Genomic DNA, 57,671 nt, shown 5'->3' with positions numbered 1-57,671 from the left:
GATTCTCTGCCTCATAGGCCACTTCATACGCTGCCTTCTCCAGGCCGAACAACGCCAGCGCGGCGTCCTCGCCCTCAGGATCTTGCCATGCATGGCCAAGCGTAGCTGCCGATTGCCGATAAGCGACCACAAATGCATGTTTTGCTTCATTTAAATATCGATCGGCAACGCGCTGGCGAGCGGCTTGTGCGCCTTCGGTGGTGTCGACGTTGTGCACGTTGATCGCCATTGCCGCCGCATAGTCGAAGGAACGCAGCACACCGCTGACATCTTTGTACGGGCTGTGTTTGCCCCGACGTTCGTGCAAGGGGCGCGCCGGCTCGCCTTCGAAATCGATCAGGTAGGCATCACCCTTGATCACCAGCACCTGGCCCAAATGCAAATCGCCGTGCACCCGAATGCGCAAGCCCCCGGCAGTCTGTTTCGCCAACGCCTGCACATGGCTGAGGATGGCTTTTTTGTTGTCCAGTATCTTGCTGACCAGGGTTTTGTCCGCCGGGTTCAGTTCGTTTTGATGCTGTTTGAGCAACTTCAACGCATGTTCGATTTGTGCCACGACATCTTTGGCGGTCGCCAGCGCATCTTTTTGCGTGGTGATTTGCGGGGCGAAGTCCGGGTTGTCGCTCGGCGCCGCCAGCACTTGATGCATTTCCCCCAGGCGCTGGCCGAGCATGCCGGCGAAATCCCTCAACTCGCCAAGCGCGTTGTAGTGCTGTTCCTGCTCGGACATGGCATCGGCCAACTCGTCGCGCAATGCCCGTTCGAGGTTGTTCTGCGTCCACTCCCAGGCATCGCCCTGATTACTCAGGTAGCCTTGGGCGATCATCAGCAGATTGTCTTCGCCAGCCCCGTCGCGACGTACCACTGAGCCCAGCAGCGGCGAGATATGGCGGAAACCGGCGTTCGTCAGGTACGCACTCATTTCCAGTTCCGGGTGCACACCCGACGCGACCTTGCGGATCAGTTTCAGCACCAGGCTGTTGCCGACCACCACCGAGCTGTTGGATTGCTCGGCCGACAGATAACGCACCTCCGACTCCGCCGTCAGGCCCAGTCTGGCCAGCTCGGCGGTGGGTTCGAAACGGATCTCGCCGCCATCGGAAGGCAGCACCGTGTTGTTGTGCATGCCCTGCAACACCGCGCGTATAAAGTTTTCCAGGCTGAACGCATCGGTGATCAAACCGACCTGAGGGCCGCGGCGCACCCTTGAAAGAGCAAGCTGCTGCGGCAACGCGGTACCGACCTGATCTTCTGCAATAAAACCGAACGGCAGTTGATACCGGCTGGTCTGGCCGGCGCTGGTCACTTCGATCTCACTCAACAACACCGGGTGTTGCGCATCACCGAAACGCACGCCGTAGGCCAGGTTGACCTGTTCGATGGCGGCGTCCTTGCCGGCGAACCAGCGACGGTTTTGCAACCAGTTCGGCAGGATGCCCTGCTCCAGGGTGTGACGTGACGGTGCCTCGAGCAGTTCTTCCATGCGTTTTTTCAGCACCAGCGTGGTGAAGTCCGGCAGGCTTTGCGCCGGCTCCACGTGCCAGTTCGGCATCTGGTTCTCGGCGGCGAGGCCAAACCAATAGAACCCGTAAGGCGCCAGAGTCAGGAGGAAATTCAACTGGCCGATGGGCGGGAAGGCATTACCGCCGAGCATCTCCACCGGCACCATGCCGACGTACGCCGCCAGGTCCAGCTCCACGGCTTGTGCGCTGCGCGAAACGTTGGCCACGCACAGAATGATTTCGTGTTTGCCATCGGCTGCGGTGTATTCCCGGGTATACGCCAATACCCGGCGATTGGTCGGCGACAGCATTTTCAAGGTGCCACGACCGAAGGCCTTGGATTGCTTGCGCACCGCGAGCATGCGCCGGGTCCAGTTGAGCAGCGAATGCGGGTCGCCGGCCTGGGTCTCGACGTTGACCGACAGGTATCCGTATTGCGGGTCCATGATCGGCGGCAACACCAGGCTGGCCGGATCGGCGCGGGAGAAACCGCCGTTACGGTCGATGGACCATTGCATCGGCGTACGCACGCCATCGCGGTCGCCGAGGTAAATGTTATCGCCCATGCCGATTTCATCGCCGTAATACAGGGTCGGCGTGCCGGGCATCGACAGCAGCAGGCTGTTGAGCAATTCCACGCGGCGACGGTCGCGCTCCATCAACGGCGCCAGGCGCCGGCGAATCCCGAGGTTGATCCGCGCCCGACGGTCGGCCGCATAGTAATTCCATAGATAGTCACGCTCCTTGTCGGTGACCATTTCCAGGGTCAGCTCATCGTGGTTGCGCAAGAAGATCGCCCACTGGCAATTGGCCGGGATCTCCGGGGTCTGGCGCAGAATGTCGGTGATCGGGAAGCGGTCTTCCTGGGCCAGCGCCATGTACATGCGCGGCATCAGCGGGAAGTGGAAGGCCATGTGGCATTCGTCGCCGTTGAGGCCTTTTTTGTCGGTGTCACCGCTCTCTGTTTTACCAAAATACAGCTGCGTGTCTTCCGGCCATTGATTGGCCTCGGCCAGCAGCATGCGGTCAGGGTAGTTCGCGTCGATTTCGGCGCGGATCTGCTTGAGGACGTCGTGGGTCTCCGGCAGGTTCTCGTTGTTGGTGCCGTCGCGCTCGATCAGGTACGGGATCGCGTCCAGGCGCAAACCGTCGATGCCCATGTCGAGCCAGTAGCGCATCACCGACAGCACGGCTTTCATGACCTGCGGGTTATCGAAATTCAGGTCCGGCTGATGGGAATAAAAGCGGTGCCAGAAGTACTGGCCGGCCACTGGGTCCCAGGTCCAGTTGGACTTTTCGGTATCGAGAAAAATGATGCGGGTGCCATCGTACTTTTGGTCGTCATCGGACCACACATAGAAATCCCGCGCCGCCGACCCTTTCTTGGCCTTGCGCGCGCGCTGGAACCAGGCGTGCTGATCGGAGGTGTGGTTGATGACCAGCTCGGTAATCACCCGCAAACCACGCTTGTGCGCCTCGGCGATAAAGCGCTTGGCATCGGCCATGGTGCCGTAGTCGCTGTGCACGCCACGGTATTCGGCAATGTCGTAGCCGTCGTCGCGGCGTGGCGAGGGGTAGAACGGCAAGAGCCAGATGGTATTGACGCCCAGATCGGCGATGTAGTCGAGTTTGGCAATCAGGCCGGGAAAGTCGCCGATACCGTCGTTATTGGAATCGAAATAGGATTTGACGTGAACTTGATAGATGACCGCGTCCTTGTACCAGAGCGGGTCCTTGATGAACGTGGCTGCCTTGGGTTTCTTCGCCATTTGAAACTCCTGTTGAATTCGAAGTAAGCCCCGTTGGAATGGGAGCCTTTGTGGCGAGGGAGCTTGCTCCCGCTCGACTGCGAAGCAGTCGCAAACCTATGAATACCCATCTTCCTGAAGAAACAGGGACCGCTACGCGCTCCAGCGGGAGCAAGCTCCCTCGCCACAAAATCCGATTCCCACAGGAGCGAGCGGAGTATCTAAGAGGTTGTAATCCGCCAAATCCCGAACGGCTGGTACGCCGGGTCGATCCGCATGAACTGGTACTTGCCGTGCCAGGTCCAGCGATGGCCATTCATCAAGTCTTCACCGTGGGTGCTGGCATCATCGGGCAGGCCCATTTCCCACAGCGGCAATTCGAAATTCGCCTCCTGAACGTTATGCGGGTCGAGGCTGACCGCCACCAGGATAAAGTTGCTGCCGTCGGCGCTGCGCTTGCCGAAGTACAGGATGTTGTCATTCCAGGCGTTGTAGATTTTCAGCCCCAGGTGCGTGTGCAGCGCCGGGTTCTGCCGACGGATGCGGTTGAGCTGGGCGATCTCGGCAACGATGTTGCCCGGCGCGGTGAAGTCCCTTGGGCGGATCTCGTACTTCTCCGAGTTGAGGTATTCCTCCTTGCCCGGTATCGGTGCCGCTTCGCACAGTTCAAACCCGGAATACATGCCCCACAAACCGGAACCCATGGTCGCCAGCGCCGCGCGGATCAGAAACCCCGGGCGCCCGGACTCATGCAGGAAGGCCGGGTTGATGTCCGGCGTGTTGACGAAAAAGTTCGGCCGATAACACTCGCGCCACGGCGATTCGTTGAGCTCGGTGAAGTAGGTCGCCAACTCCTGTTTGGTGTTGCGCCAGGTGAAGTAGGTGTAGCTCTGGGAATAACCGACCTTGCCCAGGCGCGCCATCATCGCCGGCGTGGTGAAGGCTTCGGCGAGGAAGATGACGTCGGGATACAGCGCCCGCACGTCGGCGATCAGCCATTGCCAGAACGGCAGCGGCTTGGTGTGCGGATTGTCGACACGAAACAGCTTCACGCCCTCAAGGACCCAACCAACGACGATATCGCGCAACTCGACCCACAGGCTCGGGATCGCCTCGACGGCATAAAAGTCGACGTTGACGATGTCCTGGTATTTCTTCGGCGGGTTCTCCGCGTATTTGATCGTGCCGTCCGGGCGCCAGTTGAACCAGCCAGGATGCTGCTGCAACCAGGGATGGTCCTGGGAACACTGGATGGCGAAATCGAGAGCGATCTCCAGACCATGGTCGGCGGCGGCGGCCACCAGGCGACGGAAGTCTTCGCGAGTGCCCAGTTCCGAATGAATCGCCTCGTGCCCGCCCTCCTCGCTACCGATGGCATAAGGGCTGCCCGGATCATCCGGACCTGCCGTCAGGGAATTGTTCGGGCCTTTGCGATAGCTGCGGCCAATCGGGTGGATCGGCGGAAAATACAAGACGTCGAAACCCATGTCCTGAATCATCGGCAACCGCGAATGCACATCGTTGAACGTACCGTGCCGCGCCGGATCGTCGGTGATCGAACGCGGAAACAACTCATACCAACTGGCAAACTGTGCCAGTGTACGCTCGACATCCACCGGGAACTCGGGACTCAGGCTCAGGTAAGCGCGCAGATCGGCCTGGGCCATCAGGTCGGCGCTACGTTGGTGCAGAAACAGGGCGACCTGCTCGGTTTCCAGCAGCCCGGACAGTTCATGGTGCAACGCGGCCAGTTGTTCGCGCAGCGGTCCTTCCGCCCGATCGGCGGCTTGTTGAACCTGAAGGCGGCCTTCCTGCAGTTCCAGGCTGACGGACACGGCGGCCAGGTGCTTTTTTTCCAGCTCATAGCGGAAGCTGGCGAACTGATCGATCCAGGCTTCGATACAGAACACACAGCGGCCCTGCTCCTCGACGCGGAACGCGCCTTGCCAGCCGTTATTGCCCAGATCGGCCATGACTTCGCTATGCCAGACCTCCTCGCCATCGGCACGCCAACGCACGCGCACGGCGAGCTTGTCGTGACCGTCGGCAAACACCTTGCTGGTCACCACCACGTCCTGGCCCACAACAGCCTTGACGGCAAACTGCCCGCCTTCGAGGGTCGGCATGGTGTTTTCAATCACGATTCGCGGCAGCAGCAACGCCTGAGACAGCGGAATGTGCGGGTTGTAGCTCAACTCAGTCGGTTTTTCAGCAGTCATCGAGCATCTCTCCTTTACGCCCCAAGGACGCTCTTGTGTCTGATCGTCATCCACATCGGTAGATCCCTCGCCGAATGAACTCACTTAGGTTCCGAGCGACTGGTGCGTGCAAAAGTTCATCGGCAATTGACTGGAATCAAATCCCTCGCACGGCGGTCAACCAACTTAAGCACGACTCACGCCATGTGCCACTGGAGGCTTGAACGATGACCAATCCATTCCCCGCCAAAACCCCCGACCCGAACATCGACGATCCGGTGATCCCGCCGACCGATCCGCAACCCGTGCCCGAACAAGAGCCGCCAGGCAGCACCCCGCCACCCCGGGAAGAACCGCCGACGACCATGCCGCCGGTGATCGTCAATCCCTGAATTTCCACACATCCCCTGTGGGAGCGAGCCTGCTCGCGATGACGGTATTCCTGCCATGACAGAGGCGGCGGATGTCCCGGCCTCTTCGCGAGCAGGCTCGCTCCCACAGGAAATGGCAGCGTGACGCCTACGAGGAGTCGCGGTCCTTTTCGAACCTGTTCACAATCATCGGCATTACGCCGAGGATCAGTAACGCCAGGAACGTACTGAGTACCGCTGTCGCCTCCCGGCCCAATCCGGCCGAAACGCCGATGGCGGCGGTCATCCACAATCCGGCGGCCGTGGTCAGGCCTTTGACGTGGCCCTCATCACCGTCCTGGTTCTTCAGTATGGTCCCGGCACCGAGAAAACCGATCCCGGCGATCACCCCCTGCACCACCCGGCTCATGGCATCCGCCTGGGAACCGGACATCTGCGGCACCAGCACGAACAGCGCCGCGCCGAGTGCCACCAGCATGTGGGTGCGCACGCCCGCGGCCTTGCCCTTGTGTTCGCGTTCAAAACCAAGAATCCCGCCCAGCACCGCCGCCATCAGCAGGCGCACGGTAATACGGGTCAGTTGCGAGGCATCGCCGATGTCGGCAAATTCTGCTTGCAGGGTCACCCAGACTTCATGCCACCAGGCGTTCATGGCGCTGTCCTTGTGAAGGGCTATGGAAGATGGACCGCGCCGACCATTAATCGGTTGCACAGAACGATAGTCGGTGCCAATGCCCTAACGTGTAACCCGTCGCAAAAAAGGATCACGTCATGTCCGTACGCATCCAGAACCAGACCTGTTTCTTTACCACTGAAAATGGCGAGGAAATTCGCCTGTGCCCCGATGTGACCATCATCACTGACAGTGACAAAGCCATGTCAGCGGTAGACCTCAACGGCCAGCGCATCTACATCACCGAAGCAGAAGCCGACGCATTGACCGTAGCAGGCGCGGTGGATGGTCGCCGGCATTTGAAGGCTACGGACAGTGATTCGGTGATTTGACTGACCCGCATCAACAACCTCCGCAAGCGCCTGGTATAGGCGTTTGCGTCCCGCCGCGACGGGTGCTTCAACTTGTCGCATGCCAGCCTTCAGAAACCATCTGATCCGGTTTTTATTGCAATACCTGAGTCTGTTATGCAATCAGATCGCCGCTCATAGTGCTCATGCCTGATGGAGGCTGATGAGCGAAAGACCATGAGCGAGCTAATCCCCGTCCGAACCGTAGAAAGCACCACGCCAGTCAAGATTCATGAACCTTCACGCCCAAAGATGAAGGTCAAGACCAGTGACAACCTGATCCACACCCGCAGCTTCACCGGCCTGTTCCGTAACCTGCGCATCAGCGGCGCAGGCTTCCTGTTCCTGCTGTTCTTCGGCACGGTGTGGTTGAACTGGGGCGGCCGCCAGGCGGTACTCTGGGACCTTTCCGAAAGCAAATTCCACATCTTTGGCGCGACGTTCTGGCCGCAGGATTTCATCCTGCTTTCGGCGCTGCTGATCATCGCCGCATTCGGTCTGTTTGCGATCACCGTATTCGCCGGACGGGTCTGGTGCGGCTACACCTGCCCACAGAGCTCCTGGACCTGGATCTTCATGTGGTGCGAGAAAATCACCGAAGGCGAACGCAACCAGCGCATCAAGTTGCAAGCCGCGCCCTGGGGCCTGAACAAGTTGATGCGCCGCTCGGCCAAACACACTTTGTGGCTGGCGATCAGCCTGCTGACCGGCCTGACCTTCGTCGGTTACTTCACGCCGATCCGCCCGTTGGCCGAAGAGCTGCTGACCTTGCAGATGGGTGGCGTCAGCCTGTTCTGGGTGTTGTTCTTCACCGGCGCCACTTACATCAATGCCGGTTGGCTGCGCGAAGCGGTGTGCATGCACATGTGCCCCTATGCGCGGTTCCAGAGCGTGATGTTCGACAAAGACACCCTGACCATCTCCTACGACGTCGCCCGTGGCGAAAACCGTGGCCCGCGCAAACGCGAGGTCAAACCGGCGGAAGTCGGCCTGGGCGATTGCATCGATTGCCAAGTCTGCGTCCAGGTCTGCCCCACCGGCATCGACATCCGCGACGGCTTGCAGATGGAATGCATCGGTTGTGCGGCGTGCATCGACGCCTGCGATTCGATCATGGACAAAATGGGCTACGAACGCGGCTTGATCAGCTACACCTCGGAGCATCAGTTGCAGGGCGGCAAGACTCACCTGCTGCGGCCACGCTTGATCGGCTACACCACCGTGCTGCTGGTGATGATCGCGGCGCTGGTGGTCGCGCTGATGGAGCGGCCGATGGTGTCGCTGGACGTGAGCAAGGACCGGGGCCTGTTCCGCGAGAACAGTCAGGGGCAGATCGAAAACATCTACAGCTTGAAGGTCATCAACAAGACCCAGCTGCGCCAGGACTACCACCTGACCCTGGTCGACGGCGACGGCTTCCAGTTGCAAGGCAAGTCCGAACTGAGCCTGGCGCCCGGCGAGATCGTCGATGTGCCGGTATCAGTAGCGATGACGACGGAACGGCCAAGCAGCAGCTCGCAGAGCATCAGCTTCAAGATCGTCGACAGCGATGAGCCCGGCATTTTCAGCGTGGCGAAAAGCCGGTTTGTTGCGCCGCTGAACCGTTGATCCCTTAGACTGCGGTGCCCTCATTCGCGAGCAGGCTCGCTCCCACAGTTGACCGCATATCCCTGTGGGAGCGAGCCTGCTCGCGAATGAGGGCACCACGTAATTTCTGATAGACACATATCGGGCACTCGATGAAACGCTACGAAAAATTCGCCGACGACATCGCTGAACTGATCCGCTCCGGCGTCCTCGGCCCCGGCCAGCGCGTGCCGTCGGTGCGCTACGCCAGCCAGACCTACGGCGTCAGCCCGTCCACGGTGTTCCAGGCCTATTACCTGCTCGAACGTCGTGGCCTGATCCGCGCCCGGCCGCGCTCCGGCTACTTCGTCAACGCCCATGCGCCACGGCCGTTTTCCGAGCCGGTCATCAGCAGCCAGGTCAACGAATCCACCGAAGTCGACGTCAGCGAGCTGGTGTTCTCGGTCCTCGACTCGATCAAGGACCCGAACACCGTGCCCTTCGGCTCGGCATTCCCCAGCCCGACGCTGTTTCCGCTGCAACGGCTGTCACGCTCGCTGGCCAGCGCCAGCCGCGAGATGGACCCGCGCATGGTGGTCACCGACATGTCACCGGGCAACCCGCAACTGCGCCGGCAAATCGCCCTGCGCTACATGGTCGGCGGGCTGATGCTGCCGATGGAAGAACTGCTGATCACCAACGGCGCCCTGGAAGCGCTGAACCTGTGTCTGCAAGCCGTGACCCAACCTGGCGACCTGGTGGCCATCGAGGCCCCGGCCTTCTATGCCTGCCTGCAGATTCTGGAGCGGCTGAAGCTCAAAGCCGTGGAAATCCCGGTGCACCCGCGCGACGGCATCGACCTCGGCGTCCTGGCGCAAACCCTGGAACGGCACCCGATCAAGGCCTGCTGGTGCATGACCAGTTTCCAGAACCCCATGGGCGCGACCATGCCTGAAGCGAAGAAACAGGAGCTTGTCGAGCTGCTGCGTCAGCATCAGGTCCCGTTGATCGAGGACGATGTCTACGCCGAGCTGTACTACGGCCAGCAGGCACCGAAGCCGGCCAAGGCGTTCGATACCGAAGGGCTGGTGATGCATTGCGGTTCGTTCGCCAAGAGCCTGGCCCCGGGCTACCGCGTCGGCTGGGTGGCCGCCGGGCGTTATGCGCAGAAAATCGAACGCCTGAAGCTCATGACCTCGCTGTGCGCCTCGATGCCGGCCCAGGCCGCCATTGCCGATTACCTGCAACACGGCGGCTATGACCGGCACCTGCGCAAACTGCGTTACGCCCTGGAGGAACAGCAAAGCGCCATGCTGTCGGCCATTGCCCGCTATTTCCCGGCCGATACCCGCGTCAGCCAACCGGCCGGCGGCTACTTCCTGTGGCTGGAACTGCCGGCGCAGATGGATTCGTTGAAGTTGTTCCAGATGGCACTGGCGCAAGGGATCAGCATCGCGCCGGGGCCGATTTTTTCGCCGGCCCAACGGTTCAGGAATTGTATTCGGTTGAATTACGGCAGCCCGTGGACGGAAGACGCGGAAAAGGCGATGGAGACGTTGGGGCGGATTGTGCGGTCGTTCTGATGATTTGATGTTGTTTGGACCGCCGCCTTCGCGAGCAGGCTCGCTCCCACAGGGGTACGCGATCAACTGTGGGAGCGAGCCTGCTCGCGAAAGCGGCGGTTGAGATTAAGTCAATCCAATGCCTAACGCCCACCACCCAGATCAACAAAAGTCCCGGTCGCATAAGAAGCCTTGTCCGACAGCAACCAGACAATCGCCTCGGCCACTTCATCCGGCCGCCCGCCCCGGGCCATGGGGATGGCCGATTCAAGTTTGCTGACTCGATCCGGATCGCCGCTCAGCGCGTGGAAATCGGTGTAGATGTAACCCGGTCGCACCGCGTTGACGCGAATCCCCTCACCCGCCACTTCCTTGGACAGGCCGATGGTGAAGGTGTCGAGCGCGCCTTTGGAGGCGGCGTAGTCGACGTACTCGTTGGGGGAACCGAGCCGTGCGGCGACCGAAGACACGTTGACGATGCTGCCGCCCTGCCCGCCGTGCTTGGGCGACATGCGCAGGATCGCGTGCTTGGCGCACAGGACCGGCGCCAGCACATTGGTCTTGAGGATTTTCAGAATGCGGAATTCGGACATTTCGTCGACCCGGGACTTGTGCCCCACGGTGCCGGCATTGTTCACCAGCGCCGTGACCCGCCCCAGTTCGTTGTCCACGCGATGAAACAGCGCGATCACTTCATCTTCGATGCTGACATCGGCGCGCACTGCAATGGCTTGCGCACCCAAGGCACGGACTTGCTCCAGCACACCTTGCGCGGCCTCTTCGTCAGACTGATAGTTGATGCAGATCCGATAGCCTTGCTCGGCGGCCAACAGGGCTGTGGCGGCGCCAATGCCGCGACTGCCGCCGGTGATGACAATGACTTTTTCCATGCAAGCTTTCCCCGTTTCAAGCGTATGCGGTCGGGGGGAAGAATAACCGGCCTTTTCGGTTTTTGCATGGCTTCGGTGGTGTTTGCCCGGACGCCATCGCGGGCAAGCCCGGCTCCCACAGGTTTTGCATATCCTGTGGGAGCGTGGCTTGCCCGCGATGAACGATAACGCGGTCTATCAGGCCAGCGCCAACTGCTCAGAACGGTGAATCTCCTTCATGAACCGTTCAGCCGGCAGCGGATGCCCGAGCAAATAGCCCTGCAACGAATCGCAACCGAGTTGAGTCAGGAAGTCCTGCTGCACGCCGGTCTCCACGCCTTCAGCGACGATACGCAGGCCCAGCGCCTGACCGAGGGCGACGATGGCGGAAACGATGGCGGCATCGTCGCTGTCACGCTCCAGGTCACGCACGAATCCGCGGTCGATCTTCAGCTCATTGGCCGGCAGGCGCTTGAGGTACATCAGGCTCGAATAACCGGTACCGAAGTCATCGATGGACAGATCGACACCCATTTCCGACAGCTCCTGCAGCACTGTCATGCTCGCATCGGCATCACTCATGGCAGTCGTTTCGGTAATTTCCAGGGTCAGGCTGTTGGCCGGCAAGTGGTGCGTGGCCAGGGCCCTGGCCACGCTCTGCACCAACCCGGCGTGGCAAAACTGCAAGGCCGAGAGGTTCACCGCAATGCGCCAGTCGGTGTAGCCGAGGACGTACCACTCGCGCATCTGCCGGCAGGCTTCGTTGAGCACCCAATCGCCAATCGGGATGATCAGCCCGGTCTTCTCCGCCAGTTCAATGAACTTGTCCGGCAGCAGCATGCCCTGGGTCGGGTGTTCCCAGCGCAGCAACGCTTCGGCGCCGACGGGCTTGCCGTTATTGGCGTCGAACTTGGGCTGGTAATACAGGCTGAACTGTTGTTGCTCGACAGCGTTGCGCAGGTCTTGCAACAGTTGCAGCTGCTTGCGCGCGTTGCCGTTCATCGAGGCGTCAAAGAAGCTGTAGCCGTTTTTGCCCGCGCCCTTGGCGTGGTACATCGCGGCGTCTGCATTCATCAGCAATTCATGGGCGGTCTGACCATTGCCCGGATAGAGCGCAATGCCGACGCTGGCGGAGATTTGCAGATCGTGTTCGGCGACGCGGAACGAACGCGCGATCAACCCGACCTGACGCGCCGCCAGGTTCATCGCGTCATTCTGTTCGCTCAATTGCACCAGCAGCACGAACTCGTCGCCGCCGATACGCGCCAGGGTGTCCTGACTGCGCAAATCCTCGCGCAACCGCAGGCTGACTTCACGCAACAGCTGGTCGCCCATGTGATGGCCGAAGGCGTCGTTGACTGGTTTGAAGCCATCCAGATCGATGAACATCAACGCAAAACAGCCGCCCTCGGCGTCCACACGGGACATCGCCTGATCGATGCGGTCAGCCAGCAACACGCGATTCGGCAGGCCGGTCAGGGTGTCGTGCAGGGCCAGTTGGGTCAATTCGCGGTTGGCTTCGGTCAGTGACAAGGCCAGGCTGGCGGTGCGGGCTTCCAGGCGCGCATCGAGGATCGAGGTCAGCAAGGCGATGCTCAGCACCGCCAACGTGGTGATCAGCACCAGGTTGTCCAGGCCATTGCCGTTCAGACCGTTGCTGGCTGCACCGCAGAAACTGCCATCGGGAAAACGAGCCGCCGCCATGCCGGTGTAGTGCATGCCGACGATGGCAATCCCCATGATCACCGCTGCGCCGCCGCGGATCAGGCGCACATGGGGCGTGTGCTGACGCAGATGAAACGCAATCCATAAGGCCGCCCCGGACGCGCCAACCGCAATCAGCAACGAGGCGCTGAAGAGCGTCGGGTCGTAATCGATCCCCGGCTGCATGCGCATGGCGGCCATGCCGGTGTAATGCATGGCGCTGATCCCCGCGCCCATGGCCAATGCGCCGAACGCCAGTTGCGAGGCCGGCAATTGCGGCTGACTGACCAGCCACAGGGCAAAACCGCAGGACAGGATACCGATCAGCAGCGACAACAACGTAAGGGAGACGTCGTAACCCAGGTCGATTGGCAGCTTGAACGCGAGCATGCCGATAAAATGCATCGACCACACGCCGACGCCCATGGCGAAAGCGCCGCCCGCTGTCCATAAATGCACGGCACGCCCCTTGGCGGTGGCGATACGCCCGGTCAGGTCGAGCGCCGTGTATGAAGCGAGAATCGCGACACAGAGCGAGATGATAACCAGCGTGGGGGAATAACTACCGATGAGCATAAGACGTCTCGCCACCGCCCCCCGTACTGCTTCCTTTCTCGGTGGGGCAAATCGGGCGATTGTACTGATTCCGCCATTGAACGCACTGAAAAAGTAATCATTTAGCCATCAGGCCGATGAAACGCTTGTTTTAAGGTTTTACATTAACTGAAATTCGGGTTTGAAAACGACGTGGCAGACCCATTCGCCAGCATCCCACCGAGCAATGTGGCGAGGGAGCTTGCTCCCGTTGGGTCGCGAAGCGCCCCTGAGATCGGTCCCCCCATGCTCAGATAAATCGAGCCAGTATTACGACCGCTTCGCGCTCGAGCGGGAGCAAGCTCCCTCGCCACAAGAAAAGCGGTTCAAAACAGATTAGTGATTTATTGGTTGTTGCTCACCTGAAGCTGCCCGTCCCACCCGCCACCCAACGCCGCAATCAACTGCACGCTGGCGATCAAGCGGCTCTGCAACAGGCTCAGGGTCGTACGCTCATTGCTCAACGCCGTGGCCTGAACCACCACCACATCCAAATAGGCAATCACGCCGGCCTTGTACTGATTCCGGGTCAGGCGCAAGGATTCGCGTGCCGCGTCCAGGGCTTGCTGGCGCACCACGGCTTCGTCCTCCAGGACCTTGAGCTGTATCAGGTAATCCTCTACTTCGCGGAAACCATCGAGCACGGTCTGGCGGTATTTGGCCACGGTTTCATCGTAAGCCCCTTCGCTGCGATCCACTTCCGCCGAACGCTGACCACCGTCGAACAGGGTCATGGCCAGTTGCGGCCCCACCGACCAGAAGCGGTTGGGCACGCTGAACAAGTCCTTCGAGGTACTGCTGCTGTAACCGCCGTTCAAACTCAGGGTCAGGTCCGGGTAGTAAGCCGCCTTGGCCACGCCGATGTTGGCGTTGGCGGCCATCACCGAGCGTTCGGCGGAGGCAATGTCCGGGCGCCGTTCCAGCAACTGCGATGGCAGGCTCAGCGGCACCTCGGGCAAAGCCGGAATGTCCTGGGTTTCAGCCAGTTTGAATTGCGCCGGCGGCAGGCCGATCAGCACGGCGATGGCGTTTTCGAACTGGGCGCGTTGCCAGATCAGATCGACCATGTCCGCCTCGGTGCTCTTGAGCTGGGTCTGCGCCTGAGCCACCGCGTCCTTGCCGGACACACCGGCACGGTACTGGTTTTCCGTCATTTTCAGCGAACGCCGGTAGGCCTCGACGGTCGCTTCCAGCAGGCGCTTCTGCTCATCGATGACCCGCAATTGCAGGTAGTTCTGCACCAGTTCCGACTGCTGGCTCAGGCGCATCGCCGCCAGATCGGCATAGCTGGCCTCGGCGTTGGCGGTGTCGGCTTCCAGGCCACGGCGCAATTTACCCCAGACATCCGCTTCCCAGCTCACACCGGCCTGTGCGGTGTAGGTATCGCGAATGCCGCTCGAAGTGCTGGTCAGGCTCGAACTGCTGCTGCCGCTACCCTGGCTGGAACGGTTTTTCCCGACGGTCAGGTCCACCGTCGGAAAAAACGCGCCCCGGGCACTACGCACCAAGGCCTGGGCCTGGCGGTATTGGGCTTCGGACTGGGCAACGGTCTGGTTGGCGCTGTTGAGCTTTTCGATCAGGCCATTGAGCTGCTGATCACCGTACAACTCCCACCAGGCACCACGGGCCAGGGCATCGCTCGGACTGGCCTGACGCCAGCCGGCCGCTTCCTTGTACTCCATCGGCGCAGCAGCTTGCGGGCGCTGGTAATCCGGGCCGATGGCGCAAGCACTGAGCATCGCCACGCACAACGACAGGCTCAGCAACCGCGAGCCTCGGGCCTTGATCAACGATGTGGCCAGCGGTGTGGCCAGGTTGAATTGCGATGTGTCAGTCATAGCGGAGTTTCCAGAGCAGCATCGGTACGCACCCCACGCCAGTGGTTGAAGCGATGGCGCAGTTTGTCGAGATAGAGGTAAACCACCGGGGTGGTGTAAAGGGTCAGCACCTGGCTGAAGATCAGCCCGCCGATGATGGTCAGGCCCAGCGGCTGGCGCATTTCCGCCCCTTCGGCGCGACTCAGCAGCAAGGGCAAGGCACCGAGAATCGCCGCCAGGGTGGTCATCAGGATCGGCCGCAAACGTTGCAGACAGGCGTTTCGAATCGACTCCAGCGGTTCCATGCCTTGCTGGCGTTCGAGTTGCAAGGCCAGGTCGATCATCAGAATCGCGTTTTTCTTCACCACGCCGATCAGCAGGAACAACCCCAGCAATGAGATCAGGCTGAACTCGCCGCCCAGGGCATAGATCGACAGCAACGCGCCGACACCCGCCGACGGCAAGGTCGAGAGAATGGTCAGCGGATGAATATAGCTTTCATACAGCACGCCGAGCACCAGATACACCGCCACCAGCGCGCCAAGGATCATCCACGGCTGGCTTTTCTGGGTCGCGGCAAAGGCATCGGCGGTGCCGGCCATCTTGGCGATGACGTCTTCCGGCAAGCCCACCGAGGCAATGGCACGCTCGATGGCGGCACTGCCCTTCTCCACCGTCACCCCTTCGGCCATGTCAAAGGCAATGCTTTCCGAGGCGAACTGGCCTTCATGACTGACCCGATCGTCTTCCAGGCTGTTTTCGTAATGGGCAATGGTCGACAGCGGAATCCGCGCACCGTCTGCGGTGATCACCTGGACCTGCTTGAGGGTAATCGGGTCCTGGGCGTATTTCGGATTGACCTCCATCACCACTTGATACTGGTTGAGGCTGTCGTAAATGGTGGAAATCTGCCGCTGACTGTAGGCGTTGTTCAGCACCGCCGTGACCATGTCCATGTCCACGCCCAGGCGTTTGGCCTGGTCGCGGTCGACGATCAGCGTCACCTGCTGCGCCCCACGGCCTTCCCGGGCGTCAATCGCGGTCAGCTCCGGCAAGGCCTTGAGCGCCGTCACCACTTTCGGATACCACTCGCGCAACGCCCCCAGATCACCGCTTTGCAGGATGTAGGAATACTGCGACGAGGTCTGCTCGCGACCACCGCCGAATTGCAGGTCCTGGTCGGCCATCAGCATCAGCTGTGCACCAGGCACCTTGGGCATTTCCTTGCGCAGACGCTCGATGACCTTTTGCGCGGAAATATTGCGCTCCTTGATCGGTTTCAGGCGTACCAGCATGAACGCGTTGTTGGTGCCGTTGGTACCACCGATGAAGCCGGCAACGCTTTCCACCGCCGCGTCCTTCAACACCTCGCGGCGGAATATTTCCATTTTCGGCTGCATCACGCTGAACGACAGGCCGTCGTCGCCGCGTACGAAGCCGATCAGTTGGCCGGTGTCCTGCTGAGGCAAAAATGTTTTTGGAACAACCACATACAGCGCGATGTTCACGCCGACTGTCACGAACAGACTTAGCAACGTCAATCGACGATGACGCAGCACCCAGTCGAGGCTGGTGGCGTATTTAGCGACCATCCACTCGTTGGCGCCCTGGCTCCAGCGTTGAAGGCGGTTTTCCTGACCCGGGGTGTGCGGCTTGAGCCAGCGGGCGCAAAGCATCGGGGTCAATGTCAGCGAGACCACCAGCGACACCACAATGGCGGCCGCCAGGGTAATGGAGAACTCGCGGAACAGGCTCTCGATGATTCCACCCATGAACAGGATCGACAGGAACACCGCTACCAGGGACACGTTCATCGACAGCAAGGTGAAGCCGACTTCCTGGGCGCCGAGATAGGCAGCCTTCATCGGTTTGATGCCTGCGTCGATATGCCGGGAAATGTTCTCCAGCACGACGATGGCATCGTCCACCACCAGCCCGGTGGCCAGAATCAGCGCCATCAGCGACAGGTTGTTCAGCGAAAAACCGTAGAGGTACATCACCGCAAAAGTGCCCACCAGCGACACCGGTACCGCCAGGCTCGGGATCAGAGAGGCGCGAAAGTTACCGAGAAACAGGAATACGACCAGGATCACCAGGGCCACGGCGATCAGCAGGGTCATTTCCGCTTCGTGCAGCGTGGCCTTGATCACCGGTGAGCGATCCATGGCCAGGTTCAGTTTGACGCTGGCCGGCAGCACTGCCTGCAACGCCGGCAACTGGGCCTTGATCTCGTTGACCGTCTCGATGATGTTGGCGCCAGCCTGCCGGTTGATCACCAGCAGCACTGCCGCGTCGTCGTTGAAGAAACCGCTGTTATAACGGTCTTCGACGCCGTTGCTGACCTTGGCCACATCCTTCAGGCGCAGGGCCGCGCCGTCCGCGTAGTGGATGATCAGCGACTCGTAGTCCTTGGCCTTTTCCAGTTGATCGTTGGCCTGCACCTGCCACAGCCGCTGACCGTCTTCCACCGAGCCCTTGGGCCGGCGTACGTTGGCATTGGCGATGGTGTTGCGCACGTCGTCCAGCGCCACGCCGTACTGGTTCAGCGCCTGGGGTTCGAGTTCGATGCGCACCGCCGGCAAGGAACTGCCGCCGATCTGCACTTCCCCGACGCCCTGCACTTGCGACAGGCTCTGGGACAGGATGGTCGAGGCCAGGTCATACAGTTGGCCTTTTTCCAGCACGTCCGAGGTCAGCGACAACACCATGATTGGCGCCTGGGACGGGTTGACCTTCTTGTAGGTCGGCATGCTGCGCATTCCGCTGGGCAGCAGGTTGCGCGAGGCGTTGATCGCCGCCTGCACTTCCCGCGCCGCACCGTTGATGTCGCGGTCCAGGTCGAATTGCAGGATCACCCGGGTCGAACCCTGGCTGGAACGGCTGCTCATGGTGTTGACCCCGGCGATGGCGCCGAAGGATCGCTCCAGCGGCGTCGCCACCGTGGAGGCCATGACTTCGGGGCTAGCACCGGGCAGGCTGGCCTGGACCACGATCACCGGGAAGTCCATTTGCGGCAACGGCGACACCGGCAACAGGCCGAAGCTCACGCCGCCCAACAGCATGATCGCCAGGCTCAGCAACATGGTCGCGACCGGGCGTTTGATGAAAGGTCCCGACAGGTTCATCGACCGTCTCTCCCTGCATCAACCCCTGTGGGAGCGAGCCTGCTCGCGAAAGCGGTTTGTCGGTGAGTATCGATGTTGAAGGTGCAGGCCTCTTCGCGAGCAGGCTCGCTCCCACAGAGTCTATGGCTCAACATTTTCACACCGACACCTCTTCGGCTTGAGACTTGCCGAAGCGTCGACCCAAGCGGTCGAAGTAGAGATAGATCACCGGGGTCGTGAACAGCGTCAACACCTGGCTCAACAGCAAACCGCCAACCATCACCAGACCCAGCGGCTGACGCAATTCCGCGCCGGAGCCGGTCGCCAGCATCAACGGCACCGCGCCAAACAACGCGGCCAGGGTGGTCATCAGGATCGGTCGGAAACGCAGCAGCGCCGCCTGATAGATCGCCGTCTGCGGGTCCATGCCCTGATTGCGCTCGGCATCCAGGGCGAAGTCGATCATCATGATCGCGTTCTTCTTCACGATACCGATCAGCAGGATGATGCCGATGATCGCGATCATCCCCAGGTCGTTGCCGCTCAACAGCAAGGCCAGCAACGCGCCGACCGCCGCCGAAGGCAAGGTGGACAGAATGGTGATCGGGTGGATGTAGCTCTCGTACAGCACGCCCAGCACGATGTACATGGTCACCACCGCCGCCAGGATCAGCAGCAAGGTACTCGACAGCGATGCCTGGAACGCCTCGGCCGCGCCCTGGAACTGGGTCTGCACGCCAATCGGCATGCCGATGTCCTTCTGCACCTGCTCGATGATCTGCACCGCATGCCCCAACGCCACACCGGGGGCCAGGTTGAAGGACATCATCACCGCCGGAAACTGGCCAATGTGGGTGATCGCCAATTGCGCCTGACGCTCTTCGATATGGGCCAGGCTGGACAACCGCACCTGACCGCCGTCAGTGGTCTTGACGTGAATCTGATCCAGCGCCTGCGGGCCGATTTTCTCGCCGGACTGCGATTGCAGCACCACGCGGTATTGGCTGGCCTGAGTGTAGATGGTGGAAATCTGCCGCTGACCAAAGGCGTCATACAGCGCGTCGGTGATGTTCGACACGGACACCCCGACCCGCGATGCGGCATCGCGGTCGATCACCAGATAGACCTGCAAGCCCTTGTCCTGCAAGTCGCTGGCAACGTCGGTCAGCTCCGGCCGATCCGCCAGGGCTTCGACCAGACGCCCGCTCCACAGGCTGAGCAGTTCCGAATCCGGTGACGACATGCTGAACTGGTACTGCGTGCGGCTGACCCGGTCCTCGATGGTCAGGTCCTGCACCGGCTGCATGTACAGGCGAATGCCGACCAGCTTGTCCAGTTCCGGCTGCAATCGGGCAATCACTTCGGTTGCGCTCAGGTCGCGGTTGCCGTGGGACTTGAGGTTGATCAGCAAGCGGCCGCTGTTGAGCGTCGAGTTATCACCGTCGACACCGATGTAGGACGACAGGCTCTCGACCGCCGGATCGGCCAGGATGACCTTGGCCAGTTCCTGCTGACGTTCGCTCATGGCCGCGAAGGAAATCGACTGCGGCGCCTCGGAGATGCCCTGGATCACCCCGGTGTCCTGCACCGGGAAGAAGCCCTTGGGCACCACCATGTAGAGGAATACCGTCAACGCCAGGGTGCCGACGGCCACCAGCAACGTCAGCGGCTGATGCTTGAGCACCCACTGCAATTTGCGTCCGTAGGCGGCGATCATCCAGTCGATGGCAGCACCGCTGGCGCGGTAGAAACGGCCCTGTTCTTCCTCTTTGGGCTCACGCTTGAGCAGCCGAGCGCACATCATCGGTGTCAGGGTCAGGGACACCACCAGGGAAATCAGGATCGCCACCGCCAGGGTGATGGCGAATTCGCGGAACAACCGCCCCACCACGTCGGCCATGAACAACAGCGGAATCAACACGGCGATCAGTGACAGGGTCAGGGATACAAGGGTGAAACCGATCTGTTTGGCGCCCTTGAGCGCCGCGTTCAGCGGGCTGTCACCCTCTTCGATGAATCGGGAAATGTTCTCCAGCATCACGATCGCATCGTCCACCACGAAACCGGTGGCGATGGTCAGGGCCATCAGGGTCAGATTATTGACCGAGAACCCCGCGAGGTACATCACGCCAAAAGTACCGATCAACGACAGCGGCACGGCCACCGACGGGATAATCGTGGCACTGGCCCGGCGCAGGAACAGAAAGGTGACCATGACCACCAGGGCGATGGCGATCAGCAGTTCGTGTTGCACATCCTTGACCGAGGCGCGGATGGTCTGGGTGCGGTCGGTCAGTACGACGACGTCGAGGCCGGCCGGCAGGTTGTCGGTGATGCTCGGCAGCAAAGCCTTGATCCGGTCCACCACTTCGATGACGTTGGCACCCGGTTGACGCTGGATGTTCAGCAGCACCGCCTGGTTTTCATTGGCCCATGCCGCCAGACGCTCGTTTTCGGCGCCGTCGACGATCTCTGCCACGTCCTTGAGCCGCAACGGGGCGCCATTGGCGTAGGCCAGGATCAGGTTGGCGTAGTCCTGTGGCGAGGTCAGTTGATCGTTGGCGTCGAGCATCGACACCCGGGTCGGGCCGTCGAAATTGCCCTTGGGCTGGTTGACGTTGGAAGCGCCGATCAGGGTGCGCACGTCCGACAGGTTCAAGCCGTTGGCCGCCAGGGCCTCGGGGTTGACCTTGATTCGCACCGCCTGACGCTGGCCACCGGCAATGCTGACCATGCCGACCCCGCTGATCTGGGCGATTTTCTGCGCCATGCGCGTGTCGACCAGATCGTTGAGCTTGGGCAGCAGCATGGTCTTGGACGTGATGGCCAGCGTCAGCACCGGGGTATCGGCCGGGTTGACCTTGTTGTACACCGGTGGTGCGGGCAGGTCCTTGGGCAACAGGTTGGTCGCGGCATTGATCGCGGCCTGCACCTGCTGTTCGGCGACGTCCATGTTGATGTCGAGGCTGAAGCGCAGGGTCAGCACCGAGGCGCCGCCGGAGCTGGTCGAGGCCATTTGGGTCAGGCCCGGCATCTGCCCGAATTGCCGCTCAAGCGGCGCGGTCACGGCGCTGGTCATGACATCCGGGCTTGCACCGGGATAAAGGGTCATGACGCGAATGGTCGGATAATCGACCTGGGGCAATGCCGACACCGGTAGCAACCGGTAGGCGATCACGCCGGCCAGGATAATGGCCAGCATGCTCAGGGTGGTCGCTACCGGGCGAAGGATAAACAGCCGCGAGAGGTTCATGCGCCGCCCTTTTTCGCCTTGTCGGCAGGCGCCGGTTCAGCGGTATTGGTCGCCGATCCGCCTTGCAGATGGCCAGCGGGACTGGTCGGTACTTGCGTCGGGTCATTGACGACTTCCACGTCGCTGCCGTCCTTCAAGCGATCGGTCCCTTCCAGCACCACGCGCTCACCGGCGGCCAGGCCTTCGGTGACCACCGTGTTTTCACCGTCGCTGGCACCGATTTTGAGCTGACGGATCTTGACCTTCTTGTCGCCGTCCAGGGCGTAGACGAACGTGCCGTTGGTGCCGAACTGGATCGCGGCGGACGGTGCGAGCACGACATCCTTGAGGGTGTCGGCCAGCAGGCGCACGTTGACGAACTGGTTGGGGAACAGCGACTGGTCGCGGTTGTCGTAACGCGCCTTGAATTTCAGGGTGCCGGTGGTGACGTCGATCTGGTTGTCCAGGCTCTGCAGCACGCCGGTGGCTTGAAGTTTGGTGTCACCACGATCCCAGGCCTCGGCCGGCAGTTTGGCACCACTGCGATAGCGCGCGAGCACGGTGTCGAGGCTGTTTTCCGGCAAGGTGAAGGCCACGCTGATGGGTTGGGTCTGGGTGATGATCGCCAGCGCCGTGGTGTCGTTGGCCGCCACCAGGTTGCCCACATCCAGCTGGCGCAGGCCGACGCGCCCGGTGATCGGCGCGCGGATCCTGGTGAATTCGAGGTTGAGCCTGGCGTCGTTGACCGCCGCCTGATTGGTCTTGACCGTGCCCTGGTATTGACCGACCAGCGCTACGGCGGTGTCCAGTGTCTGTTTGGCGATGCTGTCTTCCTTGTACAGGCCGGTATAACGCTCGACATCCACCTGAGCGTTTTTCAACTGCGCCTGGTTTTGCAACAAGGTGCCCTCAGCCTGGAGCAAGGCGTTCTGGTACGGGCGCGGGTCAATCTCGGCCAGCAGATCGCCCGCCTTGACCATCTGCCCTTCCTCGAAATGGATCTTCACCAGCTCACCGCCCACACGGCTGCGCACGTTGATGGTGTTCAGCGCGGTAACCGTGCCCAGCGCCTTGTAATACAGCGGGAAATCACCCTTGACCGCCGGCGCGACACGCACCGGAACGGGGCCTGTCGCCCCGCCGAACCCTGGGCGCATCCCCCCTGACCTGCCAGCGTGCCCGGCCACGGCTTTCGGCTGCGCGCCCTCTTTCGGCGCAGCACCGCCGGGCCAGAATTTCCAGCACAGGGCGGCGATGACCAACAGCACGAGCAGGCCGAACAGCCAGCGACGGGGACTACGGGAAGCAGAGGATTGCATTGAGTGATCAACCATTGGGCGCGTGGGCTTTTATTACATGAGGCTGAACGATAAGCACTGGCGGGGTTTAAGCAAAGCGCCTTTACCGGCAATTTACCTTCGGCTTACGTAACAGGAGATTTATCCAAGACACTGAAACACAAATGAAAACGGCCTGGGAGGGCCAGGCCGTTAACAATTGTAAAAGCTTACTTACTTCAGAACACTTATTTCAGAACACTTATTTCAGAACTTTGAGCGCCGCTTCGTAGTTCGGCTCATCAGCGATTTCGCCAACCAGCTCGCTGTGCAGCACGTTGTCGTTCTCGTCCAGCACCACCACGGCACGGGCGGTCAGGCCTTTGAGCGGGCCGTCGGCGATGGCTACGCCGTAGTTCTGGATGAACTCGGCACCGCGCAGGGTCGACAGGTTCTGGACGTTTTCCAGGCCTTCGGCACCGCAGAAACGCGCCTGGGCGAACGGCAGGTCGGCGGAGATGCACAGCACCACGGTGTTGGCGATGTCATTGGCCTGGGCGTTGAACTTGCGCACGGACGTGGCGCAGGTCGGGGTGTCGACGCTTGGGAAGATGTTCAGCACTTTGCGCTTGCCGGCGAAGTCTTTCAGGGTAACGTCGGACAGATTGCCGGCAACCAGGGAAAAGGCTGGCGCCTTGGAACCGGCTTGAGGCAATTGGCCATTGACTTGAACCGGGTTGCCTTTAAGAGTCACTTGAGCCATGAACGGAGTCCTTCTGAACGTTGTTGTAGAGAATATTGAAGAGGCCGAAGTTAACCACGAAATCGGCCGGCGACCTACCCCGGATACAAAAACGCGAAGACAGCCCCAATCCCCTGTGGAATTGAACCCTGTGGGATTGTGTATAAAGCGTACCCCCCTCTCCCGCCGCCACCCGGTGTTCATGACGAAAGGCGCGCATCGCATCCGGGGCATCACAATATTTGTTACGACTTTCTGTAACCGCATTGTCGATCCAGCCCGCGATCATTCGACTATAAGTCAGCAACCCACATCCCACGGAGACACCACCATGCGATTCATGATCATCATCAAAGCCAGCCAGGACTCCGAAGCCGGCGTGATGCCCAGCACCGAACTGCTGACCGCGATGGGCAACTACAACGAAGAACTGGCCAAGGCCGGCATCCTCCTCGCCGGCGAAGGCCTGCACCCCAGCAGCAAAGGCGCCCGCGTACGCTTTTCCGGCGACAACCGCTCGGTGATCGACGGCCCCTTCGCCGAAACCAAGGAACTGATCGCCGGCTATTGGTTGTGGCAGGTGAAGTCGAAGGAAGAAGCCATCGAATGGGTCAAGCGCTGCCCCAACCCGATGCCGGGCACCGAAGCCGAGATCGAGATTCGCCAGGTGTTCGAGGCGGCGGATTTTGGTGAGGAATTCACGCCGGAGTTGCGGGAGCAGGAAGAGCGGGCGTTTGGGCCAGGGAAGAAGTGCTGAGCGGGTATTAAGTGATAGCGCGATCACGTCCTGGTGCCGTGCTGTTGGCGGACGTGATCGGTTATCACAAGATGTGAAAGGCTAAACAGGATATTCACGTCGATCCCTGAACATGACATACAGTGGGTCCAACCCGGCCTCGTCAGGGAAGACCACGATGTAGTCGTCGAAATGAACAACTTCGTTATTACTCAAGGGTTCGAGAAGCGGTACGGGAGGAGATTGAACAAAACTCAACGGCCTCGGTTGTGATCTCTTCTCGGGTGAGCTGCTTGCAAGAATGATTGAACGGGACCAGAAAATCGTAATCGGCGCGGTGCCATCAGCGGTAAAGCTGAAGGCGCTCGTACCTTGTTCCTGGCGCGCCAACCTTACCCGCACCGTAGATTGCGAAACCTGGGCGGAAGACGCAGTGATGTAAACCTGCGACATGGATTTAATACCCTCTATGCCCAGAAGACTGGCCCCGGGCGCAGCGGTCATAACCCTGGAACCCATCCGGAAAGGAATATTCACCTCAGCTTTGTTCTGCGCGAGGATTTGCCAATTCCTACCTTCGATAGGCGCCAGTTCGGACAGCGGAACGCCAAGGCCGTAGATCTGGGTATCTGCACGACTGGAAAAGCCGAAATTCAGCACAGACGCATATTCGTTTGTGCTGAGCGAGGTACCCGAAGTGTTCCGCCATGTAATTTCAGCCACCGCCGAGCGGATGGACTTCTGTAGATCCTTGTGTTGAGACAACTCTAACGCCGATGCCCCACTCGCCAATAAAAGCTCCGGAAGTTTGTTCGCCAAGGCAAAGGAAGCAGACATGCTGCAGATCGTCTGTGCAGGTCCCACACCGGCCTGGTTACGTGCACGAACCAACTGCTCCTGTGCCCCTGTCAGCTGTGTTTGAACTTCATCATGTAAGGCGCGATATCGGTGGGCAGTATTCGCCAGGTGCGCCAAGTAGCGAGAATGAAGTGCGGAAACCTGTTGTAGCTGGCCCTGCCATTGCGCCTGATCGGATCGAGCATAGGTGGCATCACGCTGCGTGCCGCTCATGGCGAACTGCACACTCATCTTCCAGAATTCAAATTTTCTGACAGCAATACGTGCTTGCTCCTGAGCTGCTTCCAGAGCACGGATATTTGTCTCCAGATCCGTGAAACTGGTATGACTACCCGCTTGACCACGCCGATGCGCAATCAATGTCTCCAAATGGCCTAGCGCTGCTTCAAGGGCGTGTTCCGACACGGTCACATCTGTGTTGATTTTTTGAGTATTGGCCTGATTTCTTGCTAAAGGACTCAATGGCGCAAGACGGGCCGGAGGTGGGAAAGCCTCGCCTCTGAAGGCTGCCGCGCCTTGTTTGTTATGCCAGGCCCTGACATGAAGAATGACCCCTCCCGCGCCACCCGAGTCAAACCTGTCGTCAGGGTAAAACAGAAGGTCTGCCCCTTTGGGATGGCCAACAATGCGGTCGAAGTGGTTGATCAGGTTGTCATGATCTTCCTTGGGCATATCAACGGCCCAGATCCTGTCAATCAGCGCCTGAAACTCAGGCGCGGTGTATTCCTTGAGTGTTGCTTTAAGCTCCATTGGTTCGTCCTTGAATCTATTTGGAAAACGGTCGAAGACCATGGCACCTGCTCGGTAATGAGCAAGTGCCGCTAAGTTGTCAACGAGGCAAATTATTCAGGTTTGAAGCCGGGTTTGTTATTGGCCACGCGCCATTCTTTGACAACCCTTAGTACATCTTCCGGTGTACTCTCGCAGCCTTCCTTTGGAAAAAAAATCACGTCAGAACGGTCAGGATGTTCAGTTACTAACTCAAAATGCATCACCCCTTTATCTATGAAGTCTTCAAACTCATCTGGAGAAAGGTCCTCTCTCTCTTCGTATAAACCTCGTAAAAACTGTAAAAACTCCACCTCTGTATAGTCTTCATATTTATCTTTCATAATCATGATTAGTCCCCTTTCCTATGAAGATCAATATGGCGCCTTGCAGTCAAAACGACCAAATTATCCATGTCGTATACCTCCCCTCCTTGGGCAACTTCTTCGAGATGATGAATTTCATACTTTTTACGACCTCCGTTCCTATCATCTGCGGAGGCATAAGGAGCGTTACCTCTTTTCATCAAATGCAAATCAATAGGGGTAAATCGAGACCTGAGCTTCGGATCCGCCTCAATCGCCTTCCAGAACGCACGCCTGAATTCATGAAAATTTCTAAACTCTTTCCCTCTCAACTGATCAGCAATATGCGATGGAATAGGCGCCCCCTTACCTCGCGCAGCATCACCCAACCATACCCCTGAAACCGCCTGCCCTCCGCCCGTGACGACACCTGGATCATCCCGTCGATCGCGAAACAGGGCGTCTGGCGAAGGAAGCTCCATATCCCCCGGATACCCAGGAATACTCGCACCAATCTCCCCTTCGTCAACAGCCGGAAACGTCTCGTTTGGTGGTAGGACGGGGATGGCCGGGTTGCCGGGATACACCAACGGATCGGTCGGCGTGGTCGGTAATGTGGTCGACCCGAGTTGTTCGCTGCCCGGTGGCACCAAGGGTTTCCAGCTACTGGCCGGCGGGATCGGCCAAGGAACAACCGCAGGTACGACCCCAAGCCATCCGCCGGCACTGTTCGGCGCCTTGATGCTGATTTTGTCGAGATTGAAAGCGTCGGCCCAGAACTCCGACCGTTCCTGATAGCGCAGTTCGAACTCACGGTTTTCACCGACCCACGTGCTCTTCGGCGCATAAGGGGAGAATCCTTGCTCGATGCGTTTTTGGTTTACCTCATCGAACTGGCTTGCAAGCAGGGGGTGTTCGCCAAGGGACTGCCACAGTGCCTGGTCAAAAGCCTGGAACGATTTGAATTCCCGGCCTCGAAACAGATCGCCGATCTGAGACGGGATGGCTGCCCCGCTCGCCTGACTGGCGGCTTTCCACCAATCCACCGTAGCCGGTTGACCGGTCCCGGTGACGACCCCTGTACCCATCGGTGGCACATCGAACGATAGATAGATCGGCTCCAGTCCAGGCACGCAGACAATGCAATCCTGAATGCGCCAATCGACACCGGTCGGGATGTCTTGAAACTGAGGTTCCGACACTGTGAGGCGAGTCTGGTCAGAGACAGTCGCTGTAGTCGCGGCTTCTGGCGTGAACTGCACATACCTGGTCGGTGATCCAGGTATCTCAGCGATGTGTTGACCGCTCAAAGGATCCAGTACTGCATTCACCACCGGAACTCGGGGATCAATCTCACCCCCGGTACTCGCGACAATGACCGCCGTCGAGCCCTCAGGCGTGGACAAAGGCTTGAGCCGAAACCCGGACTCTACCGATCCCCCCGTGTCAGCGATTGTTTGCAGCTCTTGGCTGTCGTAAAGATCCAGTGTCTGTGCGGGGACGGCGACAGCGTGAAACAACTGAGTCCGCTGTTCCTGAGTCAACTCTCCGTTACCCAGCTCGGACGGATAGGTCATGCCCCCGACAAATATCGCAACTTGCGGGACAGTGAGCGTCGCTAATGCGCTTCCTATTGCAGTTGTCGCCCGTGCCACGGCAACTGCCAATCCATCGGCTGTTCCGGAAACCCATACCCCCCGGGGATTGAACAGCATTGAAAGAGCGGTTACCGAAGACGGCAAACGCAAGGTATTGGTCTGCTTGGCCCTCTCTATCCGCGCATCTTCATCGGCCTGCTGCTTGAAGCGAATGCGTGCATTGCGCTGCTCGGCAACTTGTCGATGACGCTCCCATATCGCTTCCCTGTCACGCCAGACAACGGTCTGCTCGGCATGATATCGAGCCAGGGTGCCGGATTTTTCCGTGAGTACGTTTATCTGTGCGGACAGCAGTCGTGCTTCCTGAGCAGCGTGGTAGGCGCTTTCCCAAATCTGATGACCGTTACTGAGCGCATCTGCGAACTGGTCCAGGCGCGCGAGGTAGTCATTCGCCGAACGAGTGAGTGGGTCATGACCATCGAATGAGTTGGCGGTTGCACGCTTTGCATTGAGCTCTGCGGTCTTTCGGGCAATCAGCCCGTCGATTTCGCTCTTCTCCTTGGTGATGAGATACAGCTGCCAGCGTTCGCTCGAATCGCTGTTGGGTGGTCTACTGGCCGCTGATACTTCCTGCTCCAGCGATGACGTCAATTGCGCGCTTTTCGCGAAGAAGCTTTGATCGACAATCGCTCTGAAGTTGTCATGACGCGCAACCCAAGAGGCAAGGGTTTGCTGTCGTGTCTGCAAGCGAGCCAACTCCTGGGCCTGCACGGCGGCAGCCGCTGCCTGAAGTCGCTGTTGTTCCTGGGCTTGCAGGTACTCTTGCTTGACCCGCCTGCGGGCCTCCCTTGTTTTTTTGCTGGGACCGCTGAAAGCCCCGGATGCGCCGACGCGGTTTCCGCCAAAACTACCGCCGCCCCCCGATCCGCCGCCCGAAGCCGGTGGGCCGGACCTGATCACGACATCTCCTGACGTTCCATCGCTCAATGTGTTTTGTGCCATACAGTCTCTCCTTGTCTGTAGGGCGCAGCATGTCGATGGGGTGGTGATCAGGTGCGGTACATATTTATGGGGTGGGATTTTTGTCGAATGTCATGGCCAGTGATTTCGCGGGGAGTTTGAAGGGATCGCAGAGCCATACGCTGCTGGGGATTCAGCAGTCGATCATGTTGGGGGAACTGGCGGTGAATCGGGTGCTGGATAATCTTGATCCACCTTAGTCACCGCTAAACCCTTGTGGCGAGGGAGCTTGCTCCCGCTGGGCTGCGAAGCGGCCCCAAAAACAGCGCACGCGGTGTATCAGGGGTACCTTGCCAGCGAGGGATACGACTGCTGCGCAGCCGAGCGGGAGCAAGCTCCCTCGCCAAAAAAAAAACGGCAAGCCCGCCATCGCGTTTATACCGATGACGGGCTTCTTTGTTTTCCAATTCCTTGATTCGTATTAACTTTTCAGTACACAAAAAGCACCGGAAAACCTGCGCTCAAAACCAAAGAATCACCCCCTCCGACTGGCTAACCCTCATTTAGCTGCTAGCTTCAAGAGACACGTCCTACAGCCTTGATAGCAAAGAGATTACGCAATAACGGCCGCCAAGTGCCGGGTCTTCCCAATGAGCCACCAGGGAACCGGGGGAATCATGTTGAACAAAATGGGAATACACATTTTTCTTGTGGCGACTTCGTTCGCACCTCTTATTTGTGCCCACGCCGACAACGCCGAGACCGCCAACAGGAGCAACAACCCGCTCAACCTCGAGCCGGGGATGAACCTGCAGGACTACTACACACCGAGGTACTACGGCTCCAACATCCACACCAACGACCTGCTGGTACGCGGCACGTTGCCGATTGCACCGAATGATTTCATCGGCGTGCCCCAGTTGTTGCGCGGTACGGCGCCGATCAGCACCCATCCTGATCCGAACGGCGGCTACAGCACCGGTGAAGGCGACCTCAACCTGTTCGATATCTTTCTGCTGAAAACCGAGGGCGTGCAGTTGGGTATCGGGCCGATGATCACCGCCCCCTTTGCCGATCAGGATGAACTCGGCACCGGCAAATGGCAGGCCGGGTTCGCCGCCGTGGCCATCGACGCGTCACCTCGCGGCCTGCTGGGCGCGCTGGTGCAATACCAGAGTTCATTTGCTGGCGACCACGACCGCGAACATGTTGAAACGGCGACGCTGCAACCTTTCGTCATTCACAACCTGGACCACGGCTGGTACCTGCGTTCCACCGGTATCTGGACCTTCGATCTGAAGAACGACACCCACTACATCCCACTCGGTTTGGGTGGCGGAAAAGTCTGGAAAGACGGACCCAATATCCTCAACGCCTTTATCGAACCGCAGTGGACCGTCGAGCGCAAAGGCGATGGCGTGCCGCAGTTCACCCTGTTCGTCGGGCTCAACGCCACGTTTGGAAAGTGAGGCACTGCCATGCACATTGCAATTCGCACAGCCGGTTTCGGCCTGATGACGATGTTTGTCAGTTGTGGCGTGGGTGCCGACTTCACCGCCACCCCGGAACAAGCCCGGGGCATCGCCAGGGAAGCCTATTTGTACGGATTTCCGGTGGTGGAAATGTACAAGACGCTCTACAGCCAGGCCGTGGACAAGAAGAGTTCGAACTACAAGGCGCCGTTTAACCGGATCGGCAACACCGCCAAGGCCTTCACCGCCCAGGACACCGCGTTCGTCACGCCCAATGCCGACACGCCCTACTCCTTCGTCTGGATGGACCTGCGCACCGAGCCTCTGGTACTCACTTTGCCGCCCGTTGAAGAGCAACGTTACTACTCGGTGCAATTGATCGACGCCTACACGCAGAATTTCGCTTACCTGGGGACCCGCAGTACCGGCAACAAGGGCGGCCAGTTCATGATTGCAGGACCCGACTGGAAAGGTAAGCAACCGCAGAACATCGACCGTCTGCTGCGCAGCGAAACCAACATCGCCTACGCGCTGTATCGCACGCAGTTGTTCGATGAAGAGGACCTGGCCAAGGTCAAGCAGATCCAGAAGGGCTATAAGGTTCAATCCCTGAGCCGGTACACCCGGCACAAGGCACCGCGCGCCGCCGCGAAAATCGACTGGCCGAAACCCACGCCGACCATGAGCGACACGCCGGATCTGTTTCGCTACCTGAATTTCATGCTGGCCTTTGCACCGGCCCAGAGCGTGGAAAAAACGCTGCTCGCGCGTTTCAAGACCATCGGCATCGAAGCCGGCAAGCCGTTCAATCTGACCAAACTGAGCGCCGATCAACGCAAAGCCCTGGAAGACGGCATCAGCGACGCCAAGGCGGAATTCGCCGCCTTCAAGAAAACCAGAATCGATACCCATGAGGTCAGCAGCGGCGATTTCTTTGGCACCCGCAATCACCTCAAGGGCAATTACCTGTACCGCTACGCAGGCGCCAACCTGGGCATCTTCGGCAACTCTGCCGAGGAAGCCAATTACATTGGTTACTTCGTCGACAGGAATGATCAGCCGGTCGACGCCTCCAGGCACGACTACACCCTGCATTTCGCCAAAGGCGCCCTGCCCCCGGCCGAAGCGTTCTGGTCGCTGACCCTGTACAACGCGAAGAACAAATTGCTGGTAGACAACCCGCTCAACCGCTACCTGATCAACTCGCGCATGCTGCCCGACCTCAAGCTCGACGCCGATGGCGGCCTGACGCTATTCGTACAGAACAAGGCACCGGCCAAGGATCTGCAAAGCAACTGGTTGCCGGCGCCGAACGGGCCGTTTTATGGCGTGCTGCGCCTGTACCTGCCTGAACCGGAAGTCGCCAGCGGTCAATGGAAGATGCCGCTTTTGACCCCCCATAAACCAATGAACCAATAAGCGGAGTCAGCCATGGCCAGGCCTGAGGGCAACAGCTATAGCGTCGATCTGACGTTGGCGCTTTTCCGGGAGGCAGCATGACCGCACTCAATGACCTCAACGCCCTGCAAGCCAGCATCACCGAAGCCGTGCTTGGCCAGGATCAGGTGATCCGGCAAATCCTGCTTGGCCTGTTGGCTAACGGGCATTTGCTGCTCGAGAGCCTGCCGGGATTGGCCAAGACCCGTACGGTCAAGGCGCTGGCCAGGCATCTGGACGCGAAGATGAGTCGCATCCAGTTCACACCTGATTTGTTGCCGTCTGACATCACCGGCGCCGAGGTGCTGCATCAGGTCGACGGCAAGAACGAGATACGGTTTCAGCCCGGGCCACTGTTCGGCAACCTGATCCTGGCGGACGAAATCAACCGCGCGCCGGCCAAGGTCCAGGCCGCGTTGCTCGAAGCCATGGAAGAACGCCAGATCACCGTGGCCGGCAACAGCCATGTGCTGCCGGATCTGTTCATCGTGGTCGCCACCCAGAACCCGATCGAACAGGAAGGCACTTACCCGCTGCCTGAAGCGCAGATGGACCGTTTCCTGATGAAGGTGCTGCTCGATTACCCAAGCGCCGACAACGAAAGCCAGGTGCTGCGCCTGTTACGCGAAGAAGAGCAGGCCCTCGGTGCCAGGACCGCTGCGGTGCAAGGCTTCGCACTGGCCCAGGACGTGATCTTCGCCGCGCGCCGCGAAGTCAGTGCGGTGCATGTGTCGGCGGCCATCGATCGCTACCTGATCGATCTGATCAATGCCACGCGTCGCCCGGCCGACTACGACGCCGACCTCGCCCGCTGGATCGCCATCGGCGCCAGCCCGCGCGGTGGAATCGGACTGGACCGCTGCGCCCGCGCCGATGCGTGGTTGCAGGGTCAGGACTTCGTCTCGCCGGACAACGTACGCGCTGTGGTGCACCCGGTGCTGCGTCATCGCCTGCACCTGAGCTACGACGCGGTGGCCGACGGTGTGTCTGCCGATCAAGTGCTCGACCGCCTGCTCGACAAAGTGGCGATTCCTGCGTGAATGCCGATGGTCTGGTCTATGTCTCCCTGGCGCAGTTGATGACCCTGGAGTTCAAGGCCCGTGACCTGAGTTTTCTCGCGCGTCAGCCCCGGGGCAGCATTCTGGCCGGCAACCATGCCTCACGCCTGCGTGGCCGTGGCTTGAATTTCGATGAATTGCGTCGCTATCAGCCCGGCGATGATTTGCGCCACCTCGACTGGCGCGCCTCGCTGCGCACCGGCAAACCGGTGGTGCGCACCTTCACCGAAGAGCGTGACCGCCCGGCGTTGATCCTCGTGGACCAGCGCATGAGCATGTTCTTCGGCTCGCAACGCAGCTTCAAATCCGCCGTCGCCGCCGAGCTCGGGGCCTTGGCGGCGTGGATGGTGTTCAACGCAGGTGACCGGGTCGGCGGACTGGTGTTCAACGACCGGCGCATCGACAGTGTCGCGCCGCTGCGCAGCCGTACACGGATCGAAGCGCTGTGCAGCCGCATCGTCCAGCAGAACCGGGAACTGAACGCCGCCAACCCGGACGCCGAAGGCGAAGACCAGCTCGACAAGGTGTTGCAGCAATGTCTGGCATTGGCGGGGCACGATCACTTGATCTGTATCGTCAGCGACTTTGCCGGTGCCGGTGAGCGCACCTTGCAGCTGATGCGCCAGCTGGCGGCACACAACGACGTGATCGCCATGCAGGTCTACGATCCGTTGGCGCTGAACCTGCCGAAAAATGGCCGGCTGTTGATCACCCAGGGCCAGTTGCAGGTGGAACTGGCAGTGGAGCGTCGTCAGGTGCACCAGCCCTTGGGCGATTTTCTCAGTGGGCGGCTCAAGGACGTTGCCACCTTGCTGCGGCGCAGCCAGGTGCCGTTGATGATGTTCAGCACGGCGACCGAGGCCCATGAGCAACTGCGCGCCGAACTGGGCAAGCTGACCGGGGCGCGGCGATGAATCCGAATGTCCCGAGCATCGAGCAACTCAAGGAAATCGCGCTTCCTGCGCCGGTCAGCTATGCGCCGCAGACCTGGGGTTGGTGGGTGCTGCTCGGTTTGCTGGGGCTGACGGCGCTGATCATCGCCGCCCGGCGGTATTGGCAATGGCGGCGCGATCGCTATCGGCGCGAGGCATTGGTGCGGTTGGCGCAGTTGCAGCAGCGCAGTGATGACTTGAGTGCGTTGCGCGAGCTTCCAGAGTTGCTCAAGCGCACCGCCCTCTCAATGCCCACCACCCATCACCCTGTGGGAGCGAGCCTGCTCGCGAAGGCGGCCTCACATTCAAAATTTGCGGTGACTGACACGCCGCTTTCGCGAGCAGGCTCGCTCCCACAGGTGACCGCACTAGGCGGGATGGACTGGCAAGACTTTCTGCAGGCGCACGTTGCGCCCCCCCTCCCCGCCAACTTCAGCCAACAACTGGCGCTGCTGGCCTACGCGCCTGATGCGGTTCTGCAAGCCCTCCCCTCCGAACAGCGCCAGCAACTGTTCGCCACCTGCAAAACCTGGGTGGAGCACCATCATGTGGCAACTTGATTACCCCTGGCTGTTACTGCTGTTGCCGTTGCCGTGGTTCGGTTATCGCTACCTGCCCGACTACCGCGAGGCACGCAGTGCGGTGCGGGTGCCGTTTTTTGCCGCCATGAGCCACGCGGTCGGCCAGGCACCGAATCAGGCCGGCACCCGCAGCAATCGCTGGCAGCTGGCATTGAATCTGTTGGTGTGGGTGCTGTTGCTGCTGGCGGCGGCCCGACCGGTGTACGTGGAAAAACCCATCGAACGCCAGCAACCGGTGCGAGACCTGATGCTGGCCATCGACCTGTCCCAATCCATGGAAACCACCGACTTCACCGATGCCAGCGGCCAGAAGATCAATCGGTTGGCGGCGGTGAAGGGCGTGGTGCACGGCTTTATCGACAAACGCAAAGAGGATCGCCTCGGCCTGATCGTGTTCGGCAGCGGTGCGTATCCGCAGGCACCGCTGACCCTCGATCACGCCAGCCTGTCGCTGTTGCTGGACGACACCGGTATCGGCATGGCCGGTCCCAACACCGCCATCGGCGATGCCATCGGCTTGAGCCTGAAGCTGCTGGAACAGGCCCATGAACAGGAAAAAGTGCTGATCCTGCTGACCGACGGCAATGACACCAGCAGCGCCATCACGCCGGATCATGCGGCGGCCATGGCGGCCGCCAAAGGCGTGGTGATTCACACCATTGCCATTGGCGATCCGCAGGCTTCCGGCGAAGCCAGGGTCAACCTGACCAGTTTGCAACAGATCGCCGAAGCCACCGGTGGCAAGTACTTCCGCGCCGAAGACCGCACCGCGCTGGATCAGGTCTACAGCACCCTCGACACGCTCACGCCCCATCAGGTGAAAACCCTCAGCCATCAACCGAAAAAGGATCTGTTCTGGTGGCCGCTGGGGGTAGCGATTGCGCTGCTCGCGCTCTATCAACTGGGCGCCATGCTGCGTCCGCGCCTGTCCTTGGCCCGTCAGCGGCAAGAGGCCTGAGATGGACATCGATCTCGGCGACTTCCACTTCCTGCGTCCGCTGTGGCTGTTGCTGCTGCCCTTCGCTGCCGTTCTGCCACTGCTCTGGCGCCGCAGCCGTGACCTGCAACGCCGCCTGCGTGGCAACATTGCCGGGCACTTGCTGCCGCACTTGCTGATCACCCCGCAGGACCGACAATGGCTGCGACCGGTGCACCTGGTCTGCACGCTGCTGATACTCGGCGCCCTGGCCGCCGCCGGGCCGACCTGGGAGCAGGATCGGCCGGACTTTCTGGAAAACCGTGCACCGCTGATCATCGCCATTGATCTGTCGCCGTCGATGGACGCCACCGATGTGCAACCGACGCGCCTGGAAGCGGCCAAACACAAAACTCATGACCTGATCCAGCGTCGCGCCGGCGCGCGCAATGCCCTGATCGCCTACGCCGGCAGTGCGCACCTTGTACTGCCGGCCACGGACGATCCCAGCCTGCTCGACACCTTTATCCAGGCCTTGAGCACCGACCTGATCGGCAAGCCGGGAAAAAATGTCAGTGCAGTGATCGACCAGGCCAAACGCTTGCTGGCCGAGGAAAAATCCCCCGGCACCCTGCTGCTGATCACCGATGGCGCCGACACTTCAGCGCTGGACGGTCTGGACCGGCAATTGGCAGACAGCGCGCTGCAAGTGTTGATACTGGCGGTCGGCAGCCAGGACGGCGGGATCATCCGCGATGCCAGTGGCCAGCCGCGAATCGATAGCAGCGGTCGGCCGGTGCTGGGCAGTTTTGATCAGGCCGCGCTCAAGCAGCTGGCATCCAAAATGGATGCGCCTCTGGGCAGCCTGACGCTCGACAACGACGATCTGGACTGGGTCGACCTGCACGCCCAGGCGCACTTCCAGCGCGCCAGCGACGAACAGCGTGAATTGCACTGGAAGGATGCCGGCTACTGGCTGTGCTGGCCGCTGCTGTTGCTTGCTTTCTTCAGTGTGCGCAAGGGCTGGAGCCTGAACTGGATGGCCGGTTTGCTATTGGCGGTCGGACTTGGCTGGCCACCTGCGCCGGTACAGGCCGGCGCACTGACCGACGCCTTCTTCACCCCTGACCAGCAAGGGCGCTGGGCCTTCGAACATGAGCACTTCCCGCAGGCCGCCGCACACTTTGCCGACCCGTACTGGAAAGGCATCGCCGCCTACAACGCCGCCGATTTCGACCTGGCGCTGGCCAGCTTCGCGCGCCTGCAAACGCCCCAGGCGTATTTCTACCTGGGCAACATTTACGTGCGTCGCTTCAAGTTCGACGAAGCGATTGCGGCCTACACCCAGGCGTTGAAGCTGCAACCGCAGTTCCCCGAAGCCACGGCCAACCTCGCCCTGGCCATCGCCTTGCAGAAAGACACCGAAAGCGCCGAACAGAACGCGCCCGAGGTCAAGCCTGACGACATCAAGATGGACAAGGCACCGGGCAAGGGTCAGAGCAAGGCGTTGCAGACCCAACAGGCGGCGTCGGATGAACAGTGGCTGCAGAACCTCAGCACATCGCCGGCGAAGTTCCTGAAACAGAAATTCGGTTTGCAGGATCAGGCGGGAGTGAAGCCATGATCAATCTGTTAAACCGAGTCGCGGCTATCGCTGGCAAGCCAGCTCCCACAGGTTCTGAGTTGTTCACAAAACCCTGTGGGAGCTGGCTTGCCAGCGATAGCGCCAGATCAATCACCACAAATCTCGGCACCTTGCTCCTATGCCTGTTCAGCACAGCCACCCTCGCCGCCGAACCTGAATTAAGGGTCCAGACAAGCCTGCAACCCAGCACCCCACCCATGGTCGGCAGCCTCGTCGAACTGCAACTCGACATCCTCACCGACACCTGGTTCACCGACGCCCCCACCCTGCCCGACCTGAAACTGCCGGGGGCACTGGTCATGCCCCCGGACGGCCATGCCGAACACCTGAACCAGACCCTTGACGGTAAATCCTTCAATGGCATGCGCTACAGCTTCCTGATCACCCCGAATGTGGCCCGGGGTTTCGACATCCCCGCCCTGACCGTGCGCGCCACACCCGGCCAGGCCAGCGCCGAACTCAGCGCGCAGAGCCAGCCGTTGCATTTTGTCGCGACGCAACCGCCAGGGTTCGCGCCCGGTGAGCCGGTACTGGTCGCCCAGAAGCTGAGTTTCACCCAATCAATCAACAACGCCGACACGCCGTTGAAAGTCGGCGATAGCCTCACCCGGCAATTGATCCTGCAAGCCGACGGTGCCCTGGCCATGTCGTTGCCGACGCCAGCACTGAACGATGTCAGCGGCCTCAGTCGCTACCCGAAAAACCCGCAGGTCAGGACCCTGGATGACGGTCGCGGCCATTTCACCGGTGGCCAGCGCATCGACAGCGTGACTTACCGGATCGACCGCGAAGGCCATCACACATTGCCAGCCATCGAATTGAAATGGTGGGACGCCGGCAGCCAGCAGGCCCGAATCGCTCAAGTCCCCGCCGTAGCCTTTGATGCCGTGGCCAATAGCACCTATCGGCCAGTGTTTTCGATCACCGAAGACCTGAAAAAACTCGGGCAGCAAAACCGCGTGCACCTGTCGGGATTTGTCCTTGGCTTGCTGGCGCTGCTGTTGAGCGTGGCGTTGCTGACCGGGTTCGTGCGCCCGTTCATTCATCGCGCGTACCTGCGCTGGCAAGCACGGCGTCACGCCCGTCATGTGGCCTGGCTGGAGTCCGCCGACTACGCCTGGCGGCAGATCTCTCAGCAGCTCGACGGCACGCCGCCGCAGCTGAGCGCCCTCTATCTGTGGACACGGCGCATCCGCAAAGGCCTGAAATTGACCGCTTTCGGCCCTCGCCTGCAAGCACTGTTGCGCGCCTGTTACGGCCGGGAGCCGACCAAAGATCAGGCGTTGCTTCAACTCAGGCAATCCTTGACTACGCTGCATAGTCAGGCCGAACACGACAAAGAATCAGTCGCTCCCGCACTGCGACCACTGAACCCCGTTCACGAGAAGGATTTCCCATGACGAACCCGATATCGATCCGCCAGCATCACGGACTGAGGTTGTTACTGACGCTGATCCTGAGCCTGCCATTGCTGGTGCAGGCGGCCGAGCCGTTGCCCTCGTGGAACGACGGTCCATCGAAAAAGAACATCATCGAATTCGTCCAGGCCGTGACCGACCGGAACAGCAAGGACTTCGTCAAACCCGAAGATCGTATCGCCGTGTTCGACAACGACGGCACGCTGTGGAGCGAGCAGCCGATGTACTTCGAGTTGTTGTTCGCCCTCGATGAAGTCAAGCGCACCGCGCCACAACACCCGGAATGGAAAACCACCCAGCCGTTCAAGGCGGTACTGGAAAATGATCACCAGGCCCTGGCGGCGACCGGCACGGACGGCCTGCTGAAAATCGTCGGCGCGACCCACAGCGGCATGACCACCGAAGCTTTCGATGACTACGCCAGGACCTGGCTGAGCCAGGCCCGTCATCCGAAAACCGGCAAGCCGTACACCGAAATGATCTACCAGCCGATGCTGGAAATGCTCGACTACCTGCGTCGCCTGGACTTCAAGACCTACATCGTCTCCGGTGGCGATACCGGTTTCATGCGCGCCTTTGCCGAAAAGGTCTACGGCGTTCCACCCGAGCAGGTCATCGGCACCACCTTTGTCACCGCGTTTGAGTACAAGGACGGCAAAGCCTCGATCCTGCGCACGCCAAAACTGGCCCACAACGACGATGGGCCGGGCAAACCGGAAAGCATCGATGCCGTGATCGGGCGTCGGCCGATTCTTGCTTTCGGCAACTCCGATGGCGACCTGCAGATGCTGCAGTGGACCGCCGCCGGGCCGGGTAAGCGCTTCATGGGCCTGGTGCATCACACCGACGCCAAACGCGAATGGGCTTACGACCGCGAATCGAAGATCGGCCGTCTGGACAAAGCCCTGGACGAAGCAAAAACCCGTGGCTGGACCGTCGTCGACATGGCTGCCGAATGGCGGCGGATCTACCCCTTCGATGCCCCCATCCCCGAGCAAGTGCAATAAAAGCGTGATGCAGGACCGCAATGAACGTTTGTCGCACCGAGCGACGCAAAGCAAAAGGAGCAAGTCATATGACTGGCATACGCAAATGGTTACCGAAGGCGGCCCTGCTGGCGGCTTCGGTGATGGCGTTCTCGGCAACCGCCGGGGCCGCCGATAAACCCAATATCCTCGTAATCTTTGGCGACGACATCGGCCAGACCAACATCAGTGCCTATTCCATGGGCGTGGTCGGCTACAAGACGCCGAACATCGACCGCATCGCCAAGGAAGGCATGATGTTCACCGACTACTACGCGGAGAACAGCTGCACCGCCGGACGCTCGACCTTCATTACCGGACAGTCCCCACTGCGAACCGGCCTGTCCAAAGTCGGCATGCCAGGCGCGTCGGTCGGCTTGCAGGCAAGGGATGTCACCATTGCCCAGGCGCTCAAGGCACACGGCTATGCGACGGGGCAGTTTGGTAAGAACCATTTGGGGGACAAGGATGAGTACCTGCCCACCAACCACGGTTTTGACGAGTTCTTCGGCAATCTCTATCACCTCAACGCCGAGGAAGAACCCGAACGTCCGTACTGGCCGAAAGATGATGCCGCGTTCGTCAAGGCGGCCTCTCCACGTGGCGTGATCCACAGCTTTGCCGATGGCAAGATCGAAGACACCGGCGCGCTGAACAAAAAGCGCATGGAAACCATCGACGACGAAACCACTGCCGCGGCGCAAGCATTCATCGAGAAACAGGCCAAGGCGGACAAACCGTTCTTCGTCTGGATGAACACCACCCGCATGCATGCTTTCACCCATGTTCGCGAATCCATGCAAGGCCAGAGCGGCATGCCGGGCAACGAATATGCCGACGGCATGCTCGAGCATGATGGCGACGTGGGCAAGCTGTTGAAGACGCTGGATGACCTGAAAATCACCGACAACACCATCGTCGTCTACACCACTGACAACGGCCCTAACCAATGGTCCTGGCCGGATGCAGCGACTACTCCGTTCCGCAACGAGAAGAACTCCAACTGGGAAGGCGCTTACCGGGTTCCGGCGATGATCCGCTGGCCGGGCAAGGTCAAGCCCGGTGAAGTGTCAACCCAAATGTTCTCCGGAATGGACTGGTTCCCGACCTTGCTGGCTGCCGCCGGCGATACCGATATCAAGGAACGCCTGCTCAAGGGGGCTGACGTCGGCGGGAAGAACTTCAAGGTGCATCTGGATGGCTTTAACCAGTTGGACTACCTGACCGGAAAGACCGGCAAAAGTGCACGTACCGAGTTCTACTATTTCAACGATGACGGCGTCCTGGTGAACATGCGTTTCAACGACTGGAAGATCGTCTTTTGCGAGCAGCGTGCTCCCGGCGGCTTGAAGGTGTGGAGCGAACCGTTCACTTGCCTGCGCGTGCCCAAGCTTTTCAACTTGCGCATGGATCCCTACGAGCGTGCCGACGTCGTGTCTGACCAATATTATGATTGGCTGACCAAGAACGACTATCTGCTGTTCGACGCCACCCGAAGATCCGCAATGTTCCTGCAGACCTTTGTCGATTACCCGCCTAGCCAACGCCCGGCGAGCTTCAGCATCGACCAGATCCGCGAGGAAGTGGACAAGAAAATCGATGAAAAAATGAAAGCTGCCAAGTAACACCGCTTTACACCGCTCGCCCTCATCGGCGAGCGGCCCTATTTTCCATTGGAGACCGCGTTAACTTCATTCGCGAGCAGGCTCGCTCCCACAGGGATTTTCCGCTCACCAAAGATCTACTGTGGGAGCGAGCCTGCTCGCGAAGGGGCCGGTGCAGTCGCTGATGTATTTGAACCGGAACAAGGCAATCGGCAATGTCCTCACGCGTCACCAGCAAGTCGTCGGCCATACCCGCCCCTCACGTCGCCTCCCCGGCGCTGTTGATCCCTGCCCTGCTGCTGTTCGTTTCCGGTGCCGCGGCGCTGGTGTATCAGGTGTTGTGGATCAAGCAGCTGTCACTGGTGGTGGGCGTCGAGGTGTATGCCATCACCACGGGGATCAGCGCGTTTTTTGCCGGGCTTGCCCTGGGCGGCTTGCTCTTCGGGCGCTGGGCCGACCGCTTGCAGCAACCGGTCCTGCTGTATGCCGGGCTGGAAGTGCTGGTGGCGGTACTCGGTGTCGGCGCGACCTTCGCCATGAGCCTGGCGGCCCAGCCGTTTGCCTGGCTGGAACAGCAGATCGGCCTGCTGGCCTGGGTGTTGCCGTTTACGCTGGTCGGCCTTCCGGCGTTGCTGATGGGCGGCACGCTGCCGGTGCTGGTCCGCTCCCTGGCCAGCGATCCACAGCAACTGGGCAAGGCCGGCGGCCACCTGTATGCGGCGAACACCGCCGGCGCGATCGCGGGGACCCTGCTCGCCGCGTTTGTGCTGATTGCCACCCTGGGCGTACGTGGCAGCGCGCTGGCCGCCGCGATGCTCAACCTGCTGGCCGCCGCCGCTGCCCTGTGGTTCCAGCGCCAGCGTCCGCTACCAGTCGAAACGCCGACACGGCACCCTGCCGACAAGGCGCCGGACCGCCTGGCGCTGTGGCTGTATTCGATTGCCGGTGGCGTGGCCCTCGGTTACGAAGTGGTCTGGTCGCAATCGATCGTGCAGTTCATGAGCACCCGCACCTATGCCTTCGCCGTGGTATTGGCCACCTACCTCACCGGCCTGTTTCTCGGCAGCGCCCTGCTCGCCCGACGGGTCGACCGCCTGCGCGATCCCTGGGGCGTATTCGGTCTGCTGATCGCCGGTGCAGGGCTGATTGCGTTGCTGGAAATTGCTGTGCTCGGACGCTGGCTCGTGCTCGCGCAAAGCCTGGTCGAAGCCTGGGTGCTGTCGCTGGGTGCCAGTGAACTGGCGGGCATGTGCGCGCGCTTTGCCGTGGCGGCGTTGAGCATCGTCTTCGTGCCGACGGTGCTGCTGGGCGCGGCGTTTCCCGTGGCCCTGCGCTTGAGCGTCGGGCGCGAGCATGTGGGGCGCCATGTCGGTGAAGTCGTAGCGTTCAATACCCTCGGCGGCATCATCGGGGTGATGCTCTGCGGGTTCGTGCTGATCCCGTTGCTGGGGCTGGTGCGTACGTTGGGATTGCTGGCGATCATCGCTGCCGGGATCGGGTATTTCTCGGTGCGCAAGGGGCATGGGGTCAAGAAAGGCCGGCGTCAGGGCGTCATCGCGGTCGGCCTGCTGTCGGTGGCCGTGGCGCTGCTGACCCCGGTGAACAAACTGGCCAGCCTGCTGCCTGGCGCACGCAATGCCAACCTGGCTTTTTACGAGGAAGGACGTGGCGGTACCGTTGCCGTGGTCACCCAGGGCAAGGGGCAGAAGGCCTTCCAGCGGTTGTACATCCAGGGTGTATCGAACACCGGCGATGCCATGCCTTCCCTGCGCTACATGCGCATTCAGGCGCTGTTGCCGCTGCTGATCCACAACGCCGAGCCTCGTTCAGCGCTGGTGATCGGCTTTGGCACCGGCATCACCGCCGGCGCCCTGACGCGCTATCCGGGCCTGGAGCACCGGGTCGTCGCCGAACTGCTGCCATCGGTGGTCAAGGCAGCGCCGTTGTTCAAGGGCAATTTCGATGCCGCCGCCGATCCGAGTATCGATGTGCGCCTGCGTGACGGTCGCCAGGAACTGCTGCGCAATCCGCAGCGTTATGACCTGATCACCCTCGAGCCACCACCGCCCTCCGCGGCCGGTGTGGTCAATCTGTATTCCCGGGACTTCTACCAACTGGCTGCCAGCCGCCTTCAGAATCAGGGCCTGGTCGCCCAGTGGCTGCCGCTGCCGACGCAAAACATCAACGATTCGCGCTCGCTGGTGCGCAGTTTCCTCGATGTCTTCCCCTACGCCACGCTGTGGACCAGCGAGTTCCACGAGATGCTGATGGTGGGCTCGCTGGAGCCGATCGAGCTGGATGTCGGGAAAATCAGTCAACGCTTCCAGCAGGACAGCGTGCGTGGCACCTTGCAGGATGTCGGTATCGGCTCGGCCGCCGCGTTGCTCGCCACCTGGGTGACTGATCGCGCCGGCCTGGAACGCTTTGCCGCTGACGCGCGTCCGGTGACCGATGATCAACCGCGCATCGAATATGCACCCTGGGTCCGGACCAAGGAGATCACCCGGGTGTTGCCGGCGCTGCTGGACTTGCACACTGCCGCGCCGCTGGTGAATGCCGATGCGGGTTTCAATGAGCGGATGAGCGCGCACCGGCAACGCCTGATGCAGTTCTATCGGGCGAGCCTGCATGCCTATGACGGCGATCGCGATGCCTGGGGCCGGGATATTCGTGAGGTGATGCGCGGGGATGGGGGGAATCCGTATTACCGGTGGTTTGTCGGGGAGTGATTCAGTGCCTGTTGGATCGCCATCGCTGGCAAGCCAGCTCCCACAGGGTTTTGTGGGAGCTGGCTTGCCAGCGATGGGGCCATCAACCCCTATACATCACTTGGATTTGAGTTTGAGATAGGACTGATGCATATCCACCGCCCAGCCATCGATCACGCCTTTGACATCATCGGCCTTCATTACCTGGGCTTTGTTTTCCAGCGGTTTGCCGGTGCCCTTGCGCACGACCTGGGCCAGGACATGATTGTTGCCGCCATCGAGGAACACCGCTTCGGTGGCCAGGTCGGTTTCCTGATCGCGGATACCGCTGGCGGTGCTGACCGCTGCGGCCACCAGGGCAATCGGGATCACTTCATAGGGCTTGAGGCCTTCGGTCTTGCTGCTGACAGCGGTGATCGCCGCACGCACCACGATGACACCCGGGCCCGGGCCGGATGCCAACGGCAAGGATTTGCCGATTTCACGCTTGAGCGCCTGGTCGTAGTAGCTGGTAATCCCGTTCAAGGTGGTCTGGGGGATTGTCTCGGTCGGCTGGGGTTTGGGATACAGCTGGGTCGGTTCGACGTAAACGCTGGTGAACTTGTTGATGTCGAGCTTGGGATCGACCCAACGCATCACGGTGGCGCCTGAGGGTGACTTGGCTTCCTTGAGCTGGCTGTAGTTCTTGAGAAACCCGGAATACTGGTCCGGCTCCACGACCTTGCTGGCGCAACCGACCATGGCAATCGAGGCCATGCACACGGTGCCCATCATCAGCGCTAACTTCATGCGGTAACTCCTGTAAAGAAGATCGACTACGGTTAGGAACAGAGGTGTTACAGGTATAGCCAATAAAGAGCCCGGCGCTCGCGAAAAACACAATATTCATCTAATGCAACTGAGCACATCACAAGCGTGATTTGACAGACGCCGACCATCCGGCAAAGCTGCATCGAGCATGTACGCGCGCCTGACGGCAAACGCAACCGGACTACGGAAGTCGCAATGCCGAAAGATAAAAATAAAGCGGTAACCGCAAAACCTGATTCGCAACCGACCCTGATTAACCGTTACCTGTTCCCCGTCACCATTGGCATCCTTCTCCTCGCTGTCACGGGCATCGGCTGGTTTCTGTTCGGCAGTCACCCGGCGCCCGTGACTTATGCGCCGGTCAGTACGCCTGTCGTTCAACCCATCAAGCCACGACCGGTTGCCCCTGTGCCGGGAATGGCGCCGCCAAAAATGGTCGATGAGCAGCAATGTCAGGGCTGCCACGACGCCCAGGTCAAGGACTGGCAAGGCTCCCATCACCAATTGGCGATGCAGGAGGCCAACGCCGAAACGATGCTCGGCGACTTCAACAACGTCACCTTCAAGGCGGAGAACGAAACCACCCGTTTCTCGCGCAAGGACGACGGCTTCTGGGTCAACACCCCTGGCATCGACGGCAAGAATGCCGATTTCAAGGTCGCCTACACCTTTGGCATCGCGCCGTTGCAGCAATACCTGATTGCAGTCGGCGACGGACGCTTGCAAGCCCTGGGTGTGGCCTGGGATACCGAGAAGCAGCGCTGGTTTCATCTCTACCCGGGCCAGGGCGTGACCTTCAAGGACCCGTTGCACTGGAGCAAACCGAGTCAGAATGCCAACTTCATGTGCGTCGAATGCCACACCACCGGTTACAAGCGCAATTTCGATGCGGCGAAAAATACCTTCGACAGTCAGTGGAACAGCCTCGGTGTCGGCTGTCAGGCCTGCCATGGCCCGGCCTCCGATCACCTCGAATGGACGGCGAAGAAAACCGAGCTGATCCACGCCGGTTTCGCCGTCGACCTCAAGGATAAAAACACCACCGTCGAAATCGAAACCTGTGCCCGCTGCCACGCCCGCCGCGCGCCGCTGGGCGATGGTTTCACCGTCGGCAAGCGCCTGATGGACGATTACCTGCCGAGTACCCTGACCCGCGAGCTGTACGCCCTGGACGGCAAGATCAAGGATGAAGTGTTCGAACACGGCTCCTTTGCCCAAAGCAAAATGTTCGACAAGGGTGTGCGGTGCAGCAATTGCCATAACCCCCACAGTACCGAACTGAAGGCACCGGACAACGGCGTCTGCCTGCAATGCCACAACTCCGCGGGCAAGACCTCCGTGGAAGGCATCGACGGCAAGGGCCTGCAAGCGAAGAACTATGACGCCATCGAACACACCCGCCACACCCCGGGCCAACCGGGTTCGCAGTGTGTGGATTGCCATATGCCCGGCAAGTTCTACATGGGCAACGACTTCAGGCATGACCACAGCTTCAGCATCCCCAACCCCGAACGCGCGCAAAGACTCGGCACGCCGGACGCCTGCCTGACCTGCCACCAGGGCAAGGCCGGCGACAAGGTCACAGAACAGTTCAAGCTGTGGAACACCGCCAACGCCGGCACGGCGCAAGCGCCACGTTACGACGAAAGCCTGTGGCTGATCCGCAACGGTCAGCCCGGCGCGGCGCAAGCCCTGTACGAGCAATTGCAACGCAGCAACCTGCCGGCGATTCAACGGGCGAGCCTGCTGGCCGAGTTGCCGCTGTACCCCAGCGAACAGGCGCTGAAACTGGCGACAAAGGACTTGAGTCATCCGGCACCGCAAGTGCGAGAAAGCGCCGTGCGGGCAATCAGCGCCTTCCTGCCGCCGGCCGAGCGTGCACCGCTGTTGGCGCCGGTACTGAGCGATCCAGTAAAAGCCGTACGCATTGCCGCGGCGCGGGACGTGCTCAGCGTGGCGCGCAACGGTCTGGGCAGCGCCCAGGACGCCTGGAATGCCGCCATTGCCGAGTACGAAGCGGTGCAAAGGAGCCTGGCCGAACGCGCCGAAGCCAACCTCAACCTGGCGATGTTGTACCAGGCCAGCGGCCGCGGTGGCGAGGTCGAAGGCCTGCTGCGCACCGCGCTCCAGCGTGATCCGGACTTTCATCCGGCGCGGGTGACGCTGGTGCAATGGCTGGAAGCCAATGGCCGCAGCCAGGAGGCCCAGGCACTGCTCGCGCAAAGCCTGAAGGACCACCCGGACGTTGCGCTGCTGCAACACACTCAGGGCCTGTCGCTGGTGCGTGCCGGCAAGTCCGGGCAAGCCATGCCGTTCCTGCGCAAAGCCGCGCAACTGGAGCCGCAAACCGCGCAATACGGCTACGTGCTCGCGGTGGCGCTGCATGACAGCGGCAAGGTCGATGACGCCTGCGCAGAGCTGGAAAGGCTGTTGAAGGAGCAGCCGGCCAACCGCAATGCGCGGCTGTCGCTGATCCAGTACTACCTCGACAACGGGCAGGAACCCAAGGCGCAGGTGCTGCTGCAGGGCTGGAAGAAAATCAACAGGGGCGATCCGGCGTTGAAGTGAGTCCCTGCACGTTGTAGGTGCGAGCTTGCCCGCGATGGAAGTCAGGGCGCCGTGTTTCGTCAGGCTGACCGCATAATCGTTGACGCCCATCGCGAGCAAGCTCGCTCCTACAGGAATGTAAAAATTCTTTCGATTTTTGGTGACACCATATAGCCACTACTGGCAAAGTGCCTGCCGCGTTAACATCACCCCAAGTATCCACCTCGAGGCCTGCATGAAGCACGCCTCGGCCAATGACGGCACAGTCCAGTCGCAAGGAAAAAAATGGTAGTTCTGCGCAAGTTTTTCACCGTTACAGCCCTGACCGCCACCCTCCTGACTTCCGGCTGCGCAAGCATCGTCGGGGACAGCAAGTACCCTGTAAACGTATCGAGCACCCCGAGTGGTGCCAACTTCACGGTCCAGAACAAGGACGGTGTCGTCGTTCATAGCGGTTCCACGCCCAACTCCGTGACGCTGCCTTCGGGTCGTGGCTACTTCAAAGGCGAGACCTACACCATTACCTTCAAAAAAGAAGGCTATGCCGATACCACCGCAAAACTGGATACCAGCATGAGCGGCTGGTACTGGGGCAACATTTTGTTCGGCGGTCTGATTGGCATGCTGGTCGTCGATCCGATGACAGGTGCGATGTACAAGCTTCCGGCTGACGCCGCAGGAAACCTCGGCAGCCCACTGGCCGGTGAAGCGCCGAAGAACCTGACCCTGCTGGAAATCGATCAAGTGTCGCCAAGCGATCGCGCGGCGCTGGTTCGCATCAACTGATAAAACCAAGAGATCGCAGCCTTCGGCAGCGCCTACACAGAGCTGTCGAATGCTGCGATCTTTTGCGTTTTTGGTGCTTAGCGCCGCCGAAACAACGGTCGCGGTTCAATCACCGACCGCCCGTACAACACACTCATCCCCGCCAACCCTTTCAGCGCATCCTCCGCGGATTTGTCTTCACGCACTGCGAAGCTGTCGAAACCGCACTGACGCATGTGGCTGAGTTGATCGCGCAATACATCACCGATGGCGCGCAATTCGCCGGTCCAGCCCAATCGCGTACGCAGCAGATACGCCTGGCTGTACGCGCGCCCATCGCGAAAACTCGGGAAGTCCAGGGCGATTAACGGCAGTTGGGCAAACCAAGGCTTGAGGCTTTCCACTTCATCGTCCGGCCCCAGCCACACCGCGTTTTGCTGCGGGTTTTCCAGCCACCGGGCCAGCGGCAGAATCAGCGCACCGGCCGGTAACCCGGTATCGGGCTCCCTGACCAGTGCCCAGGGATCATCCGCGTCAATCCGCGCCACGCCCTCCTCCAGTCGCAACAGATTATTCATGCCGACACCTCCAGCACCTTCGGGTACACCGTCTCCTTGAACGGCTCCAGGCCGATGCGATGGAAGGTGTCGACGAACAACTCCTCGCTCTCGCGGTAACGCACGAAGGTCTCGATGATGCGCTCGATGACATCGGGCACTTCAACGGCGCTGAAAGACGGGCCAATAACCTTGCCCAATGCGCTGTTCTTGCCCTGGGCGCCACCGAGGGTGATCTGGTACCACTCGCTGCCGTTCTTATCGACCCCGAGGATGCCGATGTTGCCGATGTGGTGATGACCGCAGGCATTCATGCAACCGGAGATATTGAGGCTGATATCACCCAGGTCGTGCAGGTAATCGAGATCTTCGAAGCGTGCCTGGATGGCCTGGGCGATGGGAATCGACTTGGCGTTGGCCAGCGCACAGAAGTCACCACCGGGGCAGGCGATGATATCGGTCAGCAAGCCGACATTGGCGCTGCCCAGATTGTGTTCGCAGGCCAGGCGCCACAACGCATACAGGTCGGCCTTGGGCACGTCCGGCAGGACGATATTCTGTTCATGGGCGATACGGATTTCGCCGAAGCCGAAGCGCTCGGACCACTCAGCCACGGCGTCCATCTGCGTGTCGGTGACATCGCCCGGTGGCGCGGCAATGCCGGGTTTGGTCGACAGCACCACGCTGGCGTAGCCCGACACTTTGTGCGGTTGCACATTACGCATTACCCAGCGCGCGAATGCCGGGTTCTCGGCCAGATGTGTGCCGAAATCAAGGTTGGTGTCTGCCAGCGTACGATAATCCGGCGCGACGAAGGCACTGGCCACGCGCTCGAACTCATCGAGGGTCAGTTGCGCCGGGCCATCCTTGAGGTACTGCCACTCCTCCTCCACTTCCCGGGCGAAAGCGTCGATACCCAGGGCTTTGACCAGGATCTTGATCCGCGCCTTGTACTTGTTGTCCCGCCGGCCATGGCGGTTGTACACGCGCAACACCGCCTCGACGTAGGACAGCAGGTGCTGCCACGGCAAGCCGTCGCGGATCTGCAAACCGAGAATCGGCGTACGCCCCAACCCACCGCCGACAATCACCCGCAGCAGCATTTGCCCGTCTTCGCCGGGGTAAAGATAGAGGCCGATGTCATGCATCATGATCGCCGCCCGATCCTGCTCGGCCGAGCAGATGGCGATCTTGAACTTGCGCGGCAGAAACAGGAATTCCGGGTTGATGGTCGACCACTGCCGCAGGATCTCCGCCAGCGGTCGTGGGTCGATCATTTCGTCGGCGGCGACCCCGGCAAAAGCTTCGGTGGTGATGTTGCGCACGCAGTTGCCGGAGGTCTGGATCGCATGCATTTCCACCGCGGCCAGGCGTTCGAGGATGTCCGGCACCTGGGCCAGTTCGATCCAGTTGAACTGCATGTTCTGCCGGGTGGTGAAGTGGCCGTAGCCGCGATCGTAATCCCGGGCGATGCTCGCCAGGGTTCGCATCTGCCGGGCACTCAGCGTGCCGTAGGGAATCGCCACTCGCAGCATGTAGGCGTGTTTTTGCATGTACAGGCCATTTTGCAGGCGCAACGGCAGGAACTCTTCCTCGCTCAGCTCGCCGGCCATGAAGCGTTCGACCTGATCGCGAAACTGCGCAACCCGCTCGAACACCAGCGCCCGGTCATAGTCGTCGTACTGATACATCTGGCTACCTCATCAGGGTTGATCGGGCTCTGTGGCTGATCCCAGTCGCTCAAGGTGGAAACCTTGTGGGAGCGAGCCTGCTCGCGAAGGCGGAGTGTCAGGCGACATTGATGGTGAATGTGCCGGCCTCTTCGCGAGCAGGCTCGCTCCCACAAGGTCTGCGCTCAGGCCGATGGCATCAGACAATTCGGCTCGTTCTCGAGGATGTGACTATGAACCCGCGCTGATCTGCATTACAGATTCAGCTGTTTTCAAAAAAACCGTATCAGAGGCCAACCAGCCCAGCCTTGGCTACTTCCGATCTGATCCGCATAAATCAGTTTTTCCTGAGTCTGTTTTGGATTTGCCGATGTTTTTACAGTTGCCCGACTTTGCAACCGTGGAAGCATTGAGCATGAGCACAACAACTAACGGACAGACCTATAACTACAAGGTCGTCCGCCAATTCGTCGTGGCGACCGTATTCTGGGGCGTCGTGGGAATGGCGATGGGCGTGTGGATCGCCTCGCAGCTGGTATGGCCCGAGATGAACCTCGACCTGCCGTGGACCAGTTTCGGCCGCTTGCGTCCGCTGCACACCAGCCTGGTGATTTTCGGTTTCGCCGGCAGCGCGCAATTCGCCGCCAGTTATTACGCGGTGCAGCGTACCTGTCAGGTGCGGCTGTTCTCGGACAAACTCGCCGCCTTCACGTTCTGGGGCTGGCAGTCGGTGATCGTGGTGATGCTGATCAGCCTGCCGCTGGGTTACACCACCACCAAGGAATACGCCGAGATCGAATTCTCCGGCGCGGTGTGGATGACCGTGGTCTGGGTGGCCTACGCCATCGTGTTCTTCACCACCTTGGTGCAGCGCAAGACCAAGCACATCTACGTCGGCAACTGGTTCTTCGGCGCGTTCATCGTCGTCATCGCCATGTTGCACGTGGTCAACCACCTGTCGATCCCGGTGAGCTGGTTCAAGTCCTATCCGGTGTATTCCGGGGCCACCGATGCCATGGTGCAGTGGTGGTACGGCCACAACGCCGTGGGCTTTTTCCTGACCACCGGTTTCCTCGGGATGATGTATTACTTCGTGCCGAAACAGGTCGGCCGCCCGGTGTACTCCTATCGTTTGTCCATCGTGCACTTCTGGGCGCTGATCACCCTGTACATCTGGGCAGGTCCCCACCACCTGCACTACACCGCGCTACCGGACTGGGCGCAGTCGCTGGGCATGGCCATGTCGCTGATCCTGCTGGCACCGAGCTGGGGCGGCATGATCAACGGCATGATGACTCTGTCGGGCGCCTGGCATAAATTGCGCACCGACCCGATCCTGCGCTTTCTGGTGCTGTCGCTGGCCTTCTACGGCATGTCGACCTTCGAAGGGCCGATGATGGCGATCAAGACCGTCAACGCCCTCTCCCACTACACCGACTGGACCATCGGCCACGTACATGCCGGGGCATTGGGTTGGGTGGCGATGATTACCTTTGGCGCGACCTATCACATGGTGCCGAAAGTCTTCGGCCGTGAGCAGATGCACAGCACGCCGCTGATCAACCTGCACTTCTGGCTGGCGACCATCGGCACGGTGCTGTACATCGCTTCGATGTGGGTCAATGGCATCACCCAGGGCCTGATGTGGCGCGCGATCAACGACGACGGCACATTGACCTACTCCTTCGTCGAAGCCTTGCAGGCCAGCCATCCGGGGTTCGTGGTGCGCTTTGCCGGGGGCGTGTTCTTCCTCGGCGGCATGTTGCTGATGGCTTACAACGTGTGGCGGACGGTTCGGGTGTCAGACCTGAAAATGGCAGAACTTGAGGCGCAGATAGCCTGATGATCGAAATCGCGCTGAATATTCTGGGAGCGGTGAGCCTGTGGCTGGCGGTGGAATATTACTTGAGACACCAGACTGCCGAGAGTCTCGAGGATGCCAGTTTGATTCCGTTTGCCGATGATCCGGAGGTGGCGCGGCGGGTGGAAGCGGCTACTGGCAAAATCATCAACGCCGTGGCACCGGAAGAGGTGAAGTCGGGTTGGGGAAACCTCGAAATCTGATGCGCCACCCATCCCCTGTAGGAGCGAGCTTGCTCGCGAAAAACGTCAGGACAACGCAATCAATCAGACAGCACGCGTTATCGTTGACGTCCATCGCGAGCAAGCTCGCTCCTACAGGGACATGCGTCAAGCCAAGGCTTCAGCTGCGCTCGCGGGGAATCAGGCTCTGCAGCTGTTGCGCCAAAAAGTTCGCATCGAACGCAAAGGTATCCGGGTCTTTCAAACCGTTGGTCTTGCGCCACTGCCAATCATTGGAAGGTGGCAGGCAGACCAGCGAAACGCTGCCATAGCGCGCAGCGGTAAAGCCCATGACCGCCAGGGAAATCTGACCGCCCACGCCCATCACATCCGGCACGAATTCCACCGGCTTGCCGGCAATCACAATGGATAATTTCTCGGTTTTGAACGTCGACGCCTCCACCGGAACGCTTGGCCCGAAGGCAACGTACTGCTCGCGGCTCACCTCCAGCAGATTCGGTGCCTTGACCGGCTCCAGCCACTGCTGGATCTGGTCGAACAGTTCACCGATGCGCGTCGCCCAAACGGCCGATTGCGACTCGAATACCTGCTTCTTGTGCGCTTCGCTTTCTGCGTAGTGACGAAGCATCTCGCCCAGTTGCTGTACATCGTCCATTGCGGTGTTCCTTTGGTTGAAGCGGTGCTACGGATATCCAGCATGGCAGATGCGCGCTGCCGGCGTACGACTAAACGCCGGGAGGTCTCTAGCCGGGCATGCGACGCAGGCGCGCCATGCTCAAGACATCGACCCACTGGCCGTCGCGGAACCCGTAATCGCGCAGCAGCCCTTCGGTTTCGAAACCGAATTTGCGATACAGGCCGATGGCGGCTTCGTTGTCAGCGTAAACGGTCAGTTCGACGCGGCGCAGGTTCATCCAGTTGTCGGCGATGTCCAGTGCCGCCGCCAGCAGCTTTGAACCCACGCCTTTGCCCTGCCATTCACGCGCCACGCCCATGCCGAAGCTGCCGGCATGGCTGCGGCGGATACGGGAAAACTGTTCCAGGGTGATGTTGCCGACAACCGCCCCCTGGTGCAGCGCCACCAGTTGCATCACCCGCTCGTCGTCCGACGCCAGGCGTTTGCGCCAGATATCGGGGGACAAAAACGGCATTTGCAGCGTCTGACGGACAACCACCGGCTCACGGTAGAGCGCGGTGATGCCTTCGAGGTGGGATTCCTTGAGGCGTTCGAGAGTGATGAGCGATTCAGTGACGGGCATGGGTGATTCATCCTTGAGGCAGACATGACGGTTCACTCTACAACGCTACCATCCCTGCTGGCGAGAATCCTTGTGGGAGCGAGCCTGCTCGCGAAGAGGCCATCACATTCAACACTCGTATTGACTGACATGACGCTTTCGCGAGCAGGCTCGCTCCCACAGTTTGAGATGAGTCAACCCTCGAACCACTCCCGACGTTCGCTGAAGGTGTTATGGATCAACTCCACCAGCATCTGCACCTGCTCCTCGCCCTCCGACCCGGCATTCACCGCCATCCACACCTGGCGCTGCATCGCTTGACCGAACAGCTCCGGCAAACCGGTCAACCCGCGATCGAAGCGGCTCATGTAGCCGGGCAACAAGCCAATGCACGCGCTGCAGCGGATCATCTCCAGCATCAGCTCATAGGAATGCAACTGCACGACCCCGGCCAGGCGCTGGTCCACCAGATTGTTCCATGGCCGAAAACTGTCGACCTGACGATCATGCTGCCATTGCACCAACATAAAGTCGGCCAGATCCTCGAGGCTGTCGGGGCGCGAGGCGACCCGTGAATAGCGCTTGGCGATGTGCGGCAGGTAGTCGAGTTGCGCCAGGGCCCGGGGCTCACTGGTGGCGAAACTCGGACCGGGCAGCGGCGAATCGGTGCCGGCCAGCCACACCACCACATCGGCCGTGACTGCTTGCAGGGTCAGTTCGCTGTCCAGGGTGATGATGTCCAGGCGGACGCTGGCATTGCGTCGCAGCAATGCCACCAGATCGCGCCCGAGAATGTCGTGCAGGATCGACTCGGCGATAGCCAGGCGCACCAACGGTTGCTGGATCACCGGCAGGTCACGTTCGTGGGCCAGCGCAATCAACTGCGACTGCAATTGCAACCCGTCACGACTGAGGACAAGGCCATTGTCCGAGGGGCTGAACAATGAACACTGCAACTGGGCTTCCAGCTGCGCCAACTGCTTGCGCAAGAGGGTGGCCTTGATGTTGAGGCGGCGGGCCGCCTGCATGAAGCAGCCGCAACGGGCACTGACGCTGAAACTCTGCGCCAGCACCGGATCGATCTGTGCCGCGCGGAGGCGCCAGGATGGAGTTTTATCAAGGGGGACGCGGTACTCGGCCATACGCCGATGACCGGAAGCTTCCAAGAATGACATCGATGACTCCCTGTCGGTCTATCTATGGGAGCTCCATCCTGCGCATCGATCATGAAGCGGGTGTGACAACACACCTGTAGGAGCGAGCTCTGCTCGCGATGGATACCCAGACAACGCGATCATTCAGACCGGGCGCGTTATCGTTGACGTCCATCGCGAGCAGAGGGACGCGTGCCCTTGAGATCAGGTACTGGGACTTTGTCGAAAGCTAACGGCCAGGCGGTTCCAGCTGTTGATGGTGGTGACCGCGATGGTCAGGTCCACCAGTTCGCCTTCGCTGAATTGGCCCCGGGCCTCCTCGTAGACATCATCCGGCACATGGCTTTTCGACAGCAGCGTCACGGCCTCGGTCCAGGCCAGGGCTGCACGCTCGCGCGGGTTGAAGAAGTTGCTGTCGCGCCAGACCACAATGGAATACAGGCGCCGATCGGTCTCGCCCAGGCGCCGGGCATCCACCGAGTGCATGTCGGTGCAGAACGCGCAGCCGTTGAGCTGCGACGCGCGGATCTTGATCAAGTGCAACAGCGCCGGCTCGATGCTCAGGCTGCTGGTCAGAGCCTCCATGGCGATCATTGCTTTCATCGCCTTGGGTGAAGCGCTGTAGTAATCCAGTCGAGGGTTCATGGCAGGCCTTTTCAATCAGGTGAATGTTTCAAGATTGGCACACACACCGGGCGATGCCAGATCCAATTATGCGAAAAAACGGTGGACCACTTACCACGATCGGTCATTGAAAAAACACAGGACTCCACACCCTGCTTTCAAATACCGACAACAGGCTTTAACGCACTGGCCCATTGAACTTCCAACAACACATTGGTCACCACGTTAAGTTCAAAATTGGATATTTTCTATCGTTCGATTCGCTCACTAAACTGGCGCCGTCATCCAGACACTTGCAACTTCACTTCAAAAGGTAAACATCATGAAAAATATAGTTATCGTCGGCAGCCTGTTGTGCGCAGCGTTCTCTGGCCTCTCCTTCGCCGAAGGTGGCAGCGACCGCTTGATCGAACGCGCCAATGCCCGTGCCCAGCAGGTCGCAGCGCAAAACGAACGGATTCAAAACGACAATCAGAACACCGCTGAACGTGCAGAAACCAAGCCCGCCAAATCCAGCTGAAGTGCTGAATTACCAATGGCTGTTGCACTGACTCATCCTTGCAAGACAAATATCTCTGCAAGGATGAGTATCTAAAATAATAGTATTCAAGCAACAAAGAAAGCCCTGCAATAATCATTGCAAGGCTTGTGGCGGAGCAACACCAAAACTTGTCACCCGAAGATATCGAGCAAACTCGACAGCTTCAAAGAGGGCGACAGACTAACGGCGATTATCCGATCAATCGATAGCCAATTCTGCGATTTCCGGGCAGACCATTGCCCACTAGTCCAATCCAGCGTTTTTTCCCTTCGCAACTTCATCCCTGCCGACAAATCCGGGTACTCTTGCGCCATGTACAGCGCGAACCAGATCACCCGTCGCAGGAGCTTGCCGGTATGGAACTACATGTTGTCATTAACGGCCGCAAGGACCTGGCGGGCCAGTTGTACAACCAACTGCGCAGCGCCATCGAATCAGGTCGTCTGGCAGCAGGGACGCAGCTCCCGCCGAGCCGCTTGCTGGCCGAGCAGTTGGGCATCTCGCGCAAGACCATTTCCGATACCTACGCCCAGCTGACCTACGAAAACTTCCTCACCGGGGTGATCGGCAAAGGCACCTACGTCAATGCCCGGGCTTCAAAAATCGAGCGCAAGCAAAGCCATACCGAGCTGGCCGGGTTCGAGGTGATCGAGTCCTGGCGCAATCTGCCGGTGTTTCTGCGCCACCCGACCCTGGAAGGCTCGCTGCGTTATGACTTCATCGGCGGCGCCACCAGCAAGGGCCAGTTTCCCCAGGATGACTGGCGCCGCTGCACCTCCCATGCCTTGCGCCAGATCGCCGCATCCAAGGGCCTCTACAGCCTGCCCGAAGGTTTGCCGGCGCTGCGTAATGCCATCGCCCGGCACATTGCGTTTTCCCGCGGGGTCAATTGCCAGGATGACGACGTGGTGGTGTGCAACGGGGCGCAACAGGCGCTGGACCTGATCGCCCGGGTGCTCACGCGGCCCGGCAGCATCGTGGCCATGGAAGACCCCGGCTATCCGCCGGCACGCCTGTTGTTCGGCACCCACGGTGCCACGGTCATCGGCGTTCCGGTGGATGCCGAGGGCATCCAGGTGGACAAGATCCCCCTCGGCACGCGGCTGATTTACGTCACCCCTTCGCACCAGTTCCCCTTGGGCATGCCCATGAGCCAGGAACGACGGGTAGCGCTGCTGGCCAAGGCCCATGAACTGGGCGCCATCATCATCGAGGACGACTATGACAGCGAATTTCGCTATGAAGGTCGGCCAACCGATTCGCTGCAAAACATGGATCAGCGCGGGATCGTCGCCTACGTCGGGACCTTTTCGAAAACCCTGCTGCCGGAGCTGCGCCTGGGTTACGCGATCCTGCCGCCGGCGATTCTCGAGGCGGTGGTCCGCGCCAAGCAGCTGACCGACCTGCACACCTCCACCCTGCCCCAGTGGGCGCTGGCCAAATTCATCGCCGAAGGCTGCCTGCTCAAGCACATTCGACGCTGCCATACGATCTATGCGGGCCGGCGCGACCGGATCCTAGCGCGCATGGCCGGCGATCTCTCGCCATGGCTGGAGGCCGTGCCGACCATGGCCGGTTTCCACATGGTGGTGATGTGCAAAGTACCAATCGACGTGCCACTGGTGATCGAGCTGGCTAAGAAGGTGGAAGTCGGGCTCTATGCCATCGACAGTTTTTACTACCAACAAACACCGCAAGCCGGGTTCTTCCTGGGTTTCGGCGCCATCGAGACCCTGGATATCGACATCGCCCTGGATCGTCTGAGAGACATTTTGCAACAAGTTGCCTGATGGATTGGACTGCGGCTTTATCCGGCGATTGGCTATTGGTGGTCCGGGGGTGCAGGCCTATCCTGCATAGGCGTAATCCCTCAATGAGCAGGATTCGTCCGGCCTGATTCAGGAGTGTGAGCCAATGTCCTACAAAGTGATCAATACCGTAAAGGTGCAGGCCGTTGCCGGCCGCTCGGAAGAACTGGGTAAGCAACTGCAAAAGATTGTCGACACCCTGCGCGAACTACCGGGCTGTGATTCCTATATGGTCGACCGCTGCCCTGAGGACAGTAACCGCTGGACCGTCAGTGCCCACTGGCAATCGGAAGCGGCGATGCAATCGCATTTCAGCAGCCCTGAAGTGCAAGGGTTTATCGACCTGATCGATTGCCAGTTGGCCAACGCCGTCGACTTCAACAGCTTTCCGATCCGATAGAAAAACGATTAAAGATCGCAGCCTTTTGGCCGTTCCCGCAGAGTATGGGTACCTCTGTAGATACCGTCTTGTCCCTCATCGGGCAAGCGCAAAATTCGGGTCAAATGGCTGGCCCGATTTAAGAACGGCGTAGACAAAATGTAGGAGCTTGCGCATTGCTGCACAGATGATCTGTTTGGGGGCC

Annotated in this window: 43 protein-coding genes and 1 pseudogene (1 of these 44 running past the window's edge); 24 read left to right on the top strand and 20 right to left on the bottom strand. The window is 60.3% G+C overall.

Annotation, left to right across the window (positions count from 1 at the left end; all coding sequences use genetic code 11):
* Both treS and CKW21_RS11655 read right to left on the bottom strand, forming a co-directional pair.
* Positions 1-3,271, bottom strand: partial view of a maltose alpha-D-glucosyltransferase gene (gene treS, locus CKW21_RS11660; RefSeq protein ID WP_095194119.1) — the 5' portion only. The gene continues 86 nt to the left of window position 1, outside the view; the window shows 3,271 of its 3,357 coding nt (coding positions 1-3,271); the start codon lies at positions 3,269-3,271; the stop codon falls past the left edge of the window.
* A gap of 200 nt (positions 3,272-3,471) precedes the next feature.
* Positions 3,472-5,469 carry an alpha-1,4-glucan--maltose-1-phosphate maltosyltransferase gene (locus CKW21_RS11655; RefSeq protein WP_095194118.1) on the bottom strand — a complete coding sequence of 666 codons (1,998 nt, stop codon included), beginning with the start codon at positions 5,467-5,469 and terminating at the stop codon, positions 3,472-3,474.
* Positions 5,470-5,675: 206 nt separating this feature from the next.
* Here CKW21_RS11655 and CKW21_RS31490 point away from each other — a divergent pair, with 206 nt between their 5' ends.
* On the top strand, positions 5,676-5,840 hold the full coding sequence (locus CKW21_RS31490; protein WP_170948655.1) for a hypothetical protein: 165 nt from the start codon (positions 5,676-5,678) through the stop codon (positions 5,838-5,840).
* Between the two features lie 127 nt (positions 5,841-5,967).
* On the opposite strand, the gene CKW21_RS11650 is transcribed toward CKW21_RS31490, so the two are convergent.
* The gene (locus CKW21_RS11650) at positions 5,968-6,471 is read right to left on the bottom strand and encodes an MgtC/SapB family protein (RefSeq protein ID WP_095194117.1); all 504 of its coding nucleotides are present in this window, start codon (positions 6,469-6,471) and stop codon (positions 5,968-5,970) included.
* A gap of 119 nt (positions 6,472-6,590) precedes the next feature.
* On the opposite strand from CKW21_RS11650, the gene CKW21_RS11645 reads away from it, so the two are divergent.
* The 3 genes from CKW21_RS11645 to mapR all read left to right on the top strand — a co-directional run bounded on the left by CKW21_RS11645 (position 6,591) and on the right by mapR (position 9,991).
* A complete protein-coding gene (locus CKW21_RS11645) occupies positions 6,591-6,824 on the top strand; it encodes a DUF3203 family protein (protein WP_095194116.1) in 234 nt (77 codons plus the stop codon).
* A 195-nt stretch (positions 6,825-7,019) separates the two neighbouring features.
* Complete coding sequence (ccoG, locus tag CKW21_RS11640; protein WP_095194115.1) at positions 7,020-8,450, top strand: cytochrome c oxidase accessory protein CcoG; 1,431 nt, start codon at positions 7,020-7,022, stop codon at positions 8,448-8,450.
* 131 nt (positions 8,451-8,581) lie between these two features.
* A complete protein-coding gene (gene mapR / locus CKW21_RS11635; protein WP_095194114.1) occupies positions 8,582-9,991 on the top strand; it encodes a GntR family transcriptional regulator MpaR in 1,410 nt (469 codons plus the stop codon).
* A gap of 122 nt (positions 9,992-10,113) precedes the next feature.
* Here mapR and CKW21_RS11630 read toward each other — a convergent pair whose 3' ends face one another.
* The 7 genes from CKW21_RS11630 to tpx form a co-directional block, all read right to left on the bottom strand.
* A complete protein-coding gene (locus tag CKW21_RS11630) occupies positions 10,114-10,860 on the bottom strand; it encodes an SDR family oxidoreductase (protein WP_095194113.1) in 747 nt (248 codons plus the stop codon).
* Between the two features lie 177 nt (positions 10,861-11,037).
* A complete protein-coding gene (locus CKW21_RS11625) occupies positions 11,038-13,119 on the bottom strand; it encodes a bifunctional diguanylate cyclase/phosphodiesterase (RefSeq protein WP_095194112.1) in 2,082 nt (693 codons plus the stop codon).
* 362 nt (positions 13,120-13,481) lie between these two features.
* Complete coding sequence (locus CKW21_RS11620) at positions 13,482-14,975, bottom strand: efflux transporter outer membrane subunit (RefSeq protein WP_095194111.1); 1,494 nt, start codon at positions 14,973-14,975, stop codon at positions 13,482-13,484.
* Positions 14,972-18,079 carry an efflux RND transporter permease subunit gene (locus CKW21_RS11615; protein WP_095194110.1) on the bottom strand — a complete coding sequence of 1,036 codons (3,108 nt, stop codon included), beginning with the start codon at positions 18,077-18,079 and terminating at the stop codon, positions 14,972-14,974. The genes CKW21_RS11620 and CKW21_RS11615 overlap by 4 nt, the downstream gene beginning before the upstream one ends.
* Before the next feature lie 136 nt (positions 18,080-18,215).
* On the bottom strand, positions 18,216-21,311 hold the full coding sequence (locus CKW21_RS11610; protein WP_095194109.1) for an MdtB/MuxB family multidrug efflux RND transporter permease subunit: 3,096 nt from the start codon (positions 21,309-21,311) through the stop codon (positions 18,216-18,218).
* Positions 21,308-22,624 carry an MdtA/MuxA family multidrug efflux RND transporter periplasmic adaptor subunit gene (locus CKW21_RS11605; protein ID WP_095194108.1) on the bottom strand — a complete coding sequence of 439 codons (1,317 nt, stop codon included), beginning with the start codon at positions 22,622-22,624 and terminating at the stop codon, positions 21,308-21,310. Before CKW21_RS11605 ends, CKW21_RS11610 begins: the two co-directional genes overlap by 4 nt.
* 205 nt (positions 22,625-22,829) lie before the next feature.
* Entirely contained in the window at positions 22,830-23,330 is a 501-nt protein-coding gene (gene tpx / locus CKW21_RS11600) for a thiol peroxidase (RefSeq protein WP_095194107.1), read from the bottom strand.
* 310 nt (positions 23,331-23,640) lie between these two features.
* Here tpx and CKW21_RS11595 point away from each other — a divergent pair, with 310 nt between their 5' ends.
* Positions 23,641-24,066: a YciI family protein gene (locus CKW21_RS11595; protein WP_095194106.1), complete on the top strand. Its 426-nt coding sequence runs from the start codon at positions 23,641-23,643 to the stop codon at positions 24,064-24,066.
* Positions 24,067-24,147: 81 nt separating this feature from the next.
* Here the strand turns inward: CKW21_RS11595 and CKW21_RS11590 are convergent, their stop codons facing one another.
* The 3 genes from CKW21_RS11590 to CKW21_RS11580 are packed head-to-tail and all read right to left on the bottom strand — an operon-like array spanning position 24,148 to position 28,576.
* On the bottom strand, positions 24,148-25,695 hold the full coding sequence (locus tag CKW21_RS11590) for an S-type pyocin domain-containing protein (RefSeq protein ID WP_256590201.1): 1,548 nt from the start codon (positions 25,693-25,695) through the stop codon (positions 24,148-24,150).
* Positions 25,696-25,745: 50 nt separating this feature from the next.
* Positions 25,746-26,021 (bottom strand): bacteriocin immunity protein, encoded by a 276-nt coding sequence (locus CKW21_RS11585; RefSeq protein ID WP_095194104.1) that lies wholly within the window; start codon positions 26,019-26,021, stop codon positions 25,746-25,748.
* Positions 26,022-26,023: 2 nt separating this feature from the next.
* Positions 26,024-28,576 carry an S-type pyocin domain-containing protein gene (locus CKW21_RS11580; protein WP_095194103.1) on the bottom strand — a complete coding sequence of 851 codons (2,553 nt, stop codon included), beginning with the start codon at positions 28,574-28,576 and terminating at the stop codon, positions 26,024-26,026.
* Positions 28,577-28,659: 83 nt separating this feature from the next.
* Between CKW21_RS11580 and CKW21_RS32300 the strand changes: the two are divergent.
* The 12 genes and pseudogenes from CKW21_RS32300 to CKW21_RS11525 all read left to right on the top strand — a co-directional run.
* A pseudogene (locus tag CKW21_RS32300) lies at positions 28,660-28,794 on the top strand (DUF6124 family protein); the annotation flags it as partial.
* Between the two features lie 429 nt (positions 28,795-29,223).
* Entirely contained in the window at positions 29,224-30,003 is a 780-nt protein-coding gene (locus CKW21_RS11575; protein ID WP_371917518.1) for a hypothetical protein, read from the top strand.
* A 9-nt stretch (positions 30,004-30,012) separates the two neighbouring features.
* Positions 30,013-31,425, top strand: a complete 1,413-nt coding sequence (locus tag CKW21_RS11570; protein WP_095194101.1) for a DUF1254 domain-containing protein — start codon at positions 30,013-30,015, stop codon at positions 31,423-31,425.
* 77 nt (positions 31,426-31,502) lie between these two features.
* Complete coding sequence (locus CKW21_RS11565; protein WP_095194100.1) at positions 31,503-32,483, top strand: MoxR family ATPase; 981 nt, start codon at positions 31,503-31,505, stop codon at positions 32,481-32,483.
* Positions 32,480-33,415: a DUF58 domain-containing protein gene (locus CKW21_RS11560; RefSeq protein ID WP_095194099.1), complete on the top strand. Its 936-nt coding sequence runs from the start codon at positions 32,480-32,482 to the stop codon at positions 33,413-33,415. The genes CKW21_RS11565 and CKW21_RS11560 overlap by 4 nt, the downstream gene beginning before the upstream one ends.
* On the top strand, positions 33,412-33,993 hold the full coding sequence (locus CKW21_RS11555) for a DUF4381 domain-containing protein (protein WP_095194098.1): 582 nt from the start codon (positions 33,412-33,414) through the stop codon (positions 33,991-33,993). The genes CKW21_RS11560 and CKW21_RS11555 overlap by 4 nt, the downstream gene beginning before the upstream one ends.
* The gene (locus CKW21_RS11550; RefSeq protein ID WP_095194097.1) at positions 33,980-34,972 is read left to right on the top strand and encodes a VWA domain-containing protein; all 993 of its coding nucleotides are present in this window, start codon (positions 33,980-33,982) and stop codon (positions 34,970-34,972) included. Before CKW21_RS11555 ends, CKW21_RS11550 begins: the two co-directional genes overlap by 14 nt.
* 1 nt (position 34,973) lies before the next feature.
* Entirely contained in the window at positions 34,974-36,554 is a 1,581-nt protein-coding gene (locus CKW21_RS11545) for a VWA domain-containing protein (RefSeq protein ID WP_095194096.1), read from the top strand.
* Entirely contained in the window at positions 36,551-37,975 is a 1,425-nt protein-coding gene (locus CKW21_RS11540) for a BatD family protein (RefSeq protein ID WP_095194095.1), read from the top strand. Before CKW21_RS11545 ends, CKW21_RS11540 begins: the two co-directional genes overlap by 4 nt.
* Positions 37,972-39,000: an HAD family phosphatase gene (locus tag CKW21_RS11535; protein ID WP_095194094.1), complete on the top strand. Its 1,029-nt coding sequence runs from the start codon at positions 37,972-37,974 to the stop codon at positions 38,998-39,000. The genes CKW21_RS11540 and CKW21_RS11535 overlap by 4 nt, the downstream gene beginning before the upstream one ends.
* Positions 39,001-39,068: 68 nt before the next feature.
* Complete coding sequence (locus CKW21_RS11530; RefSeq protein ID WP_095194093.1) at positions 39,069-40,643, top strand: arylsulfatase; 1,575 nt, start codon at positions 39,069-39,071, stop codon at positions 40,641-40,643.
* Positions 40,644-40,837: 194 nt separating this feature from the next.
* On the top strand, positions 40,838-43,351 hold the full coding sequence (locus tag CKW21_RS11525; protein WP_095194092.1) for a fused MFS/spermidine synthase: 2,514 nt from the start codon (positions 40,838-40,840) through the stop codon (positions 43,349-43,351).
* 96 nt (positions 43,352-43,447) lie between these two features.
* On the opposite strand, the gene CKW21_RS11520 is transcribed toward CKW21_RS11525, so the two are convergent.
* Positions 43,448-44,119, bottom strand: coding sequence for a DUF3313 domain-containing protein (locus tag CKW21_RS11520; protein WP_095194091.1), 672 nt, complete (start codon positions 44,117-44,119; stop codon positions 43,448-43,450).
* 216 nt (positions 44,120-44,335) lie between these two features.
* Here CKW21_RS11520 and CKW21_RS11515 point away from each other — a divergent pair, with 216 nt between their 5' ends.
* The gene (locus CKW21_RS11515; protein ID WP_095194090.1) at positions 44,336-46,708 is read left to right on the top strand and encodes a tetratricopeptide repeat protein; all 2,373 of its coding nucleotides are present in this window, start codon (positions 44,336-44,338) and stop codon (positions 46,706-46,708) included.
* 264 nt (positions 46,709-46,972) lie between these two features.
* Positions 46,973-47,473 carry a hypothetical protein gene (locus CKW21_RS11510; RefSeq protein ID WP_095194089.1) on the top strand — a complete coding sequence of 167 codons (501 nt, stop codon included), beginning with the start codon at positions 46,973-46,975 and terminating at the stop codon, positions 47,471-47,473.
* A 77-nt stretch (positions 47,474-47,550) separates the two neighbouring features.
* Here CKW21_RS11510 and CKW21_RS11505 read toward each other — a convergent pair whose 3' ends face one another.
* A complete protein-coding gene (locus tag CKW21_RS11505; protein WP_095194088.1) occupies positions 47,551-48,030 on the bottom strand; it encodes a DUF934 domain-containing protein in 480 nt (159 codons plus the stop codon).
* Positions 48,027-49,700: a nitrite/sulfite reductase gene (locus CKW21_RS11500; protein WP_095194087.1), complete on the bottom strand. Its 1,674-nt coding sequence runs from the start codon at positions 49,698-49,700 to the stop codon at positions 48,027-48,029. Before CKW21_RS11500 ends, CKW21_RS11505 begins: the two co-directional genes overlap by 4 nt.
* A gap of 394 nt (positions 49,701-50,094) precedes the next feature.
* Here CKW21_RS11500 and ccoN point away from each other — a divergent pair, with 394 nt between their 5' ends.
* A complete protein-coding gene (ccoN, locus tag CKW21_RS11490) occupies positions 50,095-51,522 on the top strand; it encodes a cytochrome-c oxidase, cbb3-type subunit I (RefSeq protein WP_095194086.1) in 1,428 nt (475 codons plus the stop codon).
* A complete protein-coding gene (locus tag CKW21_RS11485) occupies positions 51,522-51,743 on the top strand; it encodes a CcoQ/FixQ family Cbb3-type cytochrome c oxidase assembly chaperone (protein WP_095194085.1) in 222 nt (73 codons plus the stop codon). Before ccoN ends, CKW21_RS11485 begins: the two co-directional genes overlap by 1 nt.
* A gap of 139 nt (positions 51,744-51,882) precedes the next feature.
* On the opposite strand, the gene CKW21_RS11480 is transcribed toward CKW21_RS11485, so the two are convergent.
* From CKW21_RS11480 to CKW21_RS11465, 4 genes are all read right to left on the bottom strand, one after another.
* Positions 51,883-52,377, bottom strand: a complete 495-nt coding sequence (locus tag CKW21_RS11480; protein WP_095194084.1) for a hypothetical protein — start codon at positions 52,375-52,377, stop codon at positions 51,883-51,885.
* An 88-nt stretch (positions 52,378-52,465) separates the two neighbouring features.
* Positions 52,466-52,981 carry a GNAT family N-acetyltransferase gene (locus tag CKW21_RS11475; protein ID WP_095194083.1) on the bottom strand — a complete coding sequence of 172 codons (516 nt, stop codon included), beginning with the start codon at positions 52,979-52,981 and terminating at the stop codon, positions 52,466-52,468.
* Positions 52,982-53,154: 173 nt separating this feature from the next.
* Positions 53,155-54,135, bottom strand: a complete 981-nt coding sequence (locus tag CKW21_RS11470; protein WP_095194082.1) for a LysR family transcriptional regulator — start codon at positions 54,133-54,135, stop codon at positions 53,155-53,157.
* 183 nt (positions 54,136-54,318) lie between these two features.
* Positions 54,319-54,759: a carboxymuconolactone decarboxylase family protein gene (locus CKW21_RS11465; RefSeq protein WP_095194081.1), complete on the bottom strand. Its 441-nt coding sequence runs from the start codon at positions 54,757-54,759 to the stop codon at positions 54,319-54,321.
* 301 nt (positions 54,760-55,060) lie between these two features.
* Between CKW21_RS11465 and CKW21_RS11460 the strand changes: the two genes are divergently transcribed.
* The 3 genes from CKW21_RS11460 to CKW21_RS11450 all read left to right on the top strand — a co-directional run bounded on the left by CKW21_RS11460 (position 55,061) and on the right by CKW21_RS11450 (position 57,487).
* Positions 55,061-55,258 (top strand): hypothetical protein, encoded by a 198-nt coding sequence (locus CKW21_RS11460; RefSeq protein WP_095194080.1) that lies wholly within the window; start codon positions 55,061-55,063, stop codon positions 55,256-55,258.
* A gap of 377 nt (positions 55,259-55,635) precedes the next feature.
* Complete coding sequence (locus CKW21_RS11455) at positions 55,636-57,069, top strand: PLP-dependent aminotransferase family protein (RefSeq protein ID WP_095194079.1); 1,434 nt, start codon at positions 55,636-55,638, stop codon at positions 57,067-57,069.
* A 124-nt stretch (positions 57,070-57,193) separates the two neighbouring features.
* The gene (locus CKW21_RS11450; RefSeq protein WP_095194078.1) at positions 57,194-57,487 is read left to right on the top strand and encodes an antibiotic biosynthesis monooxygenase family protein; all 294 of its coding nucleotides are present in this window, start codon (positions 57,194-57,196) and stop codon (positions 57,485-57,487) included.
* Positions 57,488-57,671: the final 184 nt, after the last annotated feature.

This window comes from Pseudomonas sp. Irchel 3A7 (assembly GCF_900187565.1).
In the GTDB taxonomy this organism is placed as follows: Bacteria; Pseudomonadota; Gammaproteobacteria; order Pseudomonadales; family Pseudomonadaceae; genus Aquipseudomonas.
This window is presented reverse-complemented; position numbering and strand designations above follow the sequence as displayed.

What these genes read in the sequence shown, in the direction of transcription:
- CKW21_RS11545 (WP_095194096.1), top strand. Translation starts at nt 34,974, where the DNA reads ATGGACATCGATCTCGGCGACTTCCACTTCCTGCGTCCGCTGTGGCTG.
- CKW21_RS11570 (WP_095194101.1), top strand. Translation starts at nt 30,013, where the DNA reads ATGCACATTGCAATTCGCACAGCCGGTTTCGGCCTGATGACGATGTTT.
- CKW21_RS11485 (WP_095194085.1), top strand. Translation starts at nt 51,522, where the DNA reads ATGATCGAAATCGCGCTGAATATTCTGGGAGCGGTGAGCCTGTGGCTG.
- CKW21_RS11525 (WP_095194092.1), top strand. Translation starts at nt 40,838, where the DNA reads ATGTCCTCACGCGTCACCAGCAAGTCGTCGGCCATACCCGCCCCTCAC.
- CKW21_RS31490 (WP_170948655.1), top strand. Translation starts at nt 5,676, where the DNA reads ATGACCAATCCATTCCCCGCCAAAACCCCCGACCCGAACATCGACGAT.
- tpx (WP_095194107.1), bottom strand. Translation starts at nt 23,330, where the DNA reads ATGGCTCAAGTGACTCTTAAAGGCAACCCGGTTCAAGTCAATGGCCAA.
- CKW21_RS11565 (WP_095194100.1), top strand. Translation starts at nt 31,503, where the DNA reads ATGACCGCACTCAATGACCTCAACGCCCTGCAAGCCAGCATCACCGAA.
- CKW21_RS11555 (WP_095194098.1), top strand. Translation starts at nt 33,412, where the DNA reads ATGAATCCGAATGTCCCGAGCATCGAGCAACTCAAGGAAATCGCGCTT.
- CKW21_RS11465 (WP_095194081.1), bottom strand. Translation starts at nt 54,759, where the DNA reads ATGAACCCTCGACTGGATTACTACAGCGCTTCACCCAAGGCGATGAAA.
- CKW21_RS11645 (WP_095194116.1), top strand. Translation starts at nt 6,591, where the DNA reads ATGTCCGTACGCATCCAGAACCAGACCTGTTTCTTTACCACTGAAAAT.
- ccoG (WP_095194115.1), top strand. Translation starts at nt 7,020, where the DNA reads ATGAGCGAGCTAATCCCCGTCCGAACCGTAGAAAGCACCACGCCAGTC.
- CKW21_RS11620 (WP_095194111.1), bottom strand. Translation starts at nt 14,975, where the DNA reads ATGACTGACACATCGCAATTCAACCTGGCCACACCGCTGGCCACATCG.
- CKW21_RS11590 (WP_256590201.1), bottom strand. Translation starts at nt 25,695, where the DNA reads ATGGTCTTCGACCGTTTTCCAAATAGATTCAAGGACGAACCAATGGAG.
- CKW21_RS11520 (WP_095194091.1), bottom strand. Translation starts at nt 44,119, where the DNA reads ATGAAGTTAGCGCTGATGATGGGCACCGTGTGCATGGCCTCGATTGCC.
- CKW21_RS11585 (WP_095194104.1), bottom strand. Translation starts at nt 26,021, where the DNA reads ATGATTATGAAAGATAAATATGAAGACTATACAGAGGTGGAGTTTTTA.
- CKW21_RS11550 (WP_095194097.1), top strand. Translation starts at nt 33,980, where the DNA reads ATGTGGCAACTTGATTACCCCTGGCTGTTACTGCTGTTGCCGTTGCCG.
- CKW21_RS11505 (WP_095194088.1), bottom strand. Translation starts at nt 48,030, where the DNA reads ATGAATAATCTGTTGCGACTGGAGGAGGGCGTGGCGCGGATTGACGCG.
- CKW21_RS11460 (WP_095194080.1), top strand. Translation starts at nt 55,061, where the DNA reads ATGAAAAATATAGTTATCGTCGGCAGCCTGTTGTGCGCAGCGTTCTCT.
- CKW21_RS11630 (WP_095194113.1), bottom strand. Translation starts at nt 10,860, where the DNA reads ATGGAAAAAGTCATTGTCATCACCGGCGGCAGTCGCGGCATTGGCGCC.
- ccoN (WP_095194086.1), top strand. Translation starts at nt 50,095, where the DNA reads ATGAGCACAACAACTAACGGACAGACCTATAACTACAAGGTCGTCCGC.
- mapR (WP_095194114.1), top strand. Translation starts at nt 8,582, where the DNA reads ATGAAACGCTACGAAAAATTCGCCGACGACATCGCTGAACTGATCCGC.
- CKW21_RS11470 (WP_095194082.1), bottom strand. Translation starts at nt 54,135, where the DNA reads ATGTCATTCTTGGAAGCTTCCGGTCATCGGCGTATGGCCGAGTACCGC.
- CKW21_RS11615 (WP_095194110.1), bottom strand. Translation starts at nt 18,079, where the DNA reads ATGAACCTGTCGGGACCTTTCATCAAACGCCCGGTCGCGACCATGTTG.
- CKW21_RS11500 (WP_095194087.1), bottom strand. Translation starts at nt 49,700, where the DNA reads ATGTATCAGTACGACGACTATGACCGGGCGCTGGTGTTCGAGCGGGTT.
- CKW21_RS11455 (WP_095194079.1), top strand. Translation starts at nt 55,636, where the DNA reads ATGGAACTACATGTTGTCATTAACGGCCGCAAGGACCTGGCGGGCCAG.
- CKW21_RS11475 (WP_095194083.1), bottom strand. Translation starts at nt 52,981, where the DNA reads ATGCCCGTCACTGAATCGCTCATCACTCTCGAACGCCTCAAGGAATCC.
- CKW21_RS11450 (WP_095194078.1), top strand. Translation starts at nt 57,194, where the DNA reads ATGTCCTACAAAGTGATCAATACCGTAAAGGTGCAGGCCGTTGCCGGC.
- CKW21_RS11605 (WP_095194108.1), bottom strand. Translation starts at nt 22,624, where the DNA reads ATGGTTGATCACTCAATGCAATCCTCTGCTTCCCGTAGTCCCCGTCGC.
- CKW21_RS11480 (WP_095194084.1), bottom strand. Translation starts at nt 52,377, where the DNA reads ATGGACGATGTACAGCAACTGGGCGAGATGCTTCGTCACTACGCAGAA.
- CKW21_RS11510 (WP_095194089.1), top strand. Translation starts at nt 46,973, where the DNA reads ATGGTAGTTCTGCGCAAGTTTTTCACCGTTACAGCCCTGACCGCCACC.
- CKW21_RS11650 (WP_095194117.1), bottom strand. Translation starts at nt 6,471, where the DNA reads ATGAACGCCTGGTGGCATGAAGTCTGGGTGACCCTGCAAGCAGAATTT.
- CKW21_RS11595 (WP_095194106.1), top strand. Translation starts at nt 23,641, where the DNA reads ATGCGATTCATGATCATCATCAAAGCCAGCCAGGACTCCGAAGCCGGC.
- CKW21_RS11610 (WP_095194109.1), bottom strand. Translation starts at nt 21,311, where the DNA reads ATGAACCTCTCGCGGCTGTTTATCCTTCGCCCGGTAGCGACCACCCTG.
- CKW21_RS11655 (WP_095194118.1), bottom strand. Translation starts at nt 5,469, where the DNA reads ATGACTGCTGAAAAACCGACTGAGTTGAGCTACAACCCGCACATTCCG.
- CKW21_RS11575 (WP_371917518.1), top strand. Translation starts at nt 29,224, where the DNA reads ATGGGAATACACATTTTTCTTGTGGCGACTTCGTTCGCACCTCTTATT.
- CKW21_RS11540 (WP_095194095.1), top strand. Translation starts at nt 36,551, where the DNA reads ATGATCAATCTGTTAAACCGAGTCGCGGCTATCGCTGGCAAGCCAGCT.
- CKW21_RS11530 (WP_095194093.1), top strand. Translation starts at nt 39,069, where the DNA reads ATGACTGGCATACGCAAATGGTTACCGAAGGCGGCCCTGCTGGCGGCT.
- CKW21_RS11515 (WP_095194090.1), top strand. Translation starts at nt 44,336, where the DNA reads ATGCCGAAAGATAAAAATAAAGCGGTAACCGCAAAACCTGATTCGCAA.
- CKW21_RS11580 (WP_095194103.1), bottom strand. Translation starts at nt 28,576, where the DNA reads ATGGCACAAAACACATTGAGCGATGGAACGTCAGGAGATGTCGTGATC.
- CKW21_RS11535 (WP_095194094.1), top strand. Translation starts at nt 37,972, where the DNA reads ATGACGAACCCGATATCGATCCGCCAGCATCACGGACTGAGGTTGTTA.
- CKW21_RS11625 (WP_095194112.1), bottom strand. Translation starts at nt 13,119, where the DNA reads ATGCTCATCGGTAGTTATTCCCCCACGCTGGTTATCATCTCGCTCTGT.